Source organism: Brevibacillus brevis NBRC 100599, from assembly GCF_000010165.1.
In the GTDB taxonomy this organism is placed as follows: Bacteria; Bacillota; Bacilli; order Brevibacillales; family Brevibacillaceae; genus Brevibacillus; species Brevibacillus brevis_D.
The window spans coordinates 882501-940171 of record NC_012491.1; the positions used below are offsets into that span (position 1 = coordinate 882501).

Genomic DNA, 57671 nt, shown 5'->3' on the forward strand with positions numbered 1-57671 from the left:
GGTGTCAATTCCTGAATACTCATCGGCTGGTAATGCGTCACGTTTTCAGGATCTTGGGTCAGTCTGTGAATTTCGCTCTGGGCAAAAACATCTCCGCCAGCTTTTACGAGACCAGTGGAAGAGGAACAACCACCAAGCAATAGAAACAGGCTCACTGCAAGCGAACACACAACTTTTGGTCGAAAATTTCTCAAGGCTTTCCTCCTATTATGCCTCCGCCCCCTTCCTTTGATTGGCGAGACGAAGCATTTTATTCCCGACGTTGATTGCTGCTTGAATAATGTAGCCAGTCGTAAACGAAAGCACGACTGTTCCGTAATAAATCGGGCCATCTAACAGGAAGCTTGCGCTAAGAAACATGCACGCCAGCAAAATTTCTGTCCGTCTGAATGTCCACTTTAATCTTTTCGACATAACCAGTACAAATGCCTCTTGGGGAGCTGTGCACACTTGCGTACACACATACAACCCAATACCGCTGCCGATGCAAATGTTTCCGAGTGCCATGGTCAGAAGCGGCGGCAATGAACGGATAGCAGCCATGAGCCCATCGATGGACCCGATCAAATCGACAAAGACGGAGATCAGCACCATGACCAAAATGGCGCCGACAGAAATATAACTGCGATCCATGAAAAGGACGATGATGACAAAGGTTAGGTTAATGGCAAACATCCAGAAGCCAATCGATATCCCGAAGTTTTGATGCAGGGCAATAAACAGAGAATCATACGGGCTAAGACCAAAGGATGTAATGGTCGTCATCATATTGATCCCGAGCGCCAAAATCAATAAGCCTACGATAAACAAGAGATGTTCAAATTTTAAGCGAATCACAAAACACGACTCCTTTCATTCTACATAAGGAGAGCATAAGATGTGGAACGCTTTTCAGAGCAAGCGGAATGTGTTTTGATGTATGTAATAAGTACTGATCCGACGTCGAGGAGTAATCTGAGTGGCTAACATAAGAGAAATCGCGAAATTGGCAGGTGTATCCGTTTCAACCGTTTCCCGTGTACTTAACAACCATCCGTACGTGAACGAGAAAAAACGCGCGGAGATTCTCAAGATTATTGAAGAACAAAATTATGTTCAAAACAGTAATGCGGTCCACCTCTCTACCGGAAAAACGATGGTCATCGGTGTGACATTGCCTCTCGTCAACAACCAATACTACAGCTCCATTATCGAAGGCATAGCAGCAGAAGCAGCCCAGCATCATTACAAGCTGATGGTGTGCCAAACGAATAACAACCCCGAGCAAGAACGCAGCGTTTTACACTTGCTCAAAAATAAAAAAATCGACGGGCTTATCATGTGCTCCAGGTCCAGCTCTTGCGAAACGCTCAATGAATACGCAGGATATGGACCTATCATCACGTGTGAAGCAAATGATACCACATCTGTTTCGAGTGTTCATATCGACCACTATCAAACGTTTCTGATCGGGATGGAATATCTGATGAAGAAGGGGCATCGCCGAATCGGGTATTGCATTGGCAGAAAAAACAGCTTTAACAGTCAACATCGCAAACGTGCCTATTACGAAAAGCTGCGTTCGATTGACGTGACACCTTCCCCTGAGTGGTCATTTGAAGAATGTTTAACGATCCAGGATGGCAAGGATGTTGTGGGGAAATTGCTGCAAACAGAAGAGCGGCCGACAGCAATGATCGTATCGTGCAATCATATAGCGGCAGGGATCATCAAAGAAGCAAGTAGATTGGGGATTCGCGTACCAGAAGACTTAGCCGTAGTCGGTTGCGATGATCAGCCAATCGGAGAATTACTAGAGATCACCACTGTATCCAGCTCCAGTACGTTGATGGGAAAATACGCTTTTGAGATGCTGCATGAGCGGATTTGGACACAGCAGCTGGATGGGAAAAAGGAAGAGAAGGAACTGTCGCCCGAATTGGTAGAGCGATTGACCACGTGAGCTTGAAAGATAGCACAGTTGATCAAAAAAACGCTCGGCATCTCCCGCATACTAAAGAAAAAATAGGTGAAGGAAGTCAAAGATGGACACGTACAAGCGGATTCAGGACGCGATTGATTATGTCGAAGAGCATCTTCAGGAAGAAATGAACATCACAGATATTGCTTCCAGGGCGCATTTCTCTGCGTTTCATTTTCAACGTCTGTTTCAGGCAATCTCAGGCTTCAGTGTACAGGAGTACATTCGCAAGCGCAGACTGTCGGAAGCTGCACTGGCACTAAAACAGACAAGTGACAATGTGCTCGAAATTGCCGTGACTTATCAATACCAGTCGCAGGAAGCATTGACTCGCGCTTTCGAGAAGCAGTTCGGCATTACACCTGGGAGATATCGAAAAGAAAATCATTCGCTGCCTTATCTAGCCAAGATGGACTTTTTGGCCTTTCGCCAAACGATCAAAGGGGAGATTATGATGAACAAACCAACCATCACGACATTGGATGACATTCGTATCATAGGGAGGAGGTTCCGGACGAGCTTACAGGATGAGCAGCACTTCAAAGACATTCCGGGCTTCTATTATGAATTTGGACGTAATCAAGACTATTTGCGGATTCCGAATAAAGCAGCGGAGGATATGTCATACGGAATCGCCTGCGAATTTGAAGACGACGGGGGCTTTTCCTTTGTGATCGGGGAGGCTGTGCATCAGGTTCCTGAAGAACTGTCCGAAGGCTTTATTTCGCTCGTCTTGCCTGGCGGAAAATACGCGGAATTCAAAGTGACGGGTGATGCCGACCTTGTGCAAAACACACGTCGCTACATTTATGGAACATGGTTACCTCAATCGAATTATGAGAGAGGCGAGGGACCGGATTTTGAAGTGACAGATGTCAGAGGTTCACGCTTTCCTGAGGCGATGAGAGTATCTATTTACATCCCGCTTCTATAGGTGTTTGTTCAGCCGAACGCAATGAATTTTACAGTACTTTCACACGCCATCCATTCCAGCTTTATACCCGTTTGCTACAGTGTAAATGTAAGAGCGAATGTACAGGAGGCGGGTAGGGTGGAAGTGCAGATTGAGCGCGTCGTAAGAGATGATTTTGCTGAAATGATTACGTTGGCAGATATGACATTACCCGATCGAATGAACTTGCATGAGCTGAAAAAGTATATGGAGCTGTTTCCTGAGCTGATTTTCAAGGCGACCTACAACGGCCAGCTCATCGGTTTTAGCTGCGCCGGCATTGATATGTACCAGACGACTGGCTGGCTTCTGTTCAGCAATGTGAGCAAGGAGTTTCAAGGTCAAGGCATCGGCAAGCGGCTAATCGAAGCCAGACTGCAAGCCCTGCGCCAGTTTCCAACACTTCGCACCGTGCAGGTTACGGTGAGTGAAACGAACGCATCCTCTATTCGCGCGCTGTCTGCCTATGGCTTCCGTCTGGCTCATGCTGAGCAGGATTACTACGGGCCGGGCAAGCATCGGAATTTGATGGAGCTGCCTATTTTGCCTATGATTCAACCAGAAAAAATAGAGTCGTCCATCGTGATTACGTAGGTGGATTCATGAAAAAAGCGGAGGAGTTAAAAACTTGCCGCTTTTTTGTTTTTCATATGCTGGTACCGAGCTGTAGCGAGGGGAAGAAGTGCATTTCCAGTCTGCGCTTCGGCCTACGCCCCGCAAAGGGGATTGACTGGCCGCTCCGAAATGAATAGCGGGAGCGCTTCAAACGTTGAAGTTTCGAGGAAGTATCTCATAAGTGAAGCTGAAATTCCCCTCTATTCATTTCTACGCTGGGGAGGGCTCCAGAGGCGCTTGGACTGGAAATGCACTTCTTCCTACGTGGCTTTGGTCAACATCTTGAAAGTGTTTCAAGAAGTGTAGTACGTAAGCTACTTTGCACTGACTTTCAAAACGACTTAAAGAATGAATAATAACATTGCTATAAAGAAGCCCTGCCACATGTTTGGGAGGAGACCGCCCGAGCGAAGAGAGGATATAGGCGACTGGAAAACATGTGGCAGGGCTTCGGTCTCCGCAATCGTTGGAAGACAACAATAATTACCCCTTCGTAGCAATCAGCAAAGCCTCTAACACCTGCTGCCCAAACGCAGTAATCTGCGTCCCTTGCTTCTTGACCCCGATCGAGACACACCCAGCGCGGTCCAGCATGGTCAGCTTGTGCCTGATTTGGGCTTCAGTCATGGAGGGGCCACCGTTCATTCTCGCGAGCAGGGCACTGCGTCCAGTACGCTCCTGACGCTTGTAGCAATCGGACAGCACTTGCAGGATCGCTGTGTAATCTACCAAGGAGCCTTGCCGGGACAAATACCGGATTGTATCCTCCAACGTATCATCCCGGTGAGAGAGAAGTGGTGGAGTAGAGACATGCGCCGCAAAAAAACGCTCCGGCAAATGAGCCAGCTCCACCTGATTCCCCTCTGCGATGACGACTGCATAGTGAATGAAATTTTCCAGCTCGCGAATATTGCCTGGCCAATCGTAACGGAGTAGTTGTTCCGTCACTTCACGGGAGAAGGACAGACGCTGCTTTTTTTTCTGCAAGAAATAATCGATCAGCACCAAAATATCGTCTGGACGATCACGCAAGGGCTGGATGTGCAACGGCAGGACGTTCAGTCTGTAGTACAAATCCTCGCGAAACGTCCCTTTTTTGACCATTTCCATCAAGTTGCAATTGGTAGCAGCGATGACGCGTACATTGACTGGAATGACGCGATAGCCCCCTACACGCATGACCTGCTTTTCCTGGAGAACGCGAAGCAGTGCCGCTTGGATGCTGAGTGGGGCATCCCCAATCTCGTCCAGAAAAATGGTCCCGTTGTGAGCCAGCTCGAATAGCCCCATCTTTCCGCCTTTTCGTGCCCCTGTAAAAGAACCTTCCTCGTACCCGAACAACTCGCTCTCTACCAAGCTCTCGGTCAGCCCTGCAAAATTGACGGGGACGAACGGACCGTCACGACGCGTCGAGTGGTGATGGATGGCTTGGGCAAAAACTTCCTTCCCCGTTCCGTTTTCTCCTGTAATGAGAATCGTAAAGTCGCTTTCGGCCAGTTTGGTCGCCACACGCTTGTTAGCCTGAATGGACGTGCTTTTGCCGATGATATTGTCAAACGAATACTTGGTCATCAGTCCGAGATTGGCACTCTTCGTCCGTATTTCCTGTTCGATCTGTTGTACCTTCGTCACGTCCTGAAAGGTAATGACTGCCCCAAGAAACTGATCATCCAAGAACGTGGGAATCTTGGTAACCAAGAGGTACAAATCGCGGAACTCCAATACCTGCTTCGTTACTTCTGTGTGTGACTCGACAACCTCCAGAATATGAAATTCGGGAATGACCTCCGCTATATTTCGCCCAATGCAAGTTGCTTCAGTCATATGCAAAATTTTCTCAGCTTCTTTATTTAGCACAGTAATATTCCCTGTGGCATCTGTGCCAATGATGCCTTCATGAACAGCATTTAAAATGGAGCTCAGCTTTTCATTCAGCTTCCGCTCATTATGTACCGAATTGGTCAGCTTGCGCCCGATATGGACGAAATCACTGATGAAGTCAGCCGTGTACAGGTTTGCCTTATCTGGAGACAGATCAAGCAGGCGCGAAATATCAAAGATCGTCGTCAAATCCAAAGGGCGGTGCCCCAATTCAATGACGTTTTCAAAATGAGCAGGAATCAGCTCCCTGAGTCCATGACAGACAGCGACATCTATTTGATTTTTTTCAGGAAGCGGGGTCTCGGTATCGGGTACGTACGGTATAAAAGTCAGATGAGAGAATCCGAGATGAAACAATAGCTCAATCGCGCCGTCTACCATTTCGATGGAGTTGGAAACAAATAGACAGCGCGTTCCTGGAGGTAAATCCATGAGTTGATCCAACTTGTTAATGTCAATCGTGCGCCTTGCTAGCAGCACGGGGATGTCTGACGGAAGAGCTGGCTGATCGTGCAAGAGACTGGTGTCCGAAACGAGAATGAGGTCAACTGCGTCGTACACACTCGGGTGAAGCTGTTCTTGCATATGGTTTCGAATGATGTTCAAGCGGTTGCCGAAAAAAGACGTGAGCGTGTTTGCAAACACCAAGCTGATCGTCTCCAGCCGGGTCATCAACAAGATGCATGGGTTCTGTTTTATCATGATGCGACTCCTTTATATTTGCCGAATAGCTTTTAGATTTGGGTGAAAATATTGGAGCGGATATCTATTAAAAACAACCTATATTATAACCTAAAAAAACAGGATTGTTCAGAAATGCTTAACTTTTATAACAATATGCTTTTGGCACAAATCTTGCTATACATCCGGTAGAGCTAAACGAGATACTAGAAAAGACATCAAGGAGGAGGATGTATCGGATGAATCCGTTCTTATACTTGGACGAGCATCGCGACGAAATAGTGCGAACATACAAAGATTTGCATCAATTGGCGGAGCCGAGCTGGCACGAGGAGAAAACGGCGAGATATTTGCGGGAACGCTTGGAGGCGGCTGGTATTGCCGTCACACGCTTCGAGGGGCACCACGGCTTCTATGCGGAGATTCCTGGAGAGAGTGCTGAAATCGTTGCTTTGCGCGCGGATATGGATGCACTCGTGCAGGAAGTAGATGGCGTAGTAAGACCGAATCACTCATGCGGACACGATGCTCATTCGACACTGGCTCTCTACAGTGCCCTGGCTATTCAAGCAAGCGAAGCGGTGCCGCCAAAAACGATGCGCTTTCTATTCCAGCCTGCTGAAGAGAAGATGGGCGGAGCCTTGCAGATGATGAAGGATGGCGCTCTGGAAGGCGTGACAAAGCTGATCGGCGTCCATCTGCGCCCGGAAATGGAAGTCCCGTATGGCAGCGCTGCTCCGGCGATTTTGCATGGATCGTCTAGCTCTCTCAGAGGGACGATTATAGGTCTGCAAGCACACGGAGCACGTCCGGCGCTCGGAAAAAATGTCATTGAAGCCGCTTCGTTTTTGGTTCAGGCGTTGCAAAACATTCGCTTGCAAGACGGGTGCTCTTTTTCCGTGAAGATGACCCAATTGCAGGCAGGGGGAGAAACGGTGAACGTCATCCCTGATCGAGCGACCTTTAGCCTCGATGTACGTGCACAGTCCAATGAAGGCATGGCAGAATTGCGGAGAAAAACTGAGCATGCCATGGCTCAGACAGGGGTGTTGACGGGCATGGATGTGGAGTGGGAATGGTCGGGAGTCACACCGGCTGCGGTCGCCAATGCGAACATGATCCAAGTAGCCAAAAAGGCAATTGGGCAAGTGCTGGGTGAGGACAAAATTGCCGATATATGTGTGACACCAGGTGGAGAGGACTTCCATTTTTACGCGATTCACGGCCCTGAGCTTGCTACCACGATGATTGGTTTGGGGTGTGGTCTCACACCTGTTCTGCATCATCCACAGATGACTTTTCAGACAGATGCCTTGATTTATGGGGCAAAAATCATGACAGCTGCGATTTATGAAGCAGCCCAACATTCTTAGAGAAGCGCTACACACGCAGGGGGTTACCTTATGACAGAGAGCAAGCAACTAAAAAAGAAAAGCTTATTTCGGCTAGACGCCTATGTCCTTTTGTTTTGCATCTTACTTCTATGTGCATTGGCTACCTATGTGGTCCCGACAGGAGAATTTGACCGTATAAAAAACGGCAATGTGACGACGGTTGTACCGGGTAGCTATCATGCGGTCGAGCCGAATCCTACGGGCTTTATCGAGTTTTTTACCGCGATCCAGACAGGGATGGTCAAAGGCGCACCGATCATCTTCCTCGTTTTGTTCACAGGCGGTGCTTTAGCTGTTTTGGATAAGACAGGTGCACTCAACGCAGCGATTCTGACCATGGTCCGAAAATTGGGAAATAGAGAGTGGCTACTGGTTATTTTGATTACCTCCGTCTTTTCCATATTGGGTACGTTGGGTGTCATCGTCAACTCCGTCATTGCTTTTGTTCCGCTCGGTATCATGATTGCGAGAGCGATGAAAATGGATGCCATCCTCGGTGTGGCTCTGATTTATCTGGGTGTGTATGCCGGATTCAATACGACAATCGCATTCCCAGGAACGCTGGGCTTGTCCCAACAAATTGCGGAGCTGCCGCTGTTTTCAGGTATCGGCTACCGCACCATCATTTATGTTACATTTGTGATCGTAACCATCCTGTACATCGGACGTTACGCGCGTAAGGTTCGTCAAAACAAGAGTATCCTGGAGGGTGAGCTCTTTCCTTCTGATAGTGGTTCAACCACGATGGAAGTAGACACGAATAATGTTGATTTTACTACCCGTCATAAATTGATCCTGGCGTTTACGGGGATCGTTCTGATTGGTTTTATCGTCTGCACGATCTTGTTCAAATGGGACGTAAACGAGATGTCCGGAATCTTTATTTTTATTGCGATCGGAGTAGGCTTGCTCAACAAGATGAGCGGCAATGATATCGCCAAAACGTTCTTAAAAGGCTGTCAGGGATTGATTTACGGGGCATTGATCGTCGGTATGGCACGTTCTGTCACGGTCATTTTGGAGGATGGAAAGTTCCTCGATACCATCGTGTACGGGCTTGCTACCATCCTGGAGCCGCTCTCTCCGATGGCAGGGGCGATTGGGATGTTTCTCGGAAGCGCCGGACTGCACTTCTTGATTTCGTCCGGTTCAGGTGAAGCCGTTATGCTGATGCCGCTGTTGGCACCATTGGCTGACCTGATGGGCATTACGCGTCAGGTCGCAGTAGAGGCTCTGATGCTCGGAGAAGGTGTGGTTAACTGCATTAACCCAACCTCAGGTGTTCTGATGAGTATTTTGGCGATGAGTGGCATTTCCTACGGCAAGTGGCTGAAGTTCATGCTTCCGCTCACTGCGGTATGGACAGTTCTCTCCATCGTATTTATCGTGATCGGGGTATTGATTAACTGGGGCCCGTATTAATTCTACATGCGATGACAAGGAAGGCTTCGCCAACATGACTTGGCGGAGCTTTTTTTCATGAAAATCGTACACGTGCATAAACTGTGCAACGATACATTATTTTCGCAGGTAGAAAGTGGGGAAGCTCACCATGAGTACGGAAAATCAATCCGCTTTTGATTATCGGAAGTACTGGGAGGATAATTACGCTTCCGGTGGCAATTCTGGACTTGGCTCCTATGGCGTGCTGGCTCTTTTTAAAGCTGAAGTGGTCAATGCATATATCAAGGAGCAGCAAGTGAAAAGCGTTATTGAATTTGGCTGTGGGGACGGCAATCAAATTCTCTTTATGAAATATGAAAATTACGTGGGGTTGGACATTTCACCGACTTCGGTACAGATGTGTGCCAGAATGTTTGGCAAGGATTCGTCGAAAAGCTTTTTTTTATACCATCCGAAATCCTTTTACAATCAAGGATACTTAAAAAGTGATCTGGTGGTATGCCTGGATGTGCTGTATCACATTACTGATGAGGAAGACTTCGAGAAAACATTGGATGACATCTTCTCTTGCGCCAATAAACATGTCATTCTCTACACGAAGGTAACAAATGGGACAGAACCCCAGGTTGTCGACATGATCAAGGATCGTGACATCTTGCGTTACTTGAAAAAGTACAACGATTTCTCCATTACGCGAAAAATTGAGCAGAAATATCCAGACCTGTCCTCTGCCAGCTTTTTGATTCTAGAAAAAAATCCCCCAACGGCTACATAGCTTTGGGGGATTTCCTTGCCTCTATTGACCAATGATGATTCGTTCTTTCGGATAATGGTAGCGTACGATTCGGTCATTGCGCTTCAAGAAGAGGAGCAAATTGATAATCCCGATACGTCCGATCATCATCGTAATAATCAGGATGAGCTTGCCGCCAATGCCCATCTGAGCCGTAATCCCAGTAGACAATCCGGTCGTACCGAAAGCAGAGCAGACCTCGAACAAGACGTACTGGAAAGGTAAATCCTCCAGCCAGACGAGCAGCATGACCGCTGTGAACACCAGGATGATTGCGATGAAAAAGACAATAAAGGAGCGTTGAATGTCCTCATCAACCAGCTCTCTTCCGAACACCTTTACATCCTTGTAGCCACGCATGTTGGCAAAAACAGAGGCAATCAGGACGAAGAACGTCGTGGTCCGTATCCCCCCGCCCACGCTGCTCGGCGAGGCGCCAATGAACATCATCCCGGAGAGCATGATAAGTGTTGTGGTCGACAAGAGGCTGATATCCATCGTAGCCAAGCCGCCGCTTCGCGAGGAGACGGAGTGGAACAATGAATAGAACAGCATTTCATGCCAAGACTTATCGACCAAAAAGTGATTTCGTTCAAAAACGAAAATGAGCAGGGCGCCAATGGCGATCAAGGAAAAGAACGTCAGTGTCGTGATCTTGGTGAAGAGGGAAAAGGTGAAACGCACTTTTGCGCGGCGATAAGAAAAGTACGTTCTCAGCTCCACGAGGACGGGAAAACCGATCGCTCCACAAATAATCAAGATCATCACGATAGTCTGAAACACGTAATCGTGGGTAAAGTCGAGCATGGAGTTTCCGTGTAGGTCAAACCCGGCATTCGTAAAAGCACTGACAGATGCAAAGTAACCGTGGTAAAACGCGGTGTACCAATCGTCGTAGTAGCCGGCGTAAATAAAATGACTACCTAGCAGAATGGTCCCCACCAGCTCGATCATGAGCGCAATCACGAGAATATTGCGCATCAGGTCGACCAGACCGGACAGCGTGGAGCGGTTGTGGTCTGTTGCGATCCAGATGCGCTGTTCCAGGCCGATTTTTTGACCCATGAGGATCCAAATGAACGTGCCGAGTGTCATGATTCCGACCCCACCAACCTGGAAGAGCAACGTAAGAAACAAAATCCCCCACTGGTTGAAAACCTCATGAATCGTAATGACAGTCAGCCCGGTAACGCTGATGGCACTCGCCGCAGTAAACAAAGAGTCAATAAAAGAAAGAGAGGCTCCTGGTAAGTGAAAAAACGGCAATGACAGAAGAAACGCTGAGATCAGGATGAGCCCAACGTAGGCGAACACGATGATTTGAACAGATGTCAATCGACGCTTTTGATTGGATGATAACAAAATAAATGGCCTCCTGAATAAGCTTCATGAGGATAATCATACCAAAAAAAGTTCGCAAGCAAAAATACAAAAGATACGTTTACCCATTGTTCATGAGCCGAATCAATGCTGATAGAATTTTGCCTGCGGTATTTTCGCGGTTGACAATGTATCTGTAATAATGGTAAAGTTCAGAATGTATTTATTGGAAATTCAAAATATTAATGGAAAGGTGGGCTAGTCATGAAAAGAATTGTACGCATGGGTCATTCAAACAAGGGCATACATGACGTAACCCCACCATTGATACGAGCGTAGTATCGTTTTTTTGATCTCGTTAACATGGCGTAGGTTACATTTTTCGTAACTTGCGCCTTTTCTATTTTTGTTGAGGAAAAGGCATGTTGCTCATGGGCGATATGTCTTTTTTTGGCCTCTTTAAAAGGTCACCCAGCCGGGTAAAGAGAGGGGAGAAATACGGATGTTCTCGGTTTTGGCAAAGCTTGATTGGTTTTTCAAGGAGCATTGGAAACGGTATACGGTCGCTATTCTGCTATTGATTCTGGGCGGCTTATTGGAGATTATCCCTCCAAAAATCATCGGGGTGGCTATTGATGAGATTCACCTGGGGACGCTGACTGGCGAGCGGCTAGTATCCATCTTGCTGTTTTTCGGTGTATTGTCTGTCGCGATTTATTGGGTCAATTTTATCTGGATTCGCCAGTTGTTTGGGGGAGCATTTTTGGCGGAGCGGACGTTACGGTCGAAGCTCATGACACATTTTTTGCGGATGACGCCAACGTTTTATCAGCGCAATCGTACCGGTGATCTGATGGCACGAGCGACAAATGACCTAAAGGCTGTCTCGATGACGACAGGCTTCGGAATTTTGACGATGGTGGATTCGTTATCCTTTACAGGGGCAATTGTGCTGACGATGGGCTTCTTGATCAGTTGGAAGCTGACCTTAGCGGCGATTCTTCCATTGCCGTTCATGGCCTATATCATTAAGCAGTATGGGAAAAAAATTCACGAGCGATTTTCTACCGCACAAACCTCGTTCGGTGAGCTAAACGACCGCGTGCTGGAATCCGTCTCTGGGGTTCGCGTGATTCGAGCTTACGTACAGGAGATGGCGGATCAGGAGCGCTTTCGCCAAAAAACACATGAAGTGTATCAAAAAAATATCGATGTGGCGAGAATCGATTCGCTGATTGAGCCGACTGTCAAAATATTGGTTGGGATCAGTTATATGATCGGCTTGATCTACGGTGGCTACCTCGTGTTCCAAAGAGAACTGACCTTGGGAGAGCTGGTCTCGTTCAACGTCTATCTCGGGATGCTCATTTGGCCGATGTTTGCGATTGGCGAATTGATTAATGTGATGCAAAGAGGAAGTGCCTCGCTGGATCGAGTCAATGAAACCTTGGCGTACGAAGCCGATGTGACGGATCACGACAAACCAGTTCGTGTGGCAGTACCAGAAGTCATTCGGTTCGATTCCGTGACATTCCGCTATCCATCTGCGCAGGTTGACCAACTAGTGGATGTCTCCTTTACTCTGGGTCGGGGGCAGACGCTAGGAATCGTCGGGCGTACGGGAAGCGGGAAGTCCACGTTGGTTCGACAACTGCTCCGCGAATATCCGGTAGGACGGGGAGCCATTAGTGTTTCGGGAGAGGCGCTAGAACAGATTAGTCTGGATAACATCAAGAGCTGGATCGGTTATGTACCGCAGGAGCAGATTCTGTTCTCGAAGTCAGTCCGCGAAAACATCCTGTTCGGGAACAACGAGGCAACAGAAGAACAATTACAGGAAGTGTTGAAGCAGGCCGCATTTGCTCGGGATGTTCAGCTATTGCCTGAAGGCTTGCAAACGCTTGTTGGTGAAAAAGGTGTAGCCCTTTCAGGTGGGCAAAAACAGCGGGTTTCGATTGCTCGGGCTCTGTTGGTCAATCCGGAAATTTTGATTCTCGACGATGCCATGTCGGCGGTGGATGGCAAAACCGAGGCGGAGATGATCACGAATATTCGCCGGGAGCGTGCAGGCAAAACAACACTGATCACCACACATCGCTTATCGGCGGTGCAGCATGCAGATTGGATTCTCGTCATAGACGAAGGACAAATCGTCGAGGAAGGTACACATGCACAGCTATTGGAGCTGGGCGGTTGGTATAAAGAACAATTCGAGAAACAGCAGATTGAAGCGACGCTGACAGAAAGCGGGTGAATGAATGACGACAGGGAAAAGGCTAGTCCATTATGCATCCATTTTTAAAAAGACGATCCTCTTGGCGGTATTAATGCTGTCCATCTCGGTTGGGGCAGAACTGACGGGACCGTTTTTGGCTAAAAAAATGATCGATACGCACATCATGGGCATTGAATTCCCTTGGTATGAGACGGCACAGCGTGAGAATTCTGTGTTATACAAAGGGAAGTATTACACCAGGCAGGATCACTTAGTAGCTGGTGAGAGCACAGGTGGGGAAGTTCGTGTTCTGCAGGTGGGGCGCGACTATTATTTCTTGAATCAGGCGATTTCGTATGATGGGCAGCGCTCCGTTGAGGCTGGGAAGCTCGTCATTGTCAAAGGTGCGGATCGAGCGGAGTACCAGGCTACTCTCTTAAGCAATCAGGAGATATTTGAATTTTTCCGGCCAGAGACAAGCGGCTTGCTCACACTGGCTGCTCTCTATTTCGGATTACTAGTAGTTGCCTCACTTTTCCACTATGGGCAAAAATTTTTATGGCAAAAATCAGCGAATCAGGTCATTGAGAGACTGCGTATTGACGTGTTCGCGCATATCCAACGATTGCCCATTCACTATTTCGATCATCTCCCTGCTGGGAAGGTGGTTGCTCGTGTCACAAACGATACGGAGGCGATCCGTGAGCTGTTTACGAATGTGCTCGGCAATTTTATTACGAGCGGGATTTATTTAATTGGTATTTTCGCAGCGCTTTTCTTGCTTGATATACGACTCGCGCTTGTTTGTCTGGTCATTTTGCCAATCATGGTGGTGTGGATTTACTTGTACCGCAAGTACGCCTCTGGATTCAACCATGTCATTCGGGCACGCATCAGTGACATCAACGGGATGATTAACGAGTCGATCCAAGGGATGCCGATCATTCAGGCGTTTCGCAGGGAAAAGGAAACGATGCGGGAATTCGGCGAGCTGAACGAAGAACTGTTCACCTACCAAAATAAAATGCTGCGGCTCAATGCGACCGCTTCGTTTAACCTGGTTCAGTTCATCCGCAATATCGCGTTTGTTTTGTTCATCTGGTATTTCGGAGGAGCGTCCCTCGGGATAGGCACACTGCTCTCACTTGGTGTCCTCTACGCATTCGTCGATTATTTGAATCGCTTGTTCCAGCCGATGACACAGATCGTCAACCAATTGGCGAACCTGGAGCAATCTCTCGTTGCGGCGTCGCGTGTGTTTGAACTGCTGGAAGAAGAGGGTGTCGACGTTGATCCAGCAAAGGTTCCGTGCTATCAGGGGAATGTTCGCTTCGACGATGTTTCCTTTGCCTACAAAGACGACCAATACGTACTGAAAAACATTTCGTTCGAAGCTTGGCCTGGAGAGACAGTGGCACTGGTTGGTCACACGGGTTCGGGAAAAAGCTCGATTATCAATCTGTTACTCCGTTTCTATGATGTAAACAGAGGAGCGATTATGATTGATGGGCGCAATGTGCAGTCGTTTTCCAAACAGCAGCTGCGCCAGCACATGGCTATTGTTTTGCAGGACCCGTTTTTGTTTACAGGAACGATTCGTTCCAATGTGAGTCTGGATGATCCGTCGATTTCGCCGGAAAAAGTGGAGAAGGCTTTGTGTGATGTAGGGGCAGACCAACTGTTCCGCAGTCTTCCGCAAGGATTCGATGAACCCGTTATCGAGAAGGGAAGCACGCTTTCGCTCGGACAGCGTCAGTTAATTTCGTTTGCGCGTGCTCTCGCGTTTGACCCGGCTATCCTCATTCTGGATGAAGCGACCGCCAGCATCGACACGGAAACAGAGGGCATTATTCAGAATGCGCTTGAGGTGTTGAAAAAAGGGAGAACGACCTTCATCATTGCTCATCGCCTGTCTACGATCAAAAATGCAGATCAAATTCTCGTACTGGATCGAGGCAGAATTGTAGAGCGAGGAAAGCATGAAGACTTGATGGAGAAACAAGGCAGGTACCATCAGATGTATCAATTGCAGCAAGGGAACAAAGAAGTGCGGGTGCAAGAGGCAGTAGGTAAGCATGGGAGCGCCGCAGCCCTGACCTAGTTTTTTCTACTCTTTTTGCCTCTTGAACGGTAAGATAGAGCATAGAAGTATGGACTTTTCAGGGGGGATCATCATGCCACATCTTATCGTTAGAGGCATTCAAGCTGAACAAATGGCTACGATTAGCGAACCGCTTGCAGTGGAGCTTGCTGCACTCTGCCAATGCGGTACAGACAATTTCACAATCGAATGCTTGCATACAACAGGCGTTTTTGGCGGGAAGATCGTGGAGTCGTTTCCTTTTATTGAAGTAGCATGGTTTGAGCGGGGGCAAGAGGTTCGTGACCAGTTTGCCCAGATTGTAACCAAGCATGTCCTATCTCTTGGCATCCCAGAAGTGGAAATGGCATTTGTCGCTTATCAAAAAGAAAGCTATTATGCCAACGGAGAGCATTTCTAAGAGAAGCTGACAGGTGCTGTCGATTTCCCGGGAAAGAATCAAGACATTCGACAAGTGTACAGACAAACAAATGAATGCAAGCATGGAATAAGGGTGCTCCTTCCTGTGGTACGAGGTTTTTCGTACGAGACGGGTGGAACACCTTTTTCATTTTATTCGCAGAACCAAAAATTTCTAAAATAGGTGTCACAAACAAAAGATGCCAGTTGTTATTCATAGTGAGAGGAGGGCAAACCGTGGAAAAAACAGAGATAGAGCGCCTGCTGATCGAAATAAAAGCGGGTTCTCTTGAGCAATACGAACTCATTATCGATTACTATCAACAACCGATCTTTACATACTGCTATCACATGCTCGGTCATCGCCAAGATGCAGAAGACGCTGTCCAGGAAGTCCTGTTTCGTGCCTACGAGCATCTTGACCAGTATACGTACTCGCTGTCATTTTCGGCATGGCTGTACCGGATCGCTTACAACCATTGTGCGAATGTGCTAAAGCGCAGGAAATTAAGCCGCGTGTTGCCCTTTTTGTACAACCGTGATCAGGATGGACGCAATTATGTCGAGGAGAGCATTGACAGCAATTATTTAGGAGAGCCGCTAGAACAAATTTGGAAACGGCTGTCCGCCGAAGAACGAACACTTATTTTCCTGCGTGTGCTAGAGGAAAGAGAGTACGAGGAAATCGCGGAGCTGATGGACAAAAAGTCAGCAGCCTTGCGCAAACAATTTGAACGCATTTTGAAAAAGTGCAAACGTTATTTGCCAACGATGGGAGGGGTGGCCGCTAATGGACAAAAATCCGTTTAAGCACATGAGAGACATGCTGGTAGCTAAACCAGTCCCGAAAGTCGATGTCAAACATAAAGTCATGGCAGCAATTCGTGCCAAGGAAAGCAAGGAGGAAAAAGTCGTGAAAAAGAAAATAGGTTTGCTGGTCACTGTAGGTATGCTCGTCGGAGCGTCTTCCGTATGGGCGGGAGTAGAAATGATCCAATTGAAAAATGAGAAGGGCGAAGTAGTGCTAAAGCTTAAACAAATGAGTATGCAAGAACAGCAACAAAAGATGCAACAGCTCCCCCCTGACATAAAGGATCAGATCAAGAATCGAAATGCAGAGATTTTTAAACAGTTGGATACGGGGGAACAAATCGTCAATGGATTAAAACCTGGCGAAGCGGTTGCCATTTATTGGCCGCTGACAAAACTTCAGTTGGAATCAAATCCAAACAGTACTCCGTTCGTAGATGTACGATCCAAGCCTTTTACCTATACAACGTGGAAGGACATGGAACAAAAGGTTGGTCATCTGTTCAAGGTGCCGGCAGAGATGGGGACGGATTTCAAGTTTGTAGCGAGTGAAGCGATCTATCTTCCAAGTGACAAGTATGATGAGAAAGCGATGAAAGAGGAACAAGAAAGAACGAAAAAAGAATACGTGGTACAACCAATTCCATTATCAGACAAGCTTCGTGATGCAGAGATTGAGTACAAGGGCCAAAAAGGAAGTGCTTTCTTAGAAGTTTCCATCCTGGGTGACAACAATAAAAGTGGAGGTACACTTGCGGAGAATTTGGAAAAAGTCATGATTGGCGACAATGAAGCCGTGTACTCCACTTTCGCACCTGAAAATGGGGACACCGTACACTCTTTGGATTGGGTGAAAAATGGTACAAAGGTGAACTATAACCTGAGAGCCAAGATGAGTGTAAGCACGAAAGAAGAGCTGCTGAAAATGGCGGAACAAATCAATCAAGCGCAATAATGAGAGATTCCCTCAGAGAAAGTGGCATCCAAAGACGAGTTGATCAAAACACCAAGCAGATCAACGATACGAAATAACCATATTCCTAAAAGAGGAGTACCACAAAGCACAGTTTGGCTTGTGGTACTCCTTTTCTTTCGCTAATTGCTTACATCACGCAGCTTGTTTGCTTTTTTACCCATCAACTGCTTCAAGCCATCCATATTAATCAGGATAATCCCGACAATAATCGTGATTCCCCCTGCTAACGACAGGAGATAAAGCGGTTCATTGTACAGGATGACGCCCAAGCTCAGGGCAATCAACGGAGAGATATAGAGCCACGTGGATGGAAACACAGGGTTGGTTTTGGCCACGAGCCAATAGAAAATGGAATGCCCCATCATGGAACCAACGAAGACCAAGTACAGGAGCGAGAGGATCGCATTAGCCGTGAGCATCGATTCCATATGCACTTGCTCCGTAAATAACGATAAGACAAGCAGCATGGCTCCTCCATACATCATCTGTGCCGCATTCAAAGCGATGGGTGAGGTATCTTGAAACCGTTGGATGACGCTCCGGGAGTATACTGCACCAGCAGAATAAAAGAGTTCCCCGAATATGACTGCGATGCACCCTGTAAGCCAAAGGAGACTGAATGAGACGGTCACACCGGGTAAAATCAGCAAAAAGACACCGACAAAGGCAACCAAGCAACCCATCAAAGCAATACCGGGGGGCTTTTGCCGAGTAATACCGGTCTGAAGCAGCATCACCATGAGAGGGCCTGTTGCAGATAATATCGCTGCAATTCCTGAACTTACATGCTGCTCTGCCCAATACAAGGGGGCAAATGTCCCGAACGTCAAACCGATACCGGTAAGGAGCATTTCTTTATGAAACAGCAGCGAGAGACGCGCCTGTTTTTTCCAGAGCATGAATGAAAACAAAATGACACCTGCCAGAAAGAACCGGAGTCCTCCTGAGAAAAACGGTGGAGCTCCAGCATCGATCCCGACTTTGATTGCCAGAAAAGTCGTTCCGAATATCAAGCACATGACCACATAATTAAGCAGTACCATTATGATTCCTCCCTTTTCCTCATCATAAGGGGAAGGGAATAGAACAGATGAAATAGAATAGAACAGATACAGAGATCTATCCATTATCATGGGGGAAGGGGGGAGCGGCATGAAAAGGAAGGTTCTTTCAAACAGTCATTCTGATAAGCTGTTCGAACAAGTGTATGACTATCTTCTGGAACGAATCAGACGCGATGAGTGGAGGGCACATGAAAAGCTCCCTTCTGTTCGAACGTTGGCGTTGGAATTGAATGTGCATCGCCTGACGGTTTTTAAAGCATTTCAATTATTAAAGCAAAACCGCCATGTGTACGTGAAGGATAAGTCGGGGTATTATGTACAACCGAGCAGCCTGTTGCCAGTGGAGTCGATGAATGATCCAATCGTTTCTGCCTATGTGCACAAGAGTTATCTTTCGGAAATTCATCAGGTGCAGGCGACCTATCAATTTTCCAAAGCATTGATCGAACCGAATTTATTGCCAAATCATTACTTTTCGGGATACGTGAAGAAAGTGTTTGATCTGTATCCAAAGGTGCTGGGCACCTACTCAACCACACAGGGAGATCAGGAGCTGCGGGAAGCACTGTGCAGCTATTATGTTAGCCGTAATCATTTTCACCTGTCCCCCGATGAGCTGATGATTACATCTGGTTCGCAGGAAGCGATTGATTTGGTTGCCAGAGTACTTGTAAAGCCGCGTGATGTCGTGTTGATTGAGAGACCTACGTACAGTCCGGCCATCGATGTATTCGGAAGACAGGGCGCCAACATGATTTCCATCGAGATTTCGCCGGATGGCTATGATTTGGAGCAGGTTGAACTGTTGATGCAAAAAGAAAAACCACGCCTGTTTTATCTCAATCCGACCTTTCACAATCCGACAGGCTATACGGTTCCCGCTGAACAACGGAAGAGACTGGTGGAGCTGGCTGCGAAGTATCAGTGTCTGATCGTAGAGGATGATCCGTGCCGCGATATTTACTTCGGTGACGAGCCTCCACTGCCGTTTTTTTCTTACGACACGGCAGGCTATGTCATCTATCTGCGCAGCTTTAGCAAGTACATCGGGCCGGGGTTGAGTATTGCGACTGTGGCATGCCGTCCATCTATTATGAATTATTTGATTCAGGCGAAATCACTGTCCGACAGTGGGGCGCCCCTGCTGAATCAAAAGATTTTTTTGCATTATTTCTTCTCCGAACGGATGCAGCAGCATTTGGCGAAGCTGCGGATTGCATTGGCCATTCGCCGGGATATTATGGAGGAAGAGCTGTCTGTGACCGACTGGGAGTGGTCCAGTCCACCAGGAGGCTTTAATTTATGGGTGAAGCTGCCTGATTCTGTCCCGATGGATAGTCTTTTGGCGAAATGCATAGAACAATCGATTACGTTTGTGCCCGGTGCGATCTGTGATCCGCTGCGGGAGTTTAGCTCTTGGATACGCATCAGTTTTTCCTATTTGAATGAACACCAGCTGCGCGACGGTTTGCAAAGGCTCGTCAGTACGGTTCGTCAGTTGAACATGTAGGAAATGGAAGGGCTGGTTTTAATAATCCGTATTTGAAAATATAAAAATTTTAAGAAGTGCGATTTACTGTGTTATACTGAGTCTACCATTTACTGTTCTGTAGCATTCCCTACTCCATTTACGTGAGTAGGGTTTTTTATTTGTGTCTCAGACAACAAAAAAACAGACACCCTTACAGGAGTCTGTTTTTTGTGTTTGGTTAAATTAAACTTTTTGAACGTTAGTAGCTTGTGGTCCGCGTTGGCCTTGTTCTACGTCAAAAGTAACTTTTTGACCTTCGTCAAGGGATTTGAAACCGTCGCCTTGGATAGCAGAGAAGTGAACGAATACGTCTTCTTTACCTTCGCGCTCGATAAAACCAAAACCTTTTTCTGCGTTAAACCATTTTACTGTACCTTGTTCCATTGTTATTGCCTCCTAGTGTGTAACACACATATATTACTATCCTTGCTCTCAGGATCATCTAGACGAAATTTTGCTATCTACGCTATCCGTTGCTTCGAACAAAAATAATTCTCTACTAGCATAACAGGATATTGAAAAGATAGCAAATCATTCGCGTATATTTGATGAAAGAAAATATAAATGAGCCACTATACTAACTCCAACCCGTCCTGATTTCACAAGTTTTTATTCAGATCAGTCAATTCCTTGGCCGTCAGATTTCGCCATTGCCCCAATTTCAAATTCCCCAAGGCAATGTTCATGATGCGTATTCGCTCAAGCTTTCTTACCTGATAACCAAAAGCCTGACACATCCGTCTGATTTGCCGATTGAGCCCTTGCGTTAGCACGATATTGAAGACGCGGTCGCTGACTTTGGTTACTTTGCAAGGCTTGGTAGTCGTTCCGAGAATGCGTACGCCGTTTGCCATTCCATGCAAGAAATTCGCCGTGATGGGCTTGTCTACGGTGACGATGTACTCTTTGTCATGATTGTTCTCAGCACGCAAAATTTTGTTTACGATATCTCCGTCGTTGGTTAATAGGATGAGGCCTTGCGAATCTTTATCCAGACGCCCGATAGGAAAAATCCGCTCGGGGTGATTCACGAAATCGATGATGTTGCCTTTGACGTGCAGTTCAGTGGTACACGTAATTCCGACAGGCTTGTTCAAGGCGATGTAGACATCTTTCTTTTTGACACCGAGGGGCTGTCCATCGATGCGCACGTCATCTCCTGACGCAACCGTACTTCCCAGTTCCGCGAGTTGCCCATTGATTGTCACGCGCTTGGACTCGATTAATTTATCGGCTTCTCTTCGTGAGCAAATGCCGGTTTCACTGATGAACTTATTAATTCGCATGAGACGTTCCTTTCGCTATTACTGCTGCTTTTCCAGTTTTTCAAGTAATTTATTCCGCCAAGGTAGGGCCAATTCCTCCACCTCGAGCATACGCTGTATCGTCCCTTGGGATGGTGCCTTGTCATGGAAGTACAAGTGGTGGATGGAAGCCACACTGACTTGCTTTGGATGAGCAGAGATTAGGGTAATCTCTGAGTCTGACTTGATCGTCCCTTCCTGCAAAACGCGGAAGAAATAGCCCGTATAGCCCATTTCCACCACGGCTTTGAGCAGTTGGTTATTGTTGTTGCGCTTGTTGATCGTCGCGCAAGGAAATCTGCCTTGGGTCACTTGCAGGATCGTATCACCAAATTGATACACATCCCCGATGCAGACCTGCTCTTCAGTCATGCCAGCGAGCGTGAGATTTTCTCCGAATGCCGCATTGGTCAGAGGTTGGCCGAATAACTTCTCCCAATGGGCATAATGTTCAAAAGGATACGCACAGACGACGCGGTCTGGGCCACCGTGGTACTCTGGATTCGCGATATCGTCGTCATCAATTTTCTCGGAACGGACAATGAGCTCGTCAGCTTCTTCCTTCCAAATGCCGGAGAGATATTCCTTGCCGTTGTACATATTATTTTTAGGCAAACCTTTACTAATAGTAACGATTTTTCTGGTCAACTTATGCTCACTCCCAGCCTGTACGATTGCTTCTCTTTTTATCCCCATACTATACCACATTCCCTAATATCCTCCACAGCGGATGGGCATCAGCGAACGCTTCTGGTATGATGATAGAAAGGAATACACAGGAGGCCTCAGTGACATGCAATCATTTGGTGTGGCACTACACACAGATAAATATCAGATTAACATGATGTACGCCCATTGGGTTAACGGAACACACAATCAGAAGGTCGTTTTCGAAGCATTTTTCCGCAAGCTACCTTTTGGAAACGGATACGCTGTATCTGCCGGATTGGAAAGAATTGTTTCCTATATAAAAAATTTGCGTTTTGAAGAAAGCGATCTCAAGTATTTGAGTGAGCAGGAGGAGAACTACGATCCGAAGTTTTTAGAAGAGCTGCGCCAGCTTCGTTTTAAGGGCTCGCTCTACTCTGTGAAAGAAGGAACCGTGGTTTTCCCGAACGAGCCGCTCATTCGCGTAGAGGGGCGTGTCATGGAGGCACAGCTGGTTGAAACGGCCCTGTTGAATTATATGAACTACCAGACGCTGATTGCAACCAAAGCTTCGCGGATTAAAAACGTGGCGGGCAATGATGTTCTTATGGAATTCGGAACGAGAAGGGCGCAGGAGGCAGATGCTGCGCTGTGGGGGACGCGGGCAGCTTATTTGGCTGGCTTTGACGCGACCTCGAACATGCTGGCAGGGAAAATGTTTGGCATTCCGACAAAAGGGACGCACGCTCACTCTTGGGTACAGAGCTTTGAGAGTGAGGAAGAAGCATTTGAGCGCTTCGCAGCAGCTCTACCAGGACAGGTAACCTTGCTGGTCGATACTTACGATACACTCAAAAGCGGCGTGCCGAATGCAATTAAGGTCGGAAAACGCCTGGAGAAACAAGGCAAAAAGCTGACGGCAGTGCGCTTGGACAGTGGCGACTTGACGTATTTGTCCTGCAAGACGCGCGAAATGCTGGATAAGGCAGGTATGACCGATGTGCAAATTGTCGCTTCCAACGATCTCGATGAGCACACGATTATGAACCTGAAAGTACAGGGAGCACGCGTAAATAGCTGGGGAGTTGGAACGCAGCTCATCACGGCAGCGGATCAGCCAACGCTCGGAGGCGTATACAAGCTGGTGGCACGCGAAGGCGCGGACGGAGAATATCAGCCGACCATCAAAATCTCCGGGAATCCGGAAAAAGTCACGACGCCGGGCATTAAAGATATGTACCGATTGATTGATCCGGAAACAGGCAAAGCAATTGCTGACTACATGTGCTTCCCGCATGAAACAACAGTCGAAAAGGGAGCCCCTCTCCATTTGTTCCATCCGAGCCATACGTATTTGAGCAAGCATTTGGAGAACTACCAGGCAAAGTCGCTGCTCGTTCCGGTATTTGTTGATGGGGAACTGATTTATGAACTGCCAACTCTCCAAGAGATTCGCAACTACCATCGTGAGCAACTCAAGCTGTTCTGGCCTGAATACTTGCGGATGTTGAATCCGGAGCATTACCGTCTGCACATCAGCGAAGAGATGTGGGAAACGAAAACAAAGCTGATGAAGGCATATTTGAAAAAATAAGAGAAAACGTCTGATGTGTCGCGAGGATGCATCAGGCGTTTTTTATTTGTTTACCAAAAATAACACAATAATGAGAAAACAAAGAAAATAAATTGTCTGAATTTACTTTCATCGTATATAATTACTCCATTCATCCTTTAGCTCTGCGCCAAGGTGATGTGAAAAACGCATGTGAAAAGTATTGGGGAGGAAGAGAGATGCTAAATACTGTAGAGAAAGAAAACCTGAATCCATACGAGATTGTGCAGAAACAGATTGACGCTGCAGCGGCATTGTTGGGATTGCGGAGCGATGCTGTCGAAATTTTAAAGCGACCCAAACGAGTATTGGCCGTCAGCTTTCCTGTCAAGATGGATGATGGCAGCGTGCGTGTCTTTGAAGGCTACCGATCTCAGCATAATGATGCAGTAGGACCGACTAAGGGAGGGATTCGCTTTCATCCGGATGTGACGATGGATGAAGTCAAGGCGCTCTCCATGTGGATGTCATTCAAATGTGGCGTGGTTGGTCTTCCTTATGGCGGCGGAAAAGGCGGCGTCATATGTGATCCCCACGAATTCAGCAAAAATGAGCTGGAACGAGTCAGCCGCGGCTTCATGGAAGCTATCGCTGATATTGTCGGACCTGAGACAGACATACCTGCACCCGATGTATATACGACCCCACAAATTATGGGGTGGATGATGGATACGTACAGTCGATTAAAAGGCACCTATTCTCCGGGAGTGATCACTGGAAAACCACTCTCTGTCGGCGGCTCCAAAGGAAGAAACGAAGCGACTGCTCGCGGATGTGTCTTTACCATACTTGAAGCATTAAAAGATTCTGGACGCAAGCCAGAACAAACAACTGTCGCGATCCAAGGATTTGGCAATGCGGGAAGAATAGCAGCGAGGCTGTTAACAGAGCTGGGCTTCAAAATCGTGGCAGTCAGTGACTCCCGCGGAGGTATTTATGATGCTGCTGGCTTGGATGTCGAAAAGGTAGGACAGTTAAAAGACAACGCCACCATTTTGGACTATGTAGGTGGTACGGTCATCTCCAATGAACAGCTATTGGAGCTCGAGGTGGACATTCTGATCCCGGCAGCGTTGGAAAATGTCATCACAGCAGCCAATGCCGACAGCATTCAAGCCAAGTGGATTGCAGAGGCAGCAAACGGACCTACTACACCCGATGCTGACGCCATTTTGCGGGAGAAAGGGATTACCGTGATCCCGGATATTCTCGCCAATGCAGGTGGTGTAACCGTTTCTTATTTTGAATGGGTGCAAAACCTGATGAATTACTACTGGTCCGAGGTTGAGGTAAACGAAAAGCTGCAAACGACCATGATTAACGCCTATCGCGCCGTAAAAGAACTCTCTGATCAATACAAGGTGGACTTGCGCACGGGAGCCTATATGATCTCGCTTTTGCGAATTACGGAGGCGATGGAAGCACGCGGCTGGATTTAAGAGAAGAAACCTCTTGCAATTTGCTTGCAAGGGGATTTTTTCGTTTTCCTTTTCGGGATTAGCAGGAAGGCGAGTATTTTTGTCGAATTTGTCGGATTATTGTTTTTCTACCTGTGTTCAAAGGATGGAAAGGGGGATTTTTATGCCAATCAAATTGCCCGACGAATTGCCTGCAACGGAAATACTCGCCCAGGAAAATATTTTTGTGATGAAGGATAGCCGTGCCTTCACACAGGACATACGACCGCTCAGGATCGTCATTCTCAACCTCATGCCGGTGAAGGAAACAACGGAAACACAGTTGCTTCGCCTCCTGGGGAATACGCCGCTACAGGTGGAAATCGTGCTTTTGCACATGTCCAGTCATACGTCCAAAAATACGTCAGAAGAGCATTTATCGTTGTTTTATAAAACGTTTGAGGAGATCCGTGACCAGCGATTTGATGGCATGATCATCACCGGAGCGCCAGTCGAACAGCTCGAGTTCACAGACGTCACGTATTGGCAGGAGCTAACAGAAATTCTCGATTGGAAAATGGAGAACGTCACCTCGACTCTGCATATTTGTTGGGGAGCACAAGCGGGGCTTTACCACCACTTTGGCGTTCAGAAGCATCCTTTGCCAGAAAAAATGTTCGGAATCTTCCCTCATACGCTTAATAAGCAAAATGTGAAGCTGTTCCGCGGATTTGACAACTACTTTCACATCCCGCATTCCAGGCATACCGAAAATCGCAGGGAAGACATTGAACAAGTGCCTGAACTGGAGATTTTGTCCGAGTCTGATGAAGCAGGGGTTTACATCGTGGCGACCAGGGATGGCAGACAAATTTTCGTGACAGGTCATTCCGAGTACGATCCGACGACCCTGCAAGATGAGTACCAGCGAGATGTGAACAAAGGCTTGGATATTGCTGTTCCGCGTAATTACTATCCAAAGGATGATCCAAGTCGCGAGCCCATCGTCACCTGGCGCGCACATGCGAATCTGATGTTTTCCAACTGGTTAAACTATTACGTTTACCAAGAGACACCGTATGATTTGAATAACGACAAGCGATAGCAACGTAGCAGCCATCCGAGGTGATTCGGATGGTTTTTGCCATTTAGTATTCAAGAAGTACAGTTGTTTAGCCGATATAGAAAATGGTGGAAAATTAGAGAGGAGAGGGATGTGAGCATGAGAAACTGGCAAAAAGGGATGCTCGCTACGGCTGTTACCGTTGGGCTGATCTTTTCCAGCGTCGGCCAAGTACCGGCATTGGCGAATTCTGCGACGACAAGTACGCAGAAGAAGATTTCCAAGCTTGTAGTTGATACAAAGACAGTAAAATTGAAAAAAGCGGGGACACAGCAGTTGACTGTCCGCGTGCAATACACGGATAAAACAACGGAGGACGTCACACAACAAGCGGAGTGGACCTCCTCTGACAGTGACATCGCGAGCGTTGACAAGGGCTTGGTCACAGCAGTTAGCTCCGGTAAAACGAGAGTGAAAGCAAGCTTCGAGGGCAAAAGTGTGAATATCCCTGTTGAGATCGATGTGATTTCCAAGCTCACTGCTGACCAGAAGAAACTGGCTCTCAGCGTAGGTGGCACGAAACAAGTAAACGCAACAGCAACTTTCTCTGATAAGTCTACTGGTGATGTAACGGCTCAGGCTGAGTGGGAAAGCGATGATAAGGCAATCGTAACGGTAACGAATGGATTGGTTACGGCAGTAGGCTCGGGCACAGCGAAGGTCAAAGTGAAGTACGGAGGAAAAAGCGTCTCCATTCCAGTAGAGGTGGATGTCGTCTCCAAGCTGGACAGTGATAAGAAAAAGCTGTATCTGCGCCCAGACACTACCCAGTCGGTTACGCTGTTGGCTACCTTGTCTACGAAAGAAAAAGTAGATGTAACAAGCAAAGCCAAGTGGACAACCGACGATGCAAAAGTTGCCACAGTTGAAAACGGAGTCGTGACAACTGTAGGCTCTGGCAAAACGAGAATCAAAGCAACTTACGGTGGAAAGACGATCTCGATCCCTGTAGAGTCTGCTGTTATCTCCAAGATGGAATTTGACATGAAAAAGGCCGATCTCAAAGTTGGCGAATCAAAAGACTTGAAGGTATCTGTCATCTATACCGACAAAACCAAGGTTGATGTCACTACCGATGCAGACTGGATCTCCACGAACAGCTCCGTTGTGACTGTAGTGGATGGCAAGATCACGGCTGTGAAAGCAGGTCGTGCAACGATTGCCGCGACGTATAATGGAAAAGTCGTAAAAATACAGGTAACCGTGAAGTAACTCACGCTGGAGGAAAAGCCAGGGCGCGACTGCGTACCTGGCTTTTTCGCATACTCCTGCCTGTGGTAATCTGTAGCTAACGCTTTTGATTGGACGAAGACGGAGGACATCATGGATATTCGACAGCTGCAATACTTTGTGGAAGTAGTCAAACATAAAAACTTTACGAAGGCCGCTCAATCCCTCCACGTCTCTCAGCCTTCTATCAGCAAAATGATCAAAGCATTGGAAGAAGAGCTAGAGGTAGTTCTGCTGGATCGGACGGAGCGGAAAATGGATCTGACAGACGCAGGGGAAATGGTCTACAGCTATGCGACCAAAGTGTTGCAGCTGATGGAAGGCATGGCGTCGTCGATAGCAGAATTGCGAAACGTCGAGCGTGGTCGGGTCAAGCTGGGCATGATGCCAACGGTGGGTTCCTTTCTCTTGCCGAATGTGATTGCCTTGTTTAAAAAGCAGTATCCAGGCATCGATATCGAGATGAAGGAATATAGCGCCAAGCTGCTTGAAATCCAAATGGAGCAAGGAAGCATCGATGTGGCCTTAACCGTTCTGCCAATGGATCAGGAGAAATTTGAGGCGGTTCCCTTGCTCGCAGAGGACCTCGTTGCGATTGTTCATCGGGAGCATTGGCTCGCGGGAGTCGATGAGGTGAGCTTGGAACAGCTCAAGGACGAAGCTTTCATTTTGTTTACCGAAGAGTACGCGATGCACGATGTGGTGCGCCATGCGTGCAAGCTGTCCGGTTTTGAACCGAATGTCGCTTACATGAGCTCTTTATGGGATTTTGTCGGAGAGATGGTGGCTACCCAACTGGGGATATCACTCATTCCACGCTCCATCGTGAGACGCTTGAATAACGGACAATTACACACCGTCAACATTTCCTACCCGGTGATTGACTGGCAGTATGCCTTGATTTATCGAAAAGAAGGGTATTTATCGCATGCGACAAAGGCTTTCATATCGTTTGTAGAGAAAATGTACAGCCATAACCAAATGGAATAGAAATGATGATGTTTATGTATTGTACGAATGGAATCGAGACGGCTTAGAATGAAGGTAACTCGTTCAAACAGTGACTTTTTGAACAACCTTTGTAGAGCAACTGGGGTGGTCTCGATGAAAAGATGGTTCTCCATCATCGCACAAGTTTTGCTTTTGTTCGGCTTCACCTGGCTTGGGAAATGGGTGACCTCGTTTTTTCACCTTCCTGTTCCCGGCAGTCTGATCGGACTCGCGCTTTTGTTCATTTGTCTGTATACCGGCTTGATTCGTCTACAGTGGGTGGAAGCAGGAGCGACTCTGTTATTCTCGCAGATGATCCTGTTTTTCGTACCATCGTTGGTCGGGATGATGCAGTATCCATGGTTATTAGGGATAAAAGGATTGCTGGTGCTTGTGGTCGTCGTGAGCGGTTGTGCGCTTGTGATGATTTCGACAGGTGTTGTTGCTGAGCGCATGTTCAATCGTGGAGAGGTGAAACAGCATGATCCTGTGGAAAACATCTAGTGTGCTCCTGACACTCGTTTTCTTCTATGCAGCTAAACGGTTCAACAAGAAAAGACCGTCTCTGCTATTTTCTCCGGCTATTTTGGCGCCGATTGGCTTGATTTTGTTTTTGCTTTTCGCAGGCATTCCTTATCAGGTGTACAGTGAAGCGACCTCGCTCATTAGTGAGATGATGAGCGTAGTCACAGTGGCGTTTGCGATTCCGCTGTACCGAAATTGGTCGGTGTTAATGGCGCATCGCAGGATGATTTTGACGAGTCTTGCTACGGGTTCCCTCATTGCCATCATTGCAGGTGTTTCCACGACGATGCTTGTTGGATTGGGAAAAGAAGCGGCGATTAGCGTCATTCCTCGCTCGATTACCCTGCCGATTGCGATGAGCGTAACCGAGGCGATTGGCGGTATGCCGACGATGACGGCAGTATTCGGCATGCTGACCAGCTTCGCAGGTGTTTTTTTGGCTCCCACAATCATCAAGAGAATGAGGCTCCGACATCCTGTTTCCATCGGTTTGATGTACGGAATGGGTGCACATGCGTTGGGGATGGTAAAAGCGTTTGAGCGTGGGGAAACAGAAGGAAGTAGTGCGACTTTGGCTGTGATCGCCGGAGCGATGATTACCGTAGTGTGGGCGTTTACCTTGCTACCGGTGATCATGTCGTGGCTGGCTGTGTGAAGGAAGGGGCTGTTAGATAGCCCCTTTTTGTATTACAATAATCGTATAAAAATAAAATTAAATGAATAGAAATACACAAAATAGTGGTGATCAAACATGAGAATTGAATCATTCTCTTTGCAACAATACGAGGACGTCATTCAGCTATGGATACGAGCAGGATTACAGCTTTCTTGCTCGGATACACGTGAGGGATTGCGTAAAAAGCTGGAGCGAGACGCAGAGCTTTTCTTGGTGGCAATGAATGAGGAGGAAAGGATGATAGCAGCTGTAATGGGCAGCTATGACGGACGGCGAGGATGGGTGAATCATCTGGCAGTCGATCCGGATTTCCAAGGACAAGACATAGGGAGCAGGCTGATGGATGAGCTGGAAAAGCGGCTGGCGAATATCGGGTGTGAAAAGATTAACCTATTGATCGAGCCGACCAATCATTCTGTACAAGCTTTTTACAATCAGCTTGGGTATGAGCGTGACGAACTGATTTTCATGGAGAAGTGGATTGCTTCTGGTGAAGGATAAAAATGGAAGTGTATCATGACCGCCCAAATGCTGGCGAAAGGTGTATGATAGAGGACAAATAAAAGCTCCATAACTCTTTCAACATGGCAGGAGGCATCATGAGACCGCTGTATATCGTCCTATTACTCTGTACTAGCTTCCTTTGGGGAGGAAATTTTGTTGTCGGTAAATTTCTTGTCGGGCACGCGTCTTCCTTGACGCTGACCAATTTGCGCTGGCTTATTGCTGTTGTTTGCTTGTTGCCCGTTGTTTGGATACGCGAAAAGCGGATTTTTCCAACGCGAGAAGCACTTCTTCCTTTGATCGTGATGGGTGTTACTGGTGTAGCACTTTTTAATTTATTCATGTTCTGGGCCCTTGAGCGGACAGACGCGACCAATGTCGGGCTTTTGTCCACGCTCAATCCGGTTTCGATCGCGATTTTTTCCTTTTTGCTGATGGGCGATAAAATTCGACCGTTGCAGATTGTCGCGATGCTTGTCTCGTTTACAGGCGTGCTTGTGGTGATGACCAAAGGAGACTTCGCACACTTGTCCCAGTTGCACTTCAACACGGGCGATTTGTGGATGCTCGCCGCTGTCGCCATGTGGGGGATTTACTCCGTATGCGCACGTTGGGCGATGAAAACGGTCTCGCCGATGATGTCCACACTGTACTCGGGGATTTTCGGTGTTGCGCTGATGCTGCCCTTTAATGTCACCACATTTACAATCAGCAACACAGACTGGACGTTCTGGCTGTCGCTGTTCTACGTTGGTGTAATGGCAACCGTCGTCAGCATGGTGTTGTGGAATGTCGGTGTACAAAAGGTCGGCGCAACCTCAGCAGGTATGTTCCTCAATTTTAATCCTATTTTTACGGCCATTCTCGCATTTCTTTTGCTCGGCGAGCGTATGACCATCATCCAATTACTCGGCAGTGTAATCGTCATTGTGGGCTGCTATATGTTCTCGCGTTTAAAGCACGTCTCGACCCCGACAGCACATACAGTCAAACAAGCACAAGGCTAAAAAGGAAATCCCTCGTCTGTTTAAAAAGGGTGGGATTTTTTGATAAATAAGCATTTATAAAAAAAAATTTACCAGAGTGCAAATTAGGCACTCTGCAAATTGCCAAACCCCGCCACAAGCTCTATCAGAGTCGAGGCGGGGTTTAACGGTATAAAGTACTTTTTAACTTCTATGGTTCCTCATTTGCAAACATCTCCAACGTAGCTATAAGAATGTCTTTCTTTTTAGTATAGTAGTCTAAATATGGAGTACCTATTATTGCCGCACCTTCAATCATTGAACAAAAATCATAAACAGGTATAGGGCGTCCGATTCCTAGGGCAGCACCTACTGTCGATAGTAATGCCAGTAAACGAACCGGGTTCCATTCCCATTCCAAGAGTTGAAGAAGTTGGATGGCACTAGAAGCTCTTTTCGTTTGCTCGGGCGTATATACTTCGGGGAATCGCCCATCCGTCTTGTAGGCATGGAAAAACTCGTTGTAGTAAGCTTCTGCTGCCAAATCGATATCTCGGTACATTTCTCTAAAATCCGTATAAGGTTGACTTTCATTCTTCATTACTACCCACACCAACCTTTCTTATAGGATGAAGTCATTGTATCAGAAAAAATTGATAGTAATAGAGTAAAAACAAACCTCAACCCTCACCATTATGTGAGCGGAGAGGTTTGTTCAGTTTTTACGAAATTAGAATAGTCACTCCTGAGAGTAAGTACATCTGAAGATTTTTCGTGAAAGAACTCCCGCCATATCAAGGATTCCAGTCTATTACTCTATTTTCAATGAGCACAACGTGCAAGTTTTAAAAGGCACCGATCACCCCACAAGGCTAGTGAGAAGAAAAAGCACAGGGCTCGTAGACCTTGACAACGCCTACCCAGTCGGAACTACAAAAAGGGGACCACGCTTGTCGAACACTTCTCCCCTGAGAATCTTCCGCCCGTAGGGTGGCTTTGGCTCGACGGTCCCCTTTTTGTAGTGGAGACGTCCAGTGAATCCCCCTGCTGGCGTGTCAGAGTCGAAGAGAACTGTGCTTTTTCTTCTCCACCACTATGTTCCGTGCTTATCTGATGGTTTTTAGTCGATCACGTGGACATAGGCTTTCGCATACAAATAAGAAGGACAGTGTGTGAAGGGGAGGTTGTATATGATTGTCATAGCGGGGAGACCAGCTAATCCCGCCTCGTTGGCAGCGGAATGGGGATTAAATCCGGTACAGCGTGAAACGGTAGCGATTATGGCACGTAGTGATGAAACATTTGAATATCCAACTCCTGAGCTCCTGCAATTTGAACTGAAAGTGCGCGATCATCTGGTGAGGTCTGCCTTGGCACTGAACGAAAGCGGCCTGGCCTTTTCTACTTTTGAAGAATCTCGTGCAAATCCAGCTTACTGGATTCGAACTGACCAAGGCGGATTCCGCTTGCGACCTGGAGTGCTGCCATCCAGCGGGATTATCAATATTTTTCGAGAGGGTCAAAAATACGCCACGGAGTGCGCTACGGCGATGGTCATTATTATTTATCATGCAGTCCTACAGTCCATTCGTTTACCGGATTTTGAGAGAATGTTTTCGGACATCTTGCTATATGACTGGCGGTACGATCAGGATTTGGACTTGCAAACAATAAGGACAAATACCTTTTTGCCTGGTGATGTGATTTATTTTGCCAATCCTGATTACGATCGTGAGACACCGCAGTGGCAAGGAGAAAATGCAGTAGTGCTCGGCAATGGCTTATATTACGGGCATGGTGCGGGGATCAAACGGGCAAGTGAGATGGTAGCCTTTTTGAATGAACAACGAAGAGAGGGAGCAATGAGGTCTGCCTATCGGGCCAATCAGGCGACTCGGCCTGGTTTCGCCTACCTGTTTCCCTACGACAATGGTCGTTCTACCATGCAAGCTTTCGGCCATCCCATACAAGCGAGCAGTCGAATTACAGCGCAAATCGGTTCTTTGTCTTGGGAGTGGTAAAACAAACAAAAGCCTCCTGCCAGAAATGCGGCGAGAGGCTTTTTTCACTCATGCTGGACAAGAAAATCGCTTCCAAGAAAACATAGACAGATCAAGGGAAGCAGCTCCCTCTACCAGCAGTTGACTGGTCGCTTCCCCGATCGCACTGGCGAATTTAAAACCGTGCCCGGAAAAGCCTGCTGCAAATACAAGCTGTGGGTATTCAGGATGACGGTCAATGACGAAATGCTCATCCGGTGTCATAGTGTAGATGCATACCTTGCCTTGGCGCAATGGTCCTGCTGCTCCAGGCATATACGCTTCCAAAAAAGAGCGAACACAGCCTTCGTCCGACAAATAGGTGCCAAAGGTACGTTCCAGTTTATCGGGATCGATGGCGTGCCCACCGTCATGGCGTCCGATTTTTACACCAGCGCCATCAAAGCTCGGAAATCCGTAGAACATGGAGTCATGAAGGCGAAAGATGAAGGCGGGAAAGCCATCCGCACTGTACTGGCCCTCATCTGCACCAAACCAGGCGACCGTTTTGCGTGTAGGCTTAAGCGGGATGGACAAGCCCAATGAGTCAAGGAGTGAACCATTCCAAGCACCGGCAGATAGAAGAACTTTATCGCCGTGGTAGCTGGCAGATTCCGTATGCACGATGAACCCATTTCCTGCTGGCTCCAACTGCGTGACTGGCGTATTCGTCAACAGCGTAGCTCCTGAGGCAAGGGCAAGCTCTCGATAGGCGCTAATTCCGTTTTCGGAATAAAGCACACCTGAGGTAGGCTCCAGGCAACCGTAGTAATCAGCAGGCAGATTGATTCCTGGCCAGCGTTGCATGACCTCATCGGCACTGAGTACTTCCAGGGGAAGAGAGTACTGCTCGGCGCTCTCCCGAATTTCATTCAGGAAAGTACAATTCAAGGGTCCAGCGTTCAAAACACCCGTTTTGGCGAAGATCGGTATACCAGACGCTTGTTCGAGTTCTGACCACAACTGTTGTGCCCGCAATGCGAGCGGGACGTACTGTTTTCCTTCTCCGTACGCATGGCGAATGATACGGGTATCCCCATGATGGCTGCCCATCGTGTGTGGGGGATCAAAGGCATCGATCATGAGTGTACGCACGCCCTGCTTCGCCAGATAGTAGCCAGCTGCCATTCCCATCGAGCCTGCTCCCACAATAATGACGTCGTAGTTTTGCATCAGCAGTCCTCCATTCCGCTTATTTTTATCTATCTTACAGGAGTTTTCTGAATTGTGGATTTTAATTTTTTGTGTAAAGATCCATTTTTTTGTGTGCAATCAGGTTTATTCCATCAGTTGGGAGGGAAAAGGAGATTACGCTATCATCATATGTCAAGAAAAGTGGTGTTTACGAAATGAAATGGACGATCGGAAAAAAATTGGGTAGTGCGTTCGCGCTGATCCTGGTCATCATGCTGTTTATGGGGATCACGACCATTGTCAAGATGGAACAAATGAATCAGAATATGGTGGAAATGAATACGAACTGGCGCCCAGGTCTGGAAGATATTTTGAAGATCAACATGACGCTGGAAACCGTTTATGGAGTTACGCAAACCATGCTTACGACAGAGAACATGGATGACAAGGACAAGTACGCAAAGCAAATCGATGACCAATTTGCCTATATGGACGGCTTATTGGCAAGCTATGAAAAAACGGCTTTTGGTGAAGAAGACCGTAACAATCTGGAAGGATTGAAGAAGGCGCTGAAAAAATACGAGGAATTCAATCCGCAATACGTGGCAATCGCCAAAAAGGTCGACATCAGAAGGCCAGCTACCGATGCAGACATGGCCGAGCTTGGTCGCATCAAGAAAAAAGCCAGTGAATTGTTTGTAGAACGTAAGAAATATTTGGATGCCATGATGACGTATAACAGTGAGGGAGCACAACGCGCTGGCACAGAAAGCGCGGAACTGTATGAGTCAGTCAATCGGGACTTGAATATTACCTTGGTTATATCTATCATTGCGTGTGTGGCGCTAGCTGTCGTACTGACGTCAAGCATCCGTCGACCGATCTTGCGTTTGATGGAAGAGATGAAGAAAGTGGCTGATGGTGATTTACGTGTGGAGCCATTGGTTGTCAAAAGTCGTGACGAGATTTTGGATCTGGCGAATTCGTTCAATGAGATGACTAGCAGTTTAACTACGGTCATTCGTCAGGTAGGCGGAACTTCCGACCAGGTAGCCGCATCGGCTGAGCAATTGACGGCAAGTGCAGATCAGACGAGCAGGGCCACTGAACAGATTGCTGTTACTGTTCAAGAAGTGGCAGCAGGCGTTGATCGCCAGGTAGCGAGTGTAGAGAATGGGTCGAAATCGATTGATGATATGTCACGAGGAATTCGTCAAATCGCAAATAACGCACAGCAAACATCCAATATGGTGAGCGAAGTCGCCAACATGGCAGGAGAAGGGAACCAGTCGATTCAGGCAGCCGTTCAACAAATGAATGCGATCCACGATTCCATGCGTGAGCTTTCATCCGTGGTAGACGGTCTAGGCAATCATTCTCAAGCAATTGGAGAGATCATCGAGGTTATTACAGGCATTGCGGATCAAACCAATCTGCTCGCCCTCAATGCTGCGATTGAAGCAGCGCGCGCAGGAGAGCACGGACGTGGATTCGCGGTTGTTGCAGATGAAGTACGGAAGCTGGCAGAGCAATCGGCACAGTCCGCCCAAAAAATCGCGCAGTTGATCAGTACGATTCAGACAGATACAAAAGTCGCGGTCGAATCGATGGAAACAGGCACACGGGAAGTACAAGAAGGGATTCGCGTCGTTCATCGTGCGGGCGAAACCTTCGGTCAGATTCAGAACTCGATTGGCACAGTAGCTGACCAGATTCACGATGTGTCTGCATCTGCCCAGGAAGTGTCCGCCCATTCCGAACAGGTCGTACAAGCGATGGAGCTGGTCAGCGAGGTTTCCAACCTGACTGCTGATGGCACGCAAAACGTTTCCGCTGCTACACAGCAGCAGCTCGCTTCTATGGAGGAAATCGCTTCGTCGGCAACAGCTCTTTCCAATATGGCAGAAGAGCTGCAGCACATGATTCGCCGATTCAAAGTATAGGCATATACCGTGTAAACGAACGCAAAAACGCCAACGTGATTGGCGTTTTTTTCTTTCCATTGTCATTTTTTTAGAAAAAGTTAATCTTTAGGAAATAGTTCATTAAGAACAGGTTTAGTAGGAGTTTATCTCTACGGATTACGATGGATTCAGAGGTTTAACGGCAATCTAAGCTCAGTACGCAACCGGACTTAGGTCTATATCTCAATGACTTACCAAGGAGGAAGGTGCCAAATGTACAAACTCATCCTCACTGCAATTCCATTCGGAATGCTGCTGACTGGCTGCATGGATGAATCGTCCACAACAGCTCCGGTTGTAACGACCGCACAGCAGCAACAACAACCAGCAACATCACAGCCACAACCTCAACCAGAGAAAAAACGAACGCTATCTCAAGAAGAAGTGAAAGAACTGAACAAAAAGCTGCTCTTTGCAGCAGCCGAGGGCAAAACCGATGAAGTCAAGGCTAGCTTGGCAGCAGGGGCTGAGATAAATGCACAGGATGATCGTGGAAGAACAGCGGCGATGGCGGCAACACACGGCAACCATGTGGAAACAGTGAAGGTCCTCATTGAAGCAGGAGCTGACATCAATATTCAGGACGACCGGCAAGATAACCCGTTCTTGTATGCAGGAGCAGAAGGATACCTAGAAATATTGAAGCTGGTTATCGATGCAGGTCCAGATACGAAGATTTACAACCGCTTCGGAGGAACACCGTTGATTCCGGCGGCAGAACATGGGTATGTGGAAGTAGCAAAGGAACTTCTTACCCGGACGGATGTAGACGTCAACCATGTGAACAATCCGGGCTGGACAGCAATGATGGAAGCAATCGTATTGAACGATGGCGGAAAAAACCAACAAGAGATTGTCCAGTTGCTAATCGACCACGGTGCTGATGTAAACATCCCGGATAGCGAAGGAAAAACACCTCTATATCGTGCAAAAGAACGGGGGTATCACGAGATTGTACAAATCCTGCAAAAAGCAGGAGCACGCTAATATACGGAGGTAAGCTTACATTCACACTTCGAGCGCAATGGAAATATTCCTCGACTAGAATAAGTCGTAGCAAGATTGATTCTAGTCAAGGGAGGCTATGTTCATGACAAGCCATACGACCATTCAACCGAAGATTTTATATTACGGAACTCCCGTTGTCCTGTTGACGACTGAAAATGAAGATGGTTCAACGAATATCAGTCCCATTTCATCGTCATGGGCGTTAGGAAATTTTGTCATTCTGGGGCTCGGGTTCGGCTCGCATGGATTGGAAAATTTGCGTCAGCGTCCGGAGTGTGTTATCAATTTGCCGGATGCTTCGATGTGGCAGCAAGTGGAAGCGTTGGCTCCGCTAACAGGCAGCAATCCCGTACCTGACTATAAAAGGGAGCTGGGCTTCCGCTATGAAGCGAATAAGTTTCAGGCAGCCAATTTGACTCCTGTTGACTCTGACATCGTTCGTCCAAAGCGAGTGGGAGAATGTCCGCTTCAACTCGAAGCAGTCGTTCGCACCATCCGTTTTCCGGAATATGCCGACATGTTTGCGATCGTGGAGACAGAAGTGCGTCACGTCCATGCAGACAAACAGATTGTACAGAGTGCTCATCACGTGAACCCCCAAGCGTGGAATCCGCTGATCTACAACTTCCGCCATTATTTTGGTCTCGGTGATCAGTTGGGAAAAACATATCGATCAGAAACGTAGAACGTCAAAAACGCCAAGTTTTTGGCGTTTTTGGATTTTGGAATGCGAAATATGATATATTAGGTGTTGCCTAATAAAGTTAGTTAGTACCGAAAAATGAGGGGTGAGTAGATGCTTGTCTGGATGTTGCGAAAAGTAATGGCAGAAAGAGGAGTTTGGACGGGAGCCGCTTTAGCAAGGCTGTTGAAAGAGAAAGCAAATTACAGTCTGTCTCCAGCCTCCATCAGCGCTTTACTAACCAGTCAGCCCAAACAAATGAAAACTGAGACACTTGATGCACTCTGTACAGCTCTAGAGTGTACACCAAATGACTTGTGGGCATATACACCGCCTAATAGAGTGAAGGGAGCATAAAAATATGGCAGTGAAACAGATTTTGCCTTTTGGAGACCCGATTCTGCGCAAAGTAGCCAAGCCAGTGGAAGAGCTGAATGAGAAAACGTTCAAGCTACTGGATGAGATGGCAGAAACCTTATATGCCGCGGACGGCCGTGCTGGCCTTGCCGCACCTCAAATCGGCATTCTTCGCAGGGTGGTTGTTATGGATTGCGGAGATGGATTAATTGAGCTCATTAACCCAGAAATCATCGAAAGAAGTGGCGAACAAATCGGAATGGAAGCTTGCTTATCTTTTCCGGGTTACTATGGCAATGTAAAGAGAGCCGAGCATGTAAAAGTAAAGACATTGAACAGACAAGGCGAGGAAATGATCCTTGCGGGAGACGGATTCCTTGCTGTTTGCATGCAGCATGAAATCGATCATTTAGACGGAATTTTATTTGTGGATCATGTTCAGGAAAAATGGCTGTATCATGAAAAAACAAGACAAAAAGTCGATGTGCTGGAAGTGATCCGCTTAACAAAAAAGGCCTAACAAAAAGGCGTACCGTTCCCATTCGGGAAATATGATAGTAGAAGGCCGTTTGTTCCGGATATCTGAAGAGCGGCATTATTACGTGGAGGAACATACATGGAACAACTACTGATAGGTAGCTTTCTATCTGCCATGGCTACAGGTGTGGGCGCCTTGCCTATCCTTTTTTTTAAGTCGGTATCACATCGATGGCGGGATATATTGCTGGCGTTTACGGCTGGAATTATGGTGGCTGCCTCGACATTCAGTCTGATCCCACAGGCACTTCAGAGCGCGCCATTTATTATCGTTTGTTTGGGAGTGCTTACCGGAACATTGATGCTTACGGTGTTGGAAAGCATTATCCCGCATATCGATCTGGAGCATACGAGAATCAACATTTCGATGGATTCGCAATCGCTGCTAATCTTGGCCGCGATTACCTTGCACAATATACCAGAGGGCTTGTCCGTGGGCGTGAGCTATTCGAGTGAACAGTCTGGCTTGGGTGGGCTGATATCTTTTGCAATCGGTCTGCAAAATGCTCCAGAAGGCTTCCTGGTTGCCCTCTTCCTGATCAATCAAAAGGTCAGTCGCTTCAAGGCCTTTATGTTAGCAACGCTGACTGGAGCAGTCGAAATCGTCTCCGGGATCTGTGGGTATTATCTGACCTCTGTGGTTCACGGTTTGGTGCCATATGGGCTTTCCTTTGCCGCGGGCGCGATGTTGTTTATCGTTTACAAGGAACTTATCCCCGAAAGTCATGGCGATGGTCATGCTCGTTCCGCAACTTTTTCTTTCATCCTAGGACTTTTGGTCATGATTGGACTAGTTCAGTCATTTGGATGAGCGTTTTTTTCGAAAAGCCTCACAAGTGAGCGCAAAAATTCCGAAACCATATATAGATAGATTTCGATTATGGAAGTAGGGAGTGTCACGATGGAAAAGTCTACCTTGATAGGTATAGTTTTAGGTATTGTCGCAGTAGTGGTCGGGATGATCTTGAAGCATGCAAGTCCTATGTCATTACTGAATCCAGCAGCAATTATGATCATCATCGTAGGTACTATTGCTGCCCTTTTCAACGCGTTTCCCATGTCGGAAATGAAGCGTATTCCAGCCCTTTTCAAGATAATTTTTAAAGAACAAAAGCTCCCTGAAAAAAGAGAATTGATCGGTCAGTTTATGAACTGGGCTTCCATCGCTCGTCGCGAAGGATTGCTTGCACTGGAAAACACTTCTGATGAGATTGAAGATCCATTTCTGCGTAACGGTATGAAAATGATCATTGATGGTGGGGAACCGGATTTTGTTCGGGATGTTTTGAATGAAGAAATTCACGCCATTGAAGAGCGCCATCAGGCAGGGGCCCTTGTCTTTAGCCAAGCGGGAAGCTACGCTCCGACACTCGGGGTATTGGGTGCGGTTGTCGGTCTGATTGCCGCCTTAGGTAACTTGAGTGACATCGATGCATTGGGTATCTCCATTGCGGCTGCGTTCGTAGCAACCTTGCTCGGTATTTTCACGGGTTACGTATTATGGCACCCGTTCGCGACCAAGCTCAAACGAAAATCAAAGGCAGAAATTGAAATCAAAAAAATCATGGTCGAAGGATTGCTCTCCATTCAAGCGGGTGTATCCCCGACTGCGATTGAGCAAAAGCTGCTGGTTTACATTCCATACCAAGAGCGTGCGGAAATGAAAGAAGAAATGAAGGAAGAGAAGAGGGAGGAAGGAGCTGCGGTAAATGGCTAAGCGACCAAAGAGACATGCTCATCATGAAGAGCATATGGACGAGTCTTGGCTAATTCCATACGCGGACTTGCTTACCCTTCTGCTTGCTTTGTTTATCGTGTTGTTCGCCTCTAGCGAGATGGATGCGAAGAAGTTCGACCAAATGGTTCGGTCCTTCAGCGTTGCGATCAACGGCGGTACGGGAGTCATGAACTACCCAAGCCCGGTACCGCTAGACCCGCAGCTTCAGCAGCAAACCTTGCACAAAGGCGCACAGGAAGCAGAAAAACAGAAGACGGAAGAAGAAAAGCGTCTGGAAGAAGCGGTCCGCAAAGAGACAGAGGACTTGAAAAAGCTACAGACAAAGCTGGACGGATACATTCAGCAAAACAAGCTGCAGGACAAGCTCCAGACGAAGCTGACCGATGAAGGTCTGCTGATCACCATTTTGGACAATGCGTTGTTTGACTCCGGTAAAGCTGATCTGAAACCGGAAGCGAGAAAGCTTGCGAGTGAAATGGCAGGGATGCTGGTACCTCACCCGAAAAAAGTGACTGTAACTGGTCATACGGACAATGTGCCGATTCGCCGGGCAGAGTTCCCATCCAACTGGGATCTCAGTGCCAAACGTTCCGTTAACTTCTTGAAGGTGCTTCTGGAAAACAAGAATCTAGACCCGACGAAGTTCAGCGCGACAGGCTTGGGAGAATACCATCCGGTAGCGCCGAATACGACGGATGAAGGCAGAGCGAAAAACAGACGGGTAGAGGTAGCGATCCTGCGTGATCTGGCTTCTCCTCCGAAAAATACTTTGAATCCGTAATAATTAAAAGGATAGCTTCCTCGGGAGGCTATCCTTTTTTGTTTTTGTTTATAGTAGCTGTAGTGGAGGGGAAGAAGCCCATTTCCAGTCTACGCTTCGGCCTACGCCCCGCAAGGGGTTAGACTGTCCGCTCCGAAATAAATGTCGGGAGCGCTTCAAAAGTAGAGTTTCGAGGATGAATTCGCAGAGGTTGAAGCTGAAAACCCCCGACATTCATTTCTCCGCTAGGACTGGAAATGTTCTTCTTCCCAAGCAGCTAGTGTTTACTTCTTGAAAGCAGCATTCAAGAGGTCTATTTCTTTTTATTAAAAGAAGGTGGAATCCCGAACAGTTCGCAGAGGAAACAGGAGAAAACAGCGAAGATCTTTGGACACACCTACCGAGGCGTAGTGAAAAAAAGAGAAACTGCCTTTAGCGTCCACCTCTGAGAAGCATCCTGAACAGTCGACTTTGGACGCGGTTTCTCTTTTTTTCACGGAGCCGGGCACCCCCTGCTCCCGAGCAGGTGTTCCAAGAATCTGAGCGTTTTCTCCTGTTTCCTCCCCACCACAGCAGCTATACAGAGTTCTCCCCCAATTCCAGCTTCAACTGCCCCATCCGCATTTCGCCCCACTCATACATCATTTCCACAATGGGCAGCAGGGTCATCCCCAACTCCGTCATGGAATACTCCACCCGCGGGGGAACCTCCGGGTATACTTCCCGGTGAACAATTCCGTCTTCGATTAGTTCTTTTAACTGATTCGTCAGCATTTTATGAGTGATTTTTGGGAACAGCCGTTGCAGCTCACTGAAGCGATGCGGGCCTTCTACCCCTAAATGCCACAGGATCACGACTTTCCATTTTCCGCTGAACATAGACAAGGTCAGCTCCTTGGAACAGGTGAAATCACCGTTTTTGATTTTTTCCAAGGTTTCTTTCCGCAAATCGGACATAGTTTTCTCCTCACAATTCTATCTTCGGTGCAACAGCTCTAGAAAAGCAAACACTCTTATGTTGCGACACGTTCCCCTCCATCATAAACCGTACAGGATGATTTTTCATTGAGTTTTCCGGTTCATCTTGACAGCGTTCATGGAAATGAAGATAATAAAAATAATAACTAAGTAAACAACTCGGAATACTAAAAATAAAAGAGGTGAGTTCTTTGGAACGGATTTTACAAATACCCAGCGACACGATTTCGTTGACGGCTACCCTGCATGAACCTACATGCACAACAGGCAAGACCAGAGTGAAATACCCGTTGGTTGTCATTTGCCATGGCTTTATCGGCAGTCGGATTGGAGTGAACCGCTTGTTTGTAAAAGCTGCCAGAGAATTAGCTTCACACGGTTTTGGTGTACTGCGCTTCGATTACGGAGGCTGCGGGGAAAGCGATGGCGATTATGGGGCAGGTGGTTTGGACGTCTTGCTTGCACAAACACGAGATGTTCTCGACCATGTTTTCACACTGGAACAGGTAGATCAGGAGCGTGTGTTCCTGCTAGGGCATAGTTTGGGTGGTGCGGTCAGTGTGCTGACAGCGAGCCAGGATAAACGAATACACTCCCTCATTCTATGGGCACCGGTAGCACGTCCCTTCGATGATATCGTTCGAATCGTGGGGGAAAAGGAATACAAGGAAGCACTTTCATACGGCAAAACGGATCATTTGGGCTACGGATTGGAGAAGCGCTTTTTTCAGTCGCTCGGTACTGCTCTCCCGCTACGTCAAGCCAAGCAGTTTGAGGGAGATGTGTTAATCCTGCATGGCAATCGGGATGACGTCATTGCGGTGGATGCCATGTTTCATTATGAGCGAGAGCTGCATCTGCGGAGACGGGGAAGTTGCGAAACAGAAGTAGTTGTAGGGGGAGATCATACTTTTTCCTCGGCGGACAGCTACAAGCGCTTGATAGCGAGTACGAAGAGCTGGTTGAATCGACTGGTTGAGAAGGAGACGGTTGCCGTATAAGAAAAAGGGATGGCCCTGGTGACGGGCTATCCCTTTTTTGCGATATTGGCTTTGATTTCGTTCAAGAGCCCGCGGCAACCCGCATTCACCAGGTCATACACATACGTGAATCTCCCCGTATAATAAGGGTCTTCCACATTTTGTTCCTGGGCAGTATCGGCAAAGTCGAGCAGGCGGTACACCTTTTTCCCTGAAGGCGCCATTTGCTTGAGTGCGGACAAATTTTCCTCATCCATGCAGACGATGTAGTCATACTCCGAGAAGTCCTGTGTGACAATTTGGCGAGCACGCAGTGTGTCATGGGCAATCCCATTCTCGGTCAACACTTTTTGTGTACCTTTGTGCGGAGGTTCACCTGCGTGCCAGCCACCGATCCCCGCTGAATCGATGGAGATTTCCCCTGCCAATCCCTCAGACTCTACGAGATGGCGAAATACGGCTTCGGCCATGGGCGAGCGGCAAATATTGCCCAGACAAACGAACAAAACGGTTGTCATATATACGTTCCTCTCTTCCTGTGTGTGATGCTTCTGTATGTTAGAATACCATAAGGAGGCAATCTTCAATGAAAACATATCTGTACCGCATACGTTTTGTCATGGCTGTCATTGTTGTCACCGTTTTACCGATTATCATTACCGGAATCGTATTGGTAAAATCGGCAGAGCAGGCTTTACTGGCGGAAAAGAAACAAAAGCTAATCGCCATCACGCAGCAGCTGGATTTTGCGCTGTCGAAAGATTTTGACACCATCGTCGTGGAAGCTGGATTAGAAAAGGCGGAAAAAGAGCACAAGCTTCAAGCATTAAACGAGAAAATGCAACCGCTTACAGATCGGATCGCTCTAGCCCACCCGGGAATTGGCGTCGGGTATTATTCCGCAGCTCTCGATTCCATCGTGACGTATGGACCCAGCAATGAAATGAGCTTGTACATAGGACAATCAATTCGTGAAACTCACCCGGGCCGCAGTGTCATGCAGACACGGCAGACTGATGTAGTAATCGGCGAACAAGTACGCGGCAACATCATGAACGCCATGGTTCCGCTCATTCGCAATGATCAAGTGATCGGCTATGCTTGGGCGAATGAGCTCATGGCTACGATCGATATACAACTCGCGGGAATGCGACAAAGCATTTATGCGATTTTGGGCATTGGCTGTATGATCGCAGCAGCGGCCAGCGGTTTGCTCGTCCATCGCTTTGAAGTGATTTTGTCAGAGATCAAGTCAGGGCTGAAGCGGCTTAGCCAAGACCTTTCCTTTCGCTTGAGGAAAATGGACGGTGAGCCTGGAGAAATTACAGGTGCGATCAATAATCTGGCGAGTGACTTGCAGGCTAGCCGTAGCCGCACGGAGACAATCATGAATAGCATGGACAGTGGGGTCCTCGCGTTGGATCAGAGCGGGCACCTGATTGCATGGAATGAGACAGCGATACATATGATTGGCTTCACGTCCAGTCGAGCAAAGGGGATGCATTACACGGAAGTTTTTACAGAGAGTGAGGCCCTCCTTCATATCCTGTTGGATACGCTGCAAAACGGTCAAGCGATTCGGGATGCGATGTGGCGCCATCAGCATCCGGACAGGGGCGTGCTCTGGCTAAAGGTCAGCTCTTCCATTTGGAAAAATACGACAGAGGAAGTGCTGGGGGCGATCGTTTTGCTGGAGGATCGCACACAATGGCGGAGGATGGAGTCAAGGCTGGCTCAAGCTGAGCGGCTGGCGGTCATAGGTGAGTGGGCGACTAGCATTGCCCATGAGGTACGCAATCCGTTGACGGCTATCAAAGCTTTCGCCCAGATCATCGAGGAGGAATGGCCAAAAGACCATGGCTCTCGGGAATACACAGGGATTATTGTGGAGGAAGTCGAACGTCTGAACCGTTTTACTGACGAGCTCTTGTTATTTTCTCGTCCCAATGAAGAGTCGAACGTACCTGTGCGTGTGCAAGAGGTAATCCAGCACACGCTCAAGCTGATGGAACATGCCGAGGGCTTCAACGGAGTGAATGTCCAGCTTGTTTATAACGAGGATATTCCTGCGGTGATGTCTTCACCAGAGTTGTTGAAGCAGGTGTTTTTAAATATATTGCATAACGCACTGCAAGCAAAGCCTATGGAAGGTCGTATCCAGATTGATATCAAAAACATAAATAATGATGTGCATGTCCAGATAACGAATGAAGGTCCGCCTATTGCGGAGGAAAATCTGCTGGCTATATTCGAACCGTTTTTCACGACGAAGCAAACAGGTACGGGACTAGGACTGGCGATCTCCCAACGGATTGTGCAAGTATATGGCGGACATATTTTTGCTCAAAATACCCCCGAAGGCGTTTGTTTTACTGTCGTACTACCGATTCGGGCAAAAGGAGGATTGTGATGACGAGCAAAGTGCTGATCGTAGACGACGAGGCCAATGTGAGAAGGGCATTGTCAACTACGCTGCGCAAAATGGGATACGAGCTCCTGGAGGCTGGGAGTGGAGTAGAGGCTTTGGAACAGGTCGAACGCTTTTGCCCGCAAGTCATGCTTTTGGATCTGCGTATGCCTCATTTAGACGGCATGGATACGTTGCGCCAACTGAACGAGAGAAAGGGAAGACTCCCGAGAGTCGTGATGATGACTGCCTATGGTTCCGCCAGTGACGTTATGGAGGCAATGAAGCTGGGAGCATTTGATTATGTGCAAAAGCCATTTGACTTGGGGCAGGTCAAACAAGTCGTTGCTCATGCACTCACACAGGGAGAGCTGCTTGAGCAAGGCGAAGTCGGGAAAGTCCTACAGGAAGAGCAAGCGAATCCAAACAGAACCAGCTTGATTGGACTGAGTCCGGCTATGCAAAACGTGTACAAGCTGGTGGGAAAAGTAGCGATGTCTAAAGCCACGGTGTTGATTGAAGGGGAGAGCGGAACAGGCAAAGAGCTCATTGCAAGAGCGATCCATTCCAATAGCCCGCGGGCGGACAAGCCACTCATTCCTGTCAATTGCGGCGCGATTCCTGAAAATTTGCTGGAGAGTGAGTTGTTTGGCTATGAACGGGGTGCATTTACAGGGGCTGTTCATCGCAAGCAAGGACTGTTGGAGCTTGCGAATGGAGGTACTTTGTTCCTTGACGAAGTAGGAGAACTGAGCCTTTCTTTGCAGGTAAAACTGCTACGGTTTTTGCAGGATCGTGTATTTATTCGGGTAGGGGGCATCGAGGCTATATCGGTTGACGTTCGCGTGATTGCTGCCACCAATCGTGATTTGCAGGAAAGAATTCGCCAGGAGCTTTTCCGCGAGGATCTCTACTACCGGCTCAATGTCGTTCCGATTCGCATGCCGCCGCTTCGTGAGCGAAAAGAGGATATTCCTCTGCTAATCCGTCACTTTCTCGCTAAATATGGAAAAGAGGCAGGGAAGCATGATCTCTGCTTGTCCGCTGCTGCCACGGAAGCGCTAATCGCCTATCACTGGCCAGGCAATGTGCGTCAGCTGGAGAATACGATCGAACGGGCTGTTGTTTTGACCAGAGGAGCAGTTATCGGTCACGAGCATGTCTTATCCCCCATTCAGGATAACAAGATGAGCGAACAGATCCCAAGCCATGGCAAAATCAGCTATGAAGGAAGAACCATGCGGGAAATCATTGCCCAGGTCGAGCAGGAAGCAATTGCCCATGCCTTACGCAAAGAACGCGGCAACAAGCTACAGACAGCAAAAAGGCTAGGCATATCTCGGCGGGCACTGCTCTACAAGCTGCAAATGTACGGATTGGATTCAGCAATAGGGGAAAGAGACTAATCACCCGATGTGCGCAAACAAGTGTCATACTGTGCAAAAAGTAGTCAGCATACAGAGCAATTGTTTTGAAAGCGTATTCATTTCCCTCGAAAAATAGATTGGCATCCCTCTTGCTATATCGGAAGGCATACGTACATGAATGCTTTTTTGAAAAGGGGATGAAAATGTGTTTCAAGCTTTAACGAATGCTTCGGTCCGCATGGTGCAGCGCTATTTGCCAGATGCCTTTTTATTTGCAATCATTTTGACCTTCCTCGTGTTTGTTGCCGGGATTGTCGTCAATGGCAAAACATCGATGGAAATGGTCAACTACTGGGGAGGCGGCTTCTGGAGCCTACTCAGCTTTACGATGCAAATGGTCTTGATCCTGATTACAGGTCATACGCTAGCCAGTACGAATATTTGTAAGCGTGGCTTGAATGCATTGGGATCACTGGCAAAGACGCCAGGACAAGCGATTGTACTCGTCACAGTCGTTTCCTGTGTGGCCAACTGGATCAATTGGGGATTTGGGCTTGTCATCAGTGCGCTATTGGCACGCGTTCTTGCCAATCAAGTGGAAAAGGTAGACTATCGATTGCTCGTCGCCAGCGCATATGGCGGATTTGTTGTCTGGCATGGAGGGCTTGCTGGCTCTGTTCCTTTGACGATCGCCACGGAAAAGCATAGCCTGGAAAACATCATCGGTGTCATTCCGACCTCGGAAACGATGTTTTCACCAATGAATCTGACTATTGTAGCCGCAATCATGATTGTCCTCCCGATTGTGAACAGATTCATGATGCCTGCCGAAAAAGATACAATTGTATTCAAGGGTGAAGGGATCGCGCAACAAGAAATGGCTGCTGCTGATTTAACAATCGACAATACTCCTGCTTCCAAAATGGAAAACAGCCGTTTAATCTCGGTTCTTGTTTCAGCACTCGGAATTATTTATTTGATTTACTATTTTGCTGATAAAGGCTTTAAGCTGAATTTGGATATCGTCATCATGGGCTTCTTGTTTCTGGGTATACTCCTTCATGGGACACCGCGCAAGTTTTTGGATGCCATGAATGAAGCGGTGAAAACCACGACAGGCATCGTCGTGCAGTTTCCGTTTTATGCAGGGATCATTGGGATGATGACGGCTTCAGGACTGGCAGCGAGTATCTCTCAATGGTTTATCAGCATCTCGACGCCTACTACCTTTCCGCTGTTCACGTTTTGGAGTGCAGGCCTATTGAACATATTCATTCCTTCTGGTGGAGGGCAATGGGCAGTACAGGGACCAATCATGCTGCCTGTTGCCACTGAGCTGGGCGTTTCCCATGCAAAAGTCGCGATGGCCATTGCTTGGGGGGATGCGTGGACGAACCTGATTCAGCCATTCTGGGCATTACCTGTGCTAGCTCTTGCTGGATTGGGTGCGAGGGATATCATGGGCTACTGCTTGATGATGCTGATCGTGACAGGCGCCATTATCAGCTTGGGCTTCTTGCTTTTTTAGCGAAGCGCGCACGTTCATTGCCAATCACGGCGTTTTTTGATATGATGGTGAGAGTTACCCCAAGAAAAGAACTGCATATGTACGGAGTTTTCTAGGGTTCCGCGGTCAGTCATTTGGCCGGTCAGGACCGAGAGAAAACCCACGACCACGGTCGTGTACACGGAGGGATAAAAGCCCGGGAGGAATATCTGTGATGGTATTCACCCGAGGCTTTTTTTGCATTCGGAAAGACTGAGCCATCTTGGATGAGTATGTATTTTGGGGAACGATAAAAACGGATACGTCCGTTGCGATGAGCGAAAAAGAAAGAGGAGGGAGCCAGAAATGGGGAAATATTGGTTGATGGTTGTCGTAGCAGCAGTATTTGAAGTCATGTGGGTAGCGGGCTTGAAGCACGCCGACAGCTTTTGGTCATGGGCGCTGACCATCCTAGCGATTATTATCAGCTTTGGTGTTTTGGTCTATTCAGGGAAAAAGCTGCCGACGAGTACGGTTTATGCCATCTTCGTCGGTTTGGGTACGGCTGGTACCGTTATTAGCGAAATGGTCCTGTTTGGGGAACCGTTCAGCTGGGCGAAAGTAGGCTTGATCGCACTTCTTCTGGGGGGAATCCTTGGGTTGAAGCTGGTCACACCGGATCATGAAGAGAAGCCGAAGAGGGAGGGTGAAGTGGCATGACATGGTTATCCTTAATTTTTGCAGGGTTGTTTGAGGTCGTTGGAGTGATGGGGATTACACAAGTTAACCAAAAGCCTTCGTTCCGCTCGTTTGCGGTTCTGATCGGTGGCTTTTCTCTCAGCTTCTTCCTCTTGTCCTTCGCCATGAAAGAAATCCCTATGGGGACAGCCTATGCGGTTTGGACAGGGATTGGTACGGTAGGAAGCGCTCTGGTCGGGATGTTGTTCTATGGAGAAGCAAAAGACAAGCTGCGAATCTTGTGCATTGCCATGGTGATTATAGCTGTAGCAGGATTGAAAGTAGTAGCATAAGGTAGCGGTATCAAGGGTAGGCAGATGTTCCACTTCGGATGTCTGCCTTTTCTTTGTGTATATGTTCCATTTCTCATAAGGAACACTCCTTACGAATAGGGAATAGTAAAGAAAATCGTCTCGTTCAAGGAGGGAATGGCAACACCATGGGCTCTTTCTGGGCAACGCTAAAAAAAGGAAATACGTCCTCGGCGACAGCGGCCTTGGGGAACACAGGGCTTGCTATCGCAAAAGGCTTTGCGGCTGTCTATAGTGGGAGCGGAGCCATGTTTGCGTCGGCAATGCATTCGGTAGCCGATGCGGTCAACCAGTTCTTCGTTTTCTTTGGCAGCGTGCTCGCAGAGAAAAAACCGACACCGAGGTTCCCTTCAGGCTTTGGTCGTGTCATTAACCTTTTCTGTATGGTCGCGGTGATCGTCGTAACCATCATGGCCTACGAAACCATTATCAAAGGCTTCCATCTTATTTCCGAGCCAGTAAAATCCAGCCACTTTTGGCTGAATTTCATCATTTTGTTTCTGGCGGTCATTGTGGATGGGTACGTACTCGTAAAAGCGATGTTCGAAATCGTTCATGAAGCGCGGGTGGAAGCGAAAGGCTTTGCTGTCATCCCAGCAGCCTTTCGGAATGTAGGACGTGCGGCTCCGCCGACACGACTTGTCTTTTATGAAGACATCGTAGCGACGCTCGGTGCGTTATTGGCGTTGATTGCCGTTATCGTCACTACGTTTACTTCCTTTGCCTTGCTGGACGGGATTGCCACCATTCTGATCGGGATTCTCATGGTGGGTGTGGCATTCAAGGTAGGGTACGACAACATGGTCGGTTTAATTGGTATTGCAGCTCCCAAAGAAATCGAGGATCGGGTAGCCAAAGTCATTTTTGCTGATCCGGATGTGACGGACATCAACAAGTTGCGAATTGTACAGGAAGGGCGTTTTTACCATGTGGAGAGCTATGTAGAGCTGCGGACGGGACTGAGTCTTGCTGTGGCGGACGATATTAAATACCGCATTCGCGACAGCTTGCTCACTGACCCGGATATTAGCGATGTGACGATGGGGATTTTGGAGGACAATGGCGAGGACGACTGGAAGCCACTTATGGGGCAGAGAACCACATAGACGAAAAAAAGCCCCGCACCAGCGATCTAAGCAGGTGCGGGGCTTTGGTTTGTGCTGAGGTGTGATGATTAGGAGACGGTCAACAGTTCTTGTTGCTCCGATTCATCTTTTTCCATATGCGTAATCAGAACGCGTGTGACACGGTGATGATCCATCTGCTTGACGGTGAACAGGTGGTTTTCCCATTCTACTGTTGCACCAACAGCGATGTCTTCTTCCAGCTGGCTGTACAACCAACCACCAATCGTGTCTACATCTTCGGATTCGAGCTCAAACGGAAGATGGTCATTCAGGTCAGCCAACACGAGCATACCGGATACGGAGAGGCCATTGTCTAGCTTCTCAATTTCTGGTCTTTCCTCGTCAAATTCGTCTTGGATATCCCCAACGATTTCTTCCAAAATATCCTCCATCGTCACGAGACCGGCTGTTCCGCCGTACTCGTCGATGACAATAGCAAGCTGCGAACGGTTTTTTTGCATCAGACGCAATACCGTGCTGATTTCCATGGTTTCCGGTACGGTCAGGACAGGGCGGAGCAACGAATCCAGTTCTACGCTTCCCTCTTGTAAGGCAGAAAGGTAGAAGTCTGTCGCATGGACAAAACCAATGATATTGTCCTTGTCCTCAGCTGCAACTGGAAAACGGGTGTGGCGCTGCGAGCGAATAATCTCCAGGTTTTCTTCAAAGGTATTCGTCGTATATAAGCAAACCATATCTATGCGCGGGATCATCGTTTCCCGAGCAACGGTTTCGGAGAAGTCAAAAACTTGTTCCACAAGGTTCAATTCGGTTTGGTCGATATGGCCACTTTGGTGACTTTGGTTGACCAGTAGGCGAATTTCTTCTTCGGTATGCGCCGCTTCATGTTCTGAGATCGCTTCGAGTCCCAGACGTCTCATGAGGGCGTTGGCGGTTCCGTTCAAGAACCAGATTGCAGGGTAAAGCAATTTATAGAAAAACATCAATGGCGCGGCAACCCACAACGAGGTCATTTCTGCTTTTTGAATGGCCAATGATTTCGGAGCCAACTCACCCAAGACAATGTGGAGGAACGTAATAATCGCAAAGGCTACACCAAAAGAAATCGCGGAGATCGCATATTCAGGCAATCCAGAAGATCCAAGCAAAGGCTCCACAATCATATGGGCAATGGCCGGTTCCCCGACCCAACCCAGTCCCAGCGAGGCGAGAGTGATCCCGACCTGGCAGGCAGATAGGTAAGCGTCTAGCTTATGCGTTACTTTTTGGGCATAGACTGCACGTCTGTTACCTTCATTCACCATCTGTGTCAGGCGCGTTTGCCGCACCTTCACGAGTGAGAACTCTGCGGCTACGAAAAAGCCGTTGAGAAAAACAAGAAATATAACAAGCAGTAGGTTGAGCACTATCGGGACGGTGTCCAAGTAAAAAGTCATCCTCTCTGGAATTTTATGAAAGTACTATTTTCTATTTTACTCTGATTGGGTGGAACGTACAAAAGCGATATACCACCATAGAGGGCGTTTCTGCCCTTTTGGTCGGCAAGAGCGACCCTCAGATAACCGTATCGCACGTTTTTGCGCTCGGAGAAGGCCGCAGATAGGCATCCATTTTTGTCAAGCAACGCAGAGTGCAAGCGGTTACCTGTGCAGTATTTGTTGGGCGTAGACGAAAAACGCTGACAGTACAGCAGCGAGACCGAGATAGGCAACTAACACTTTCCACTTCGTAGAGGCAGGTGCATCGTAGTACGTAGTGAGCTGGTGCATTTGCTCATCCAGTTCGGCTAACCTCTCTTGCGCCGCACGCTCTCCATCACGAAGAGTATCAGATGGGATCGGTCGGTTCGGGTCCGAATCGTAATACAGAACAGGCTCTCGTTCCCACAGTCTGAACAGTTCCCATTTTCTGTTCACATACACTTTATCGAGTCGCTTGAAGTCACGCTGGAGGCGTTGTTTGTCCTGCACAAATGGAACGTAAAATTTCTTCAAGTCTTCCTGATTGATCGCATTTACCTCGGCATTCATTTGCGTGCGAACATCCCATGTCGATTCCAGTGCGGGCCATTCAGCTATGCTTTGCTGGAAGTCTGCAATCCTTTCGCGCTCGTATTGCAGGAGCTTTTGTTGATAGCTGCCACGTAGGCGGTTGTACCACGTAATCAAGCCGATGATGAAAATGATCACAGTAATCGGTCCTGGGTTGGCGAACAGCATAACCCCCAGCCCGACTAACCCGATAAACCAAATCTTCGTCGACAATACCGAAACGATGCGTCCGCCATCCAGCGGAGAGATAGGCAGCAGGTTAAATAAATTGAGCATGGCGCCCAAATAGATAACCAACCCCCAGAAAGGGTCCTGCGTATACCAATACAGCGGAAGGGCAGGCAAGAAAGCAATCATCCCCGCCAAGGGTCCGCCGTAGGCTAAGTACGCCTCCGTTTTTGCATCACGCGGCATGTCCTTCATGGCGATGAAGGCTCCCGCAAAAGGAATAAAGACAGCCGGTGAAGTGGCTATTCCTTTTCGTTTGGCGGCAATCACATGACCCATTTCGTGGACGAAGATCAGATAGACGAGAGCTACGGCGAATTTCCATCCGTAAAAAGCGGCATACGCCCACAAGGTAATTCCCATGGATATAATGGTGGTTCCGAATTTCGAAAACTTCAGTAAGCTCAGTATCCATTTTAAATTGGCAAGTAAGAAAGCACCGATCGCCAAAAGGACTGAACGGCTTTTTTTCATTGTTTTTCCTCCCAGAAGATATAGGCAGATATTCTTTCTTACGAATCAAGCAGATAGAAGTTTCTGTCTAGTTGCCATCCAGACGAGGATTAGTGAAGTGAAAGCCGTACTCGCCATAGAGCGGATTGTAGCTTAGTTGTCCCCCGTCGAAATACCAGAAATCAGTTGGACGAATGACAAATCGCAACCCCTCTACTTCAAACACAGCATCATCGGTGAGGGCCTCATCTTTTTCAATCGCATAAAACATGCCACCGGTCCCGGGGCCGCTTGTTCGTACATATAATCGAAGCGTATCTCCAGGTACAAACCCGGCATAACGTTGATAGGCAATGGAAAACGCCGGCTCTATCGCAAGTGTGATACTCATGGACTAGCTCCTTTCTGCTACTTGTCTTCCATTGTAACACAAGTCAGAGTAGTGTCCCGAGACTCAAGGTGCAAGCGCAATCCAAAAACACCCGTCCGGTCAGAAGTGCCTCTGCCGAACGGGCTTGCATGAAAAAGCTGGTATTAGTCCCTGCCTTTGCTCACGTCGAGGGTAGGATGCATAAAACGCGCTCTATCTGGTTCTTCTTGATCCTCGAGGAGCTCACGGTTTTCTATCGAGTTCCAGCCAATGTCATTGGTCGGATGTACCCACTCATCCCCTGACATGATGGAGGGGTCGGTTTCTGTGCTCCAGTTGTGTAAGGGAGATTCCTTGGACTCGTACAAGCTGTCACCGATGACGACTCCGAACTCATTGACGAATGGCTTTTGAATCGTACGAGACGAGTTTTTGAAGTCAGGAGCACTGATTTGATGCGGCAGCGTCCCATCGAGGGAAATATCCTTCGTCTTGTCGTTCCTTTGCTTCTCGTTATCCATCATCTGGACCTCCTTTTATCCCATAGCATGCATCAGTCACTGACCCCTTATTCGGTTTTGGAAGAGAGCTTGCGCCCAGCCCAAATGAGACCCAACTGCATATGCTAAAAAAGGGGGGAAGTTCTGATGCTAACGAGTGTGATCATTCCCGTCAGAGAATACAACCCATCAGCTTCTGTATACCTTGTTTAGCCTGAACTTGCAGTTTGCCAATTTAGAACAATAATGGTGATCGTGCTGGATACCGCTCTAGTTCTGATAACGTCTTGATTCGATTTGAGGGGGATGTGAGATGGGGCTGATCGGCAGTCCGATCTTTTGAGATTACATACGGTGAGGATGGGGTGCTCATGTTGGCGGTTGCCCGGCCAGCCTCTCAAGCAGGTAATCAGGATTGGTTTTCTACAACCGAACGTTAAACTTTTTGATATAGGTCCTTCAATTAAAGGAATCTCGGTCATTCATGCCACGACATCGAAAATCTCAGAATAGGTCAAATCTACTGGGCCAAGTAATTAACATTCAAGCATAAGTAGCGAAAGACGCTTACATAACAAAGATATCGCGACCCACTAATGAAATGTATTTGATAATATGTGGAATTTATTGAAAAATAATAATAAATATAAACTAATTCACTTGGGGGAGGGAGCGACAATTTGTATAATGTGCGCTCTACGTTAGTAGGTCTTATTTACGGTTTGGTAACTATGTTTTTTTTGAGTTTTATCATTTCTTTTCTCGGAGATTTCGCAGCTGGCGGCATGTCGGTTGGGGGAGCATCGTTTGGGGGATGGTTATGGTTTTTTGCAACATCCCTATTTCCTGTCACTGTTATTTCTGGTATTTCAGGTTACTTCCAGGCATTCAGGAACATTCGCCTATGGGGATATTGGGTTTTATGTGCTTTTCTAGGTTTTATAATCCCCCTTTTCATGGGGTCAGTTGGTGCTACGCTGATGCTTATTTTAGAGTATGGCTTTGAGCGTGTAATGACCCCGTCAACAGAGATTACAGCGAATGATATCATGCATGACTATTTTAAATTAGCACCCCTATATGCCCTGATAGTACTACCAGTTACGACACCCTTTTTGGCTCTTTGGCTTAAAGGAATGCAAGCTTTTCTAACCTATGTTGAAAATAAGTGGAAAAAGGAGACCTCGTGAGCTGTAAGGATCGAATCTCCTTCGAACCGGCCAGATCATTATGAGCTTCATTTAGTTGGAGCTCTTATTATAAATTAGAGCGTGATGGGGTTCTTTTTTGATGGAGTGACCAATCATCTGAACGGCACTAATGAGGGTAAATTTCGATTTCGATTTTTCAATGACTAGCCCAACCCTACACTTAGAATAAAAACGCATAAAAGGGCCTTTGTAGCTCGTTTGGTAAAGTGTTCAAACATAACCGGTAGCAAAGGGATTTAGCCTAATCAAGACGTTGATCGGGCTATTCGTGTTAATTTTTAAAAAAACATTCCCTTCAATTGCATACTCAAGAATGATTCTCTCTTCCAGTCCCCCTAGACTCATCAAACTTTAGAAAGAGTAAAAATCGCCGAGCATAGTGGCTGCCCGGCGGTTTTTTTGTTAGCGGTTTTCTTTTAGCCTTTCTTGTGGTTCACTATTAATGGAGCCGTCAGAACGGACAGCCTCGGATTGGGCTTTGGGTCCTCGGATTTCAGCGGTTTTTCCAAAATCTTTTTCTTTGTTGCGAACCATGTGATGTCCTCCTCTTTGCGAAAGTTGAAGATAGTATGACCCGGATGGGGCCAGAGAATGAGGACAGAATGAGGATAGGGAAAGGGTGGCAATTCAAATGGCAAAAAAACAACGAAAACCACAGCGTCAACCAGAGACAACGACTGCAACAGACGCGAAAAGCGGATTGAACAGTTTGAAGGATATGCTGAATGCAGATGCGCTCGGAGCACTCAAGCAGCTTGAAAAAGACATGAAGACAGAAGGCGAGCGCAAAGAAAAGGAAGCCGCCGAACAAAAGCGCCGGGAGCAGGAAGAACGCGAGCGCAACAAGAGCTTTGCTGAGCTTTTGAACGATTACGAGAAAAAAGGCGGAGGCAAGTACAGCTAATGCGAGATGGACGGCAAACGGACCGACCGGATACTTCCAAAAACGGTTTGATGAAAAAGCGGCAACAAGATATCAAGGACGAGTCCATAAAAGAACGGGGCCGGATGGTCCTCGGTCGATTGGGCAAAAAGGACCCGAAGAAGTGATTTTTTCTCTCTCATTCCCATATAGCTAGGAGTGAGGGGAGGGAGGTCATGGGGACAATCCTGCTCCTGTTTAGCCTCTTGTGTGTGGCAGTAGGGACCTGGAAGTTAATCGGGATCTACAAGGCAGAAAAGGCTGACAGCAAGCCGCTCTGGTGGACAGTCGCGAGCGTGGGGATTGCGCTTTTTTTTCTTTTGAAGCTGGTAACGGATACGTTGCCAACATAAACAAGCACCTGTAGCTAAAGAGCTTACAGGTGCTTGTTTTTTCATAAAGGCTACTCCATTATTCGTAGCGCAGTGCTTCGATTGGATCGAGCTTGGCTGCCTTATTGGCCGGATAGAGGCCGAAGAAAATACCGATGGCACTGGAGAAGCCAAATGCGATAAACACGCTGTTCCAGGACATAAGCGGCGGCAACTGTGCAAAATAGGCAATGATCGAAGCGATACCAAGGCCGAACAACACCCCAATCAATCCACCGATCAAGCAGACGATGACCGATTCAATCAAAAACTGAATCAAAATATCTCGTCGGCGTGCCCCTAATGCTTTGCGAATTCCGATTTCGCGAGTACGCTCTGTCACGGATACGAGCATGATGTTCATCACGCCGACGCCGCCAACCACGAGGGAGATACCTGCGATGATACTGAAGATCAGCGTCAAGGTGCCCGTCATTTGATTAAACTGATCCATCGATTCTTGCATGCTGCGAACTCTGTAATGGTCTTCCTTTTGATGCTTGCGGCTCAAGTACTGTTTGACCTGCTGCATGGCTGGGTCGACAGACGCTTTGTCGATCGCTTTTCCCATGATCATTTGGACAGATGGCTCTTCCTGCAGGCTCATTTCGTAACGGATGGGAATAATCGCCCCATAGCTCGTTGCCATATCAAACTTGAACTTCTCTTCTGTGTACGTCCCGATTACGACGAGAGATTGATTCCCCCAGCGAACACGCTGACCAATCGGGCTCATTTGACCGAACAGCTTTTGGGCAAGAGCCTCCTCTAGGACGATGACGGCGCGTTGCTCTTTGTCATCGATCTCGTTGAAAAGTCGACCTTTTGCCACCTTCAAGGTTGATTGCATCGAAAAATAATCAGCAGTGGAGGCGGTGAGGTTGACGCGCTCTTCTTTTTTCGGCCCCTTCAAATCAATCG

59 protein-coding genes and 1 riboswitch (2 of these 60 cut by a window edge) are annotated in these 57671 nt (G+C 47.7%); of the genes, 41 read left to right on the plus strand and 18 right to left on the minus strand.

Annotated features, from left to right (window positions below; translation table 11 throughout):
* Both BBR47_RS04505 and BBR47_RS04510 read right to left on the minus strand, forming a co-directional pair.
* Positions 1-194 carry the start of a hypothetical protein gene (locus BBR47_RS04505; protein WP_041749247.1) on the minus strand. 532 nt of this gene lie to the left of the window's left edge, so only the first 194 of its 726 coding nucleotides appear in the window; its start codon is at positions 192-194; its stop codon lies off the left edge, out of view.
* A 13-nt stretch (positions 195-207) separates the two neighbouring features.
* A complete protein-coding gene (locus BBR47_RS04510; protein WP_012684569.1) occupies positions 208-837 on the minus strand; it encodes a YczE/YyaS/YitT family protein in 630 nt (209 codons plus the stop codon).
* Positions 838-958: 121 nt separating this feature from the next.
* Between BBR47_RS04510 and BBR47_RS04515 the strand changes: the two genes are divergently transcribed.
* The 3 genes from BBR47_RS04515 to BBR47_RS04525 all read left to right on the plus strand — a co-directional run bounded on the left by BBR47_RS04515 (position 959) and on the right by BBR47_RS04525 (position 3506).
* Positions 959-1942: a LacI family DNA-binding transcriptional regulator gene (locus tag BBR47_RS04515; protein ID WP_012684570.1), complete on the plus strand. Its 984-nt coding sequence runs from the start codon at positions 959-961 to the stop codon at positions 1940-1942.
* Between the two features lie 82 nt (positions 1943-2024).
* Positions 2025-2894 carry an AraC family transcriptional regulator gene (locus BBR47_RS04520; RefSeq protein ID WP_012684571.1) on the plus strand — a complete coding sequence of 290 codons (870 nt, stop codon included), beginning with the start codon at positions 2025-2027 and terminating at the stop codon, positions 2892-2894.
* A 117-nt stretch (positions 2895-3011) separates the two neighbouring features.
* Positions 3012-3506 carry a GNAT family N-acetyltransferase gene (locus BBR47_RS04525; RefSeq protein WP_041749248.1) on the plus strand — a complete coding sequence of 165 codons (495 nt, stop codon included), beginning with the start codon at positions 3012-3014 and terminating at the stop codon, positions 3504-3506.
* A gap of 504 nt (positions 3507-4010) precedes the next feature.
* Here the strand turns inward: BBR47_RS04525 and BBR47_RS04530 are convergent.
* Positions 4011-6110 (minus strand): sigma-54 interaction domain-containing protein, encoded by a 2100-nt coding sequence (locus tag BBR47_RS04530; protein ID WP_012684574.1) that lies wholly within the window; start codon positions 6108-6110, stop codon positions 4011-4013.
* 218 nt (positions 6111-6328) lie between these two features.
* Here BBR47_RS04530 and BBR47_RS04535 point away from each other — a divergent pair, with 218 nt between their 5' ends.
* From BBR47_RS04535 to BBR47_RS04545, 3 genes are all read left to right on the plus strand, one after another.
* Positions 6329-7462 carry a M20 peptidase aminoacylase family protein gene (locus BBR47_RS04535; RefSeq protein ID WP_012684575.1) on the plus strand — a complete coding sequence of 378 codons (1134 nt, stop codon included), beginning with the start codon at positions 6329-6331 and terminating at the stop codon, positions 7460-7462.
* A 30-nt stretch (positions 7463-7492) separates the two neighbouring features.
* Positions 7493-8905, plus strand: a complete 1413-nt coding sequence (locus tag BBR47_RS04540; RefSeq protein WP_012684576.1) for a YfcC family protein — start codon at positions 7493-7495, stop codon at positions 8903-8905.
* 130 nt (positions 8906-9035) lie between these two features.
* Complete coding sequence (locus tag BBR47_RS04545) at positions 9036-9662, plus strand: class I SAM-dependent methyltransferase (RefSeq protein ID WP_012684578.1); 627 nt, start codon at positions 9036-9038, stop codon at positions 9660-9662.
* Positions 9663-9683: 21 nt separating this feature from the next.
* Here BBR47_RS04545 and BBR47_RS04550 read toward each other — a convergent pair whose 3' ends face one another.
* Positions 9684-11042 (minus strand): TrkH family potassium uptake protein, encoded by a 1359-nt coding sequence (locus tag BBR47_RS04550; protein WP_012684579.1) that lies wholly within the window; start codon positions 11040-11042, stop codon positions 9684-9686.
* Between the two features lie 460 nt (positions 11043-11502).
* Between BBR47_RS04550 and BBR47_RS04555 the strand changes: the two genes are divergently transcribed.
* The 5 genes from BBR47_RS04555 (at position 11503) to BBR47_RS04575 (ending at position 17480) form a co-directional block, all read left to right on the plus strand.
* On the plus strand, positions 11503-13254 hold the full coding sequence (locus tag BBR47_RS04555) for an ABC transporter ATP-binding protein (RefSeq protein ID WP_012684580.1): 1752 nt from the start codon (positions 11503-11505) through the stop codon (positions 13252-13254).
* Positions 13255-13258: 4 nt separating this feature from the next.
* Positions 13259-15316, plus strand: coding sequence for an ABC transporter ATP-binding protein (locus BBR47_RS04560; RefSeq protein WP_012684581.1), 2058 nt, complete (start codon positions 13259-13261; stop codon positions 15314-15316).
* A gap of 73 nt (positions 15317-15389) precedes the next feature.
* Positions 15390-15716: a DUF1904 family protein gene (locus BBR47_RS04565; protein WP_012684582.1), complete on the plus strand. Its 327-nt coding sequence runs from the start codon at positions 15390-15392 to the stop codon at positions 15714-15716.
* 236 nt (positions 15717-15952) lie between these two features.
* Positions 15953-16525: an RNA polymerase sigma factor gene (locus tag BBR47_RS04570; protein ID WP_012684583.1), complete on the plus strand. Its 573-nt coding sequence runs from the start codon at positions 15953-15955 to the stop codon at positions 16523-16525.
* On the plus strand, positions 16506-17480 hold the full coding sequence (locus BBR47_RS04575) for a DUF4367 domain-containing protein (protein WP_012684584.1): 975 nt from the start codon (positions 16506-16508) through the stop codon (positions 17478-17480). Before BBR47_RS04570 ends, BBR47_RS04575 begins: the two co-directional genes overlap by 20 nt.
* A 140-nt stretch (positions 17481-17620) precedes the next feature.
* On the opposite strand, the gene BBR47_RS04580 is transcribed toward BBR47_RS04575, so the two are convergent.
* Positions 17621-18544, minus strand: a complete 924-nt coding sequence (locus BBR47_RS04580; protein WP_012684585.1) for a DMT family transporter — start codon at positions 18542-18544, stop codon at positions 17621-17623.
* A gap of 109 nt (positions 18545-18653) precedes the next feature.
* Here BBR47_RS04580 and BBR47_RS04585 point away from each other — a divergent pair, with 109 nt between their 5' ends.
* Positions 18654-20075 (plus strand): PLP-dependent aminotransferase family protein, encoded by a 1422-nt coding sequence (locus BBR47_RS04585; RefSeq protein ID WP_012684586.1) that lies wholly within the window; start codon positions 18654-18656, stop codon positions 20073-20075.
* 204 nt (positions 20076-20279) lie between these two features.
* Here the strand turns inward: BBR47_RS04585 and BBR47_RS04590 are convergent, their stop codons facing one another.
* The 3 genes from BBR47_RS04590 to BBR47_RS04600 all read right to left on the minus strand — a co-directional run bounded on the left by BBR47_RS04590 (position 20280) and on the right by BBR47_RS04600 (position 22108).
* Positions 20280-20480, minus strand: a complete 201-nt coding sequence (locus BBR47_RS04590) for a cold-shock protein (protein ID WP_007721941.1) — start codon at positions 20478-20480, stop codon at positions 20280-20282.
* Positions 20481-20695: 215 nt separating this feature from the next.
* Entirely contained in the window at positions 20696-21382 is a 687-nt protein-coding gene (gene rluF, locus BBR47_RS04595) for a 23S rRNA pseudouridine(2604) synthase RluF (protein WP_012684587.1), read from the minus strand.
* Positions 21383-21400: 18 nt separating this feature from the next.
* Entirely contained in the window at positions 21401-22108 is a 708-nt protein-coding gene (locus BBR47_RS04600) for an MOSC domain-containing protein (RefSeq protein WP_231850557.1), read from the minus strand.
* Between the two features lie 85 nt (positions 22109-22193).
* On the opposite strand from BBR47_RS04600, the gene BBR47_RS04605 reads away from it, so the two are divergent.
* From BBR47_RS04605 to BBR47_RS04645, 9 genes are all read left to right on the plus strand, one after another.
* A complete protein-coding gene (locus BBR47_RS04605) occupies positions 22194-23642 on the plus strand; it encodes a nicotinate phosphoribosyltransferase (RefSeq protein WP_012684589.1) in 1449 nt (482 codons plus the stop codon).
* A 197-nt stretch (positions 23643-23839) separates the two neighbouring features.
* Positions 23840-25099 carry a Glu/Leu/Phe/Val family dehydrogenase gene (locus tag BBR47_RS04610; RefSeq protein ID WP_012684590.1) on the plus strand — a complete coding sequence of 420 codons (1260 nt, stop codon included), beginning with the start codon at positions 23840-23842 and terminating at the stop codon, positions 25097-25099.
* A 142-nt stretch (positions 25100-25241) separates the two neighbouring features.
* Positions 25242-26162 (plus strand): homoserine O-acetyltransferase MetA, encoded by a 921-nt coding sequence (gene metA, locus BBR47_RS04615; protein WP_012684591.1) that lies wholly within the window; start codon positions 25242-25244, stop codon positions 26160-26162.
* A gap of 117 nt (positions 26163-26279) precedes the next feature.
* Positions 26280-27392, plus strand: coding sequence for an Ig-like domain-containing protein (locus BBR47_RS04620; protein WP_012684592.1), 1113 nt, complete (start codon positions 26280-26282; stop codon positions 27390-27392).
* Positions 27393-27503: 111 nt separating this feature from the next.
* Complete coding sequence (locus tag BBR47_RS04625) at positions 27504-28400, plus strand: LysR family transcriptional regulator (RefSeq protein WP_012684593.1); 897 nt, start codon at positions 27504-27506, stop codon at positions 28398-28400.
* 114 nt (positions 28401-28514) lie between these two features.
* Positions 28515-28904 carry a CidA/LrgA family protein gene (locus tag BBR47_RS04630; RefSeq protein WP_012684594.1) on the plus strand — a complete coding sequence of 130 codons (390 nt, stop codon included), beginning with the start codon at positions 28515-28517 and terminating at the stop codon, positions 28902-28904.
* Positions 28882-29580: an LrgB family protein gene (locus BBR47_RS04635; protein ID WP_012684595.1), complete on the plus strand. Its 699-nt coding sequence runs from the start codon at positions 28882-28884 to the stop codon at positions 29578-29580. The genes BBR47_RS04630 and BBR47_RS04635 overlap by 23 nt, the downstream gene beginning before the upstream one ends.
* A 96-nt stretch (positions 29581-29676) precedes the next feature.
* The gene (locus BBR47_RS04640; protein WP_012684596.1) at positions 29677-30102 is read left to right on the plus strand and encodes a GNAT family acetyltransferase; all 426 of its coding nucleotides are present in this window, start codon (positions 29677-29679) and stop codon (positions 30100-30102) included.
* Positions 30103-30200: 98 nt separating this feature from the next.
* Complete coding sequence (locus BBR47_RS04645; protein ID WP_041749249.1) at positions 30201-31112, plus strand: DMT family transporter; 912 nt, start codon at positions 30201-30203, stop codon at positions 31110-31112.
* 169 nt (positions 31113-31281) lie between these two features.
* On the opposite strand, the gene BBR47_RS04650 is transcribed toward BBR47_RS04645, so the two are convergent.
* Positions 31282-31671, minus strand: coding sequence for a hypothetical protein (locus tag BBR47_RS04650; protein ID WP_012684598.1), 390 nt, complete (start codon positions 31669-31671; stop codon positions 31282-31284).
* 589 nt (positions 31672-32260) lie between these two features.
* Between BBR47_RS04650 and BBR47_RS04655 the strand changes: the two genes are divergently transcribed.
* Entirely contained in the window at positions 32261-33091 is an 831-nt protein-coding gene (locus BBR47_RS04655) for a protein-glutamine gamma-glutamyltransferase (RefSeq protein ID WP_012684599.1), read from the plus strand.
* Positions 33092-33139: 48 nt separating this feature from the next.
* Here BBR47_RS04655 and solA read toward each other — a convergent pair whose 3' ends face one another.
* A complete protein-coding gene (gene solA / locus BBR47_RS04660; protein WP_041749250.1) occupies positions 33140-34282 on the minus strand; it encodes an N-methyl-L-tryptophan oxidase in 1143 nt (380 codons plus the stop codon).
* A gap of 176 nt (positions 34283-34458) precedes the next feature.
* Between solA and BBR47_RS04665 the strand changes: the two genes are divergently transcribed.
* The 8 genes from BBR47_RS04665 to motB all read left to right on the plus strand — a co-directional run bounded on the left by BBR47_RS04665 (position 34459) and on the right by motB (position 41310).
* Positions 34459-36186 carry a methyl-accepting chemotaxis protein gene (locus BBR47_RS04665; RefSeq protein WP_012684601.1) on the plus strand — a complete coding sequence of 576 codons (1728 nt, stop codon included), beginning with the start codon at positions 34459-34461 and terminating at the stop codon, positions 36184-36186.
* Between the two features lie 234 nt (positions 36187-36420).
* Positions 36421-37194: an ankyrin repeat domain-containing protein gene (locus BBR47_RS04670; protein WP_012684602.1), complete on the plus strand. Its 774-nt coding sequence runs from the start codon at positions 36421-36423 to the stop codon at positions 37192-37194.
* A gap of 103 nt (positions 37195-37297) precedes the next feature.
* A complete protein-coding gene (locus BBR47_RS04675; protein WP_012684603.1) occupies positions 37298-37900 on the plus strand; it encodes a flavin reductase family protein in 603 nt (200 codons plus the stop codon).
* 111 nt (positions 37901-38011) lie between these two features.
* Positions 38012-38254, plus strand: a complete 243-nt coding sequence (locus tag BBR47_RS04680; protein ID WP_012684604.1) for a helix-turn-helix domain-containing protein — start codon at positions 38012-38014, stop codon at positions 38252-38254.
* A 4-nt stretch (positions 38255-38258) separates the two neighbouring features.
* Complete coding sequence (def, locus tag BBR47_RS04685) at positions 38259-38774, plus strand: peptide deformylase (protein ID WP_012684605.1); 516 nt, start codon at positions 38259-38261, stop codon at positions 38772-38774.
* 96 nt (positions 38775-38870) lie between these two features.
* Positions 38871-39602 (plus strand): ZIP family metal transporter, encoded by a 732-nt coding sequence (locus BBR47_RS04690; RefSeq protein WP_012684606.1) that lies wholly within the window; start codon positions 38871-38873, stop codon positions 39600-39602.
* Positions 39603-39692: 90 nt separating this feature from the next.
* Entirely contained in the window at positions 39693-40508 is an 816-nt protein-coding gene (gene motA / locus BBR47_RS04695; protein WP_012684607.1) for a flagellar motor stator protein MotA, read from the plus strand.
* Positions 40501-41310 (plus strand): flagellar motor protein MotB, encoded by an 810-nt coding sequence (gene motB / locus BBR47_RS04700; RefSeq protein ID WP_012684608.1) that lies wholly within the window; start codon positions 40501-40503, stop codon positions 41308-41310. The genes motA and motB overlap by 8 nt, the downstream gene beginning before the upstream one ends.
* Positions 41311-41865: 555 nt before the next feature.
* On the opposite strand, the gene BBR47_RS04705 is transcribed toward motB, so the two are convergent.
* Complete coding sequence (locus tag BBR47_RS04705) at positions 41866-42246, minus strand: winged helix-turn-helix transcriptional regulator (protein WP_012684609.1); 381 nt, start codon at positions 42244-42246, stop codon at positions 41866-41868.
* A 203-nt stretch (positions 42247-42449) separates the two neighbouring features.
* Here BBR47_RS04705 and BBR47_RS04710 point away from each other — a divergent pair, with 203 nt between their 5' ends.
* On the plus strand, positions 42450-43268 hold the full coding sequence (locus BBR47_RS04710) for an alpha/beta hydrolase family protein (protein ID WP_012684610.1): 819 nt from the start codon (positions 42450-42452) through the stop codon (positions 43266-43268).
* A gap of 26 nt (positions 43269-43294) precedes the next feature.
* Here the strand turns inward: BBR47_RS04710 and BBR47_RS04715 are convergent, their stop codons facing one another.
* Positions 43295-43765: a low molecular weight protein-tyrosine-phosphatase gene (locus tag BBR47_RS04715; protein ID WP_012684611.1), complete on the minus strand. Its 471-nt coding sequence runs from the start codon at positions 43763-43765 to the stop codon at positions 43295-43297.
* Positions 43766-43833: 68 nt separating this feature from the next.
* Between BBR47_RS04715 and atoS the strand changes: the two genes are divergently transcribed.
* The 6 genes from atoS to BBR47_RS04745 all read left to right on the plus strand — a co-directional run bounded on the left by atoS (position 43834) and on the right by BBR47_RS04745 (position 50662).
* The gene (atoS, locus tag BBR47_RS04720) at positions 43834-45657 is read left to right on the plus strand and encodes a two-component system sensor histidine kinase AtoS (RefSeq protein WP_012684612.1); all 1824 of its coding nucleotides are present in this window, start codon (positions 43834-43836) and stop codon (positions 45655-45657) included.
* Positions 45657-47060, plus strand: coding sequence for a sigma-54-dependent transcriptional regulator (locus BBR47_RS04725; RefSeq protein WP_041749252.1), 1404 nt, complete (start codon positions 45657-45659; stop codon positions 47058-47060). The genes atoS and BBR47_RS04725 overlap by 1 nt, the downstream gene beginning before the upstream one ends.
* A 166-nt stretch (positions 47061-47226) precedes the next feature.
* Positions 47227-48549 (plus strand): short-chain fatty acid transporter, encoded by a 1323-nt coding sequence (locus tag BBR47_RS04730; protein ID WP_012684614.1) that lies wholly within the window; start codon positions 47227-47229, stop codon positions 48547-48549.
* A gap of 80 nt (positions 48550-48629) precedes the next feature.
* A riboswitch (guanidine-I (ykkC/yxkD leader) is annotated at positions 48630-48733 on the plus strand.
* A 140-nt stretch (positions 48734-48873) separates the two neighbouring features.
* Complete coding sequence (locus BBR47_RS04735) at positions 48874-49227, plus strand: DMT family transporter (RefSeq protein ID WP_012684615.1); 354 nt, start codon at positions 48874-48876, stop codon at positions 49225-49227.
* Entirely contained in the window at positions 49224-49538 is a 315-nt protein-coding gene (locus BBR47_RS04740; protein WP_012684616.1) for a DMT family transporter, read from the plus strand. Before BBR47_RS04735 ends, BBR47_RS04740 begins: the two co-directional genes overlap by 4 nt.
* A gap of 146 nt (positions 49539-49684) precedes the next feature.
* Positions 49685-50662, plus strand: a complete 978-nt coding sequence (locus BBR47_RS04745; RefSeq protein ID WP_012684617.1) for a cation diffusion facilitator family transporter — start codon at positions 49685-49687, stop codon at positions 50660-50662.
* A gap of 68 nt (positions 50663-50730) precedes the next feature.
* Here BBR47_RS04745 and BBR47_RS04750 read toward each other — a convergent pair whose 3' ends face one another.
* From BBR47_RS04750 to BBR47_RS04765, 4 genes are all read right to left on the minus strand, one after another.
* On the minus strand, positions 50731-52068 hold the full coding sequence (locus tag BBR47_RS04750) for a hemolysin family protein (RefSeq protein ID WP_012684618.1): 1338 nt from the start codon (positions 52066-52068) through the stop codon (positions 50731-50733).
* Positions 52069-52284: 216 nt separating this feature from the next.
* On the minus strand, positions 52285-53397 hold the full coding sequence (locus tag BBR47_RS04755; protein WP_012684619.1) for a site-2 protease family protein: 1113 nt from the start codon (positions 53395-53397) through the stop codon (positions 52285-52287).
* 67 nt (positions 53398-53464) lie between these two features.
* On the minus strand, positions 53465-53767 hold the full coding sequence (locus BBR47_RS04760; RefSeq protein WP_012684620.1) for an iron-sulfur cluster biosynthesis family protein: 303 nt from the start codon (positions 53765-53767) through the stop codon (positions 53465-53467).
* A gap of 143 nt (positions 53768-53910) precedes the next feature.
* Positions 53911-54267, minus strand: a complete 357-nt coding sequence (locus BBR47_RS04765) for a DUF3905 domain-containing protein (RefSeq protein ID WP_012684621.1) — start codon at positions 54265-54267, stop codon at positions 53911-53913.
* Between the two features lie 668 nt (positions 54268-54935).
* On the opposite strand from BBR47_RS04765, the gene BBR47_RS04770 reads away from it, so the two are divergent.
* Positions 54936-55436 (plus strand): hypothetical protein, encoded by a 501-nt coding sequence (locus BBR47_RS04770; RefSeq protein ID WP_012684622.1) that lies wholly within the window; start codon positions 54936-54938, stop codon positions 55434-55436.
* A gap of 423 nt (positions 55437-55859) precedes the next feature.
* Here BBR47_RS04770 and sspK read toward each other — a convergent pair whose 3' ends face one another.
* Entirely contained in the window at positions 55860-55991 is a 132-nt protein-coding gene (sspK, locus tag BBR47_RS04775) for a small acid-soluble spore protein K (protein WP_007724732.1), read from the minus strand.
* Positions 55992-56088: 97 nt separating this feature from the next.
* Here sspK and BBR47_RS04780 point away from each other — a divergent pair, with 97 nt between their 5' ends.
* The 3 genes from BBR47_RS04780 to BBR47_RS31145 are packed head-to-tail and all read left to right on the plus strand — an operon-like array spanning position 56089 to position 56732.
* Positions 56089-56361, plus strand: coding sequence for a DUF3886 domain-containing protein (locus BBR47_RS04780; protein WP_012684623.1), 273 nt, complete (start codon positions 56089-56091; stop codon positions 56359-56361).
* Complete coding sequence (locus BBR47_RS31140; protein ID WP_007724729.1) at positions 56361-56507, plus strand: hypothetical protein; 147 nt, start codon at positions 56361-56363, stop codon at positions 56505-56507. Before BBR47_RS04780 ends, BBR47_RS31140 begins: the two co-directional genes overlap by 1 nt.
* A 48-nt stretch (positions 56508-56555) precedes the next feature.
* Positions 56556-56732, plus strand: coding sequence for a hypothetical protein (locus tag BBR47_RS31145; RefSeq protein WP_007724726.1), 177 nt, complete (start codon positions 56556-56558; stop codon positions 56730-56732).
* A 58-nt stretch (positions 56733-56790) separates the two neighbouring features.
* Here BBR47_RS31145 and BBR47_RS04785 read toward each other — a convergent pair whose 3' ends face one another.
* On the minus strand, positions 56791-57671 hold the 3' portion of the coding sequence (locus tag BBR47_RS04785) for an ABC transporter permease (RefSeq protein ID WP_012684624.1). 307 nt of this gene lie beyond the right edge of the window; only the last 881 of its 1188 coding nucleotides appear in the window; its start codon lies off the right edge, out of view — the gene reads right to left on this strand; its stop codon occupies positions 56791-56793.

Excerpts from the sequence above, each read along its gene's own strand:
- BBR47_RS04675 (WP_012684603.1), top strand. The coding sequence starts at position 37,298 with ATGACAAGCCATACGACCATTCAACCGAAGATTTTATATTACGGAACT.
- BBR47_RS04555 (WP_012684580.1), top strand. The coding sequence starts at position 11,503 with ATGTTCTCGGTTTTGGCAAAGCTTGATTGGTTTTTCAAGGAGCATTGG.
- BBR47_RS04640 (WP_012684596.1), top strand. The coding sequence starts at position 29,677 with ATGAGAATTGAATCATTCTCTTTGCAACAATACGAGGACGTCATTCAG.
- BBR47_RS04530 (WP_012684574.1), bottom strand. The coding sequence starts at position 6,110 with ATGATAAAACAGAACCCATGCATCTTGTTGATGACCCGGCTGGAGACG.
- metA (WP_012684591.1), top strand. The coding sequence starts at position 25,242 with ATGCCAATCAAATTGCCCGACGAATTGCCTGCAACGGAAATACTCGCC.
- sspK (WP_007724732.1), bottom strand. The coding sequence starts at position 55,991 with ATGGTTCGCAACAAAGAAAAAGATTTTGGAAAAACCGCTGAAATCCGA.
- BBR47_RS04580 (WP_012684585.1), bottom strand. The coding sequence starts at position 18,544 with ATGGTACTGCTTAATTATGTGGTCATGTGCTTGATATTCGGAACGACT.
- BBR47_RS04650 (WP_012684598.1), bottom strand. The coding sequence starts at position 31,671 with ATGAAGAATGAAAGTCAACCTTATACGGATTTTAGAGAAATGTACCGA.
- BBR47_RS04690 (WP_012684606.1), top strand. The coding sequence starts at position 38,871 with ATGGAACAACTACTGATAGGTAGCTTTCTATCTGCCATGGCTACAGGT.
- motA (WP_012684607.1), top strand. The coding sequence starts at position 39,693 with ATGGAAAAGTCTACCTTGATAGGTATAGTTTTAGGTATTGTCGCAGTA.
- BBR47_RS04630 (WP_012684594.1), top strand. The coding sequence starts at position 28,515 with ATGAAAAGATGGTTCTCCATCATCGCACAAGTTTTGCTTTTGTTCGGC.
- BBR47_RS04755 (WP_012684619.1), bottom strand. The coding sequence starts at position 53,397 with ATGAAAAAAAGCCGTTCAGTCCTTTTGGCGATCGGTGCTTTCTTACTT.
- BBR47_RS04655 (WP_012684599.1), top strand. The coding sequence starts at position 32,261 with ATGATTGTCATAGCGGGGAGACCAGCTAATCCCGCCTCGTTGGCAGCG.
- BBR47_RS04725 (WP_041749252.1), top strand. The coding sequence starts at position 45,657 with ATGACGAGCAAAGTGCTGATCGTAGACGACGAGGCCAATGTGAGAAGG.
- BBR47_RS04780 (WP_012684623.1), top strand. The coding sequence starts at position 56,089 with ATGGCAAAAAAACAACGAAAACCACAGCGTCAACCAGAGACAACGACT.
- BBR47_RS04590 (WP_007721941.1), bottom strand. The coding sequence starts at position 20,480 with ATGGAACAAGGTACAGTAAAATGGTTTAACGCAGAAAAAGGTTTTGGT.
- BBR47_RS31145 (WP_007724726.1), top strand. The coding sequence starts at position 56,556 with ATGGGGACAATCCTGCTCCTGTTTAGCCTCTTGTGTGTGGCAGTAGGG.
- BBR47_RS04545 (WP_012684578.1), top strand. The coding sequence starts at position 9,036 with ATGAGTACGGAAAATCAATCCGCTTTTGATTATCGGAAGTACTGGGAG.
- BBR47_RS31140 (WP_007724729.1), top strand. The coding sequence starts at position 56,361 with ATGCGAGATGGACGGCAAACGGACCGACCGGATACTTCCAAAAACGGT.
- BBR47_RS04520 (WP_012684571.1), top strand. The coding sequence starts at position 2,025 with ATGGACACGTACAAGCGGATTCAGGACGCGATTGATTATGTCGAAGAG.
- BBR47_RS04605 (WP_012684589.1), top strand. The coding sequence starts at position 22,194 with ATGCAATCATTTGGTGTGGCACTACACACAGATAAATATCAGATTAAC.
- motB (WP_012684608.1), top strand. The coding sequence starts at position 40,501 with ATGGCTAAGCGACCAAAGAGACATGCTCATCATGAAGAGCATATGGAC.
- BBR47_RS04560 (WP_012684581.1), top strand. The coding sequence starts at position 13,259 with ATGACGACAGGGAAAAGGCTAGTCCATTATGCATCCATTTTTAAAAAG.
- BBR47_RS04540 (WP_012684576.1), top strand. The coding sequence starts at position 7,493 with ATGACAGAGAGCAAGCAACTAAAAAAGAAAAGCTTATTTCGGCTAGAC.
- BBR47_RS04765 (WP_012684621.1), bottom strand. The coding sequence starts at position 54,267 with ATGGATAACGAGAAGCAAAGGAACGACAAGACGAAGGATATTTCCCTC.
- BBR47_RS04680 (WP_012684604.1), top strand. The coding sequence starts at position 38,012 with ATGCTTGTCTGGATGTTGCGAAAAGTAATGGCAGAAAGAGGAGTTTGG.
- BBR47_RS04705 (WP_012684609.1), bottom strand. The coding sequence starts at position 42,246 with ATGTCCGATTTGCGGAAAGAAACCTTGGAAAAAATCAAAAACGGTGAT.
- BBR47_RS04735 (WP_012684615.1), top strand. The coding sequence starts at position 48,874 with ATGGGGAAATATTGGTTGATGGTTGTCGTAGCAGCAGTATTTGAAGTC.
- BBR47_RS04635 (WP_012684595.1), top strand. The coding sequence starts at position 28,882 with ATGATCCTGTGGAAAACATCTAGTGTGCTCCTGACACTCGTTTTCTTC.
- BBR47_RS04740 (WP_012684616.1), top strand. The coding sequence starts at position 49,224 with ATGACATGGTTATCCTTAATTTTTGCAGGGTTGTTTGAGGTCGTTGGA.
- rluF (WP_012684587.1), bottom strand. The coding sequence starts at position 21,382 with ATGCGAATTAATAAGTTCATCAGTGAAACCGGCATTTGCTCACGAAGA.
- BBR47_RS04645 (WP_041749249.1), top strand. The coding sequence starts at position 30,201 with ATGAGACCGCTGTATATCGTCCTATTACTCTGTACTAGCTTCCTTTGG.
- BBR47_RS04620 (WP_012684592.1), top strand. The coding sequence starts at position 26,280 with ATGAGAAACTGGCAAAAAGGGATGCTCGCTACGGCTGTTACCGTTGGG.
- BBR47_RS04600 (WP_231850557.1), bottom strand. The coding sequence starts at position 22,108 with ATGTGGTATAGTATGGGGATAAAAAGAGAAGCAATCGTACAGGCTGGG.
- solA (WP_041749250.1), bottom strand. The coding sequence starts at position 34,282 with ATGCAAAACTACGACGTCATTATTGTGGGAGCAGGCTCGATGGGAATG.
- BBR47_RS04535 (WP_012684575.1), top strand. The coding sequence starts at position 6,329 with ATGAATCCGTTCTTATACTTGGACGAGCATCGCGACGAAATAGTGCGA.
- BBR47_RS04760 (WP_012684620.1), bottom strand. The coding sequence starts at position 53,767 with ATGAGTATCACACTTGCGATAGAGCCGGCGTTTTCCATTGCCTATCAA.
- BBR47_RS04670 (WP_012684602.1), top strand. The coding sequence starts at position 36,421 with ATGTACAAACTCATCCTCACTGCAATTCCATTCGGAATGCTGCTGACT.
- BBR47_RS04665 (WP_012684601.1), top strand. The coding sequence starts at position 34,459 with ATGAAATGGACGATCGGAAAAAAATTGGGTAGTGCGTTCGCGCTGATC.
- BBR47_RS04715 (WP_012684611.1), bottom strand. The coding sequence starts at position 43,765 with ATGACAACCGTTTTGTTCGTTTGTCTGGGCAATATTTGCCGCTCGCCC.
- BBR47_RS04745 (WP_012684617.1), top strand. The coding sequence starts at position 49,685 with ATGGGCTCTTTCTGGGCAACGCTAAAAAAAGGAAATACGTCCTCGGCG.
- BBR47_RS04610 (WP_012684590.1), top strand. The coding sequence starts at position 23,840 with ATGCTAAATACTGTAGAGAAAGAAAACCTGAATCCATACGAGATTGTG.
- atoS (WP_012684612.1), top strand. The coding sequence starts at position 43,834 with ATGAAAACATATCTGTACCGCATACGTTTTGTCATGGCTGTCATTGTT.
- BBR47_RS04625 (WP_012684593.1), top strand. The coding sequence starts at position 27,504 with ATGGATATTCGACAGCTGCAATACTTTGTGGAAGTAGTCAAACATAAA.
- BBR47_RS04585 (WP_012684586.1), top strand. The coding sequence starts at position 18,654 with ATGAAAAGGAAGGTTCTTTCAAACAGTCATTCTGATAAGCTGTTCGAA.
- BBR47_RS04565 (WP_012684582.1), top strand. The coding sequence starts at position 15,390 with ATGCCACATCTTATCGTTAGAGGCATTCAAGCTGAACAAATGGCTACG.
- BBR47_RS04575 (WP_012684584.1), top strand. The coding sequence starts at position 16,506 with ATGGACAAAAATCCGTTTAAGCACATGAGAGACATGCTGGTAGCTAAA.
- def (WP_012684605.1), top strand. The coding sequence starts at position 38,259 with ATGGCAGTGAAACAGATTTTGCCTTTTGGAGACCCGATTCTGCGCAAA.